General features: G+C 68.1%; 50 protein-coding genes (2 of these 50 only partly in view). 25 read left to right on the forward strand and 25 right to left on the reverse strand.

Annotation, left to right across the window (positions count from 1 at the left end; all coding sequences use genetic code 11):
* A protein-coding gene (locus BMZ38_RS10620; RefSeq protein ID WP_091337183.1) for an AsmA family protein crosses the window boundary here: on the reverse strand, positions 1 to 362 show its 5' portion. Its footprint begins 1333 nt before the window's first position; only the first 362 of its 1695 coding nucleotides appear in the window; its start codon is at positions 360 to 362; its stop codon lies off the left edge, out of view.
* 139 nt (positions 363 to 501) lie between these two features.
* On the opposite strand from BMZ38_RS10620, the gene BMZ38_RS17795 reads away from it, so the two are divergent.
* From BMZ38_RS17795 to BMZ38_RS10635, 4 genes are all read left to right on the forward strand, one after another.
* A complete protein-coding gene (locus BMZ38_RS17795; RefSeq protein ID WP_175483784.1) occupies positions 502 to 660 on the forward strand; it encodes a hypothetical protein in 159 nt (52 codons plus the stop codon).
* A 76-nt stretch (positions 661 to 736) separates the two neighbouring features.
* Complete coding sequence (locus tag BMZ38_RS10625; protein ID WP_245747303.1) at positions 737 to 1048, forward strand: hypothetical protein; 312 nt, start codon at positions 737 to 739, stop codon at positions 1046 to 1048.
* A 58-nt stretch (positions 1049 to 1106) separates the two neighbouring features.
* On the forward strand, positions 1107 to 2210 hold the full coding sequence (locus BMZ38_RS10630; RefSeq protein ID WP_091337186.1) for a DUF1615 domain-containing protein: 1104 nt from the start codon (positions 1107 to 1109) through the stop codon (positions 2208 to 2210).
* A gap of 76 nt (positions 2211 to 2286) precedes the next feature.
* Positions 2287 to 5691 carry a trifunctional glycoside hydrolase family 18/polysaccharide deacetylase/glycosyltransferase family 2 protein gene (locus BMZ38_RS10635; RefSeq protein ID WP_091337188.1) on the forward strand — a complete coding sequence of 1135 codons (3405 nt, stop codon included), beginning with the start codon at positions 2287 to 2289 and terminating at the stop codon, positions 5689 to 5691.
* 72 nt (positions 5692 to 5763) lie between these two features.
* Here the strand turns inward: BMZ38_RS10635 and BMZ38_RS10640 are convergent, their stop codons facing one another.
* The gene (locus BMZ38_RS10640; protein WP_245747302.1) at positions 5764 to 6279 is read right to left on the reverse strand and encodes an Lrp/AsnC family transcriptional regulator; all 516 of its coding nucleotides are present in this window, start codon (positions 6277 to 6279) and stop codon (positions 5764 to 5766) included.
* A 79-nt stretch (positions 6280 to 6358) separates the two neighbouring features.
* Here BMZ38_RS10640 and BMZ38_RS10645 point away from each other — a divergent pair, with 79 nt between their 5' ends.
* Together BMZ38_RS10645 and BMZ38_RS10650 are read left to right on the forward strand one after the other, a co-directional pair.
* On the forward strand, positions 6359 to 7312 hold the full coding sequence (locus tag BMZ38_RS10645) for a threonine ammonia-lyase (RefSeq protein ID WP_091337192.1): 954 nt from the start codon (positions 6359 to 6361) through the stop codon (positions 7310 to 7312).
* Between the two features lie 35 nt (positions 7313 to 7347).
* Positions 7348 to 7962, forward strand: coding sequence for a glutathione S-transferase family protein (locus BMZ38_RS10650; RefSeq protein ID WP_091337194.1), 615 nt, complete (start codon positions 7348 to 7350; stop codon positions 7960 to 7962).
* Between the two features lie 309 nt (positions 7963 to 8271).
* Here the strand turns inward: BMZ38_RS10650 and BMZ38_RS10655 are convergent, their stop codons facing one another.
* Positions 8272 to 9552, reverse strand: coding sequence for a DUF763 domain-containing protein (locus BMZ38_RS10655; RefSeq protein WP_091337196.1), 1281 nt, complete (start codon positions 9550 to 9552; stop codon positions 8272 to 8274).
* Positions 9553 to 9728: 176 nt separating this feature from the next.
* On the opposite strand from BMZ38_RS10655, the gene BMZ38_RS10660 reads away from it, so the two are divergent.
* The 3 genes from BMZ38_RS10660 (at position 9729) to BMZ38_RS10670 (ending at position 13163) form a co-directional block, all read left to right on the forward strand.
* Positions 9729 to 10814: an aminoglycoside phosphotransferase family protein gene (locus BMZ38_RS10660; RefSeq protein ID WP_091337485.1), complete on the forward strand. Its 1086-nt coding sequence runs from the start codon at positions 9729 to 9731 to the stop codon at positions 10812 to 10814.
* The gene (gene murU, locus BMZ38_RS10665) at positions 10811 to 11515 is read left to right on the forward strand and encodes an N-acetylmuramate alpha-1-phosphate uridylyltransferase MurU (RefSeq protein WP_091337198.1); all 705 of its coding nucleotides are present in this window, start codon (positions 10811 to 10813) and stop codon (positions 11513 to 11515) included. The genes BMZ38_RS10660 and murU overlap by 4 nt, the downstream gene beginning before the upstream one ends.
* Positions 11516 to 11693: 178 nt before the next feature.
* Positions 11694 to 13163 carry a sensor histidine kinase gene (locus tag BMZ38_RS10670; protein ID WP_091337200.1) on the forward strand — a complete coding sequence of 490 codons (1470 nt, stop codon included), beginning with the start codon at positions 11694 to 11696 and terminating at the stop codon, positions 13161 to 13163.
* A 169-nt stretch (positions 13164 to 13332) separates the two neighbouring features.
* Here BMZ38_RS10670 and motB read toward each other — a convergent pair whose 3' ends face one another.
* The 7 genes from motB to queA all read right to left on the reverse strand — a co-directional run bounded on the left by motB (position 13333) and on the right by queA (position 21367).
* Positions 13333 to 14388, reverse strand: a complete 1056-nt coding sequence (motB, locus tag BMZ38_RS10675; protein WP_091337202.1) for a flagellar motor protein MotB — start codon at positions 14386 to 14388, stop codon at positions 13333 to 13335.
* On the reverse strand, positions 14385 to 15254 hold the full coding sequence (gene motA, locus BMZ38_RS10680) for a flagellar motor stator protein MotA (protein WP_091337204.1): 870 nt from the start codon (positions 15252 to 15254) through the stop codon (positions 14385 to 14387). Before motA ends, motB begins: the two co-directional genes overlap by 4 nt.
* A 196-nt stretch (positions 15255 to 15450) precedes the next feature.
* Positions 15451 to 16425, reverse strand: coding sequence for a protein translocase subunit SecF (gene secF / locus BMZ38_RS10685; RefSeq protein ID WP_091337206.1), 975 nt, complete (start codon positions 16423 to 16425; stop codon positions 15451 to 15453).
* Positions 16426 to 16440: 15 nt separating this feature from the next.
* Positions 16441 to 18321 (reverse strand): protein translocase subunit SecD, encoded by a 1881-nt coding sequence (gene secD, locus BMZ38_RS10690; protein WP_091337208.1) that lies wholly within the window; start codon positions 18319 to 18321, stop codon positions 16441 to 16443.
* 78 nt (positions 18322 to 18399) lie between these two features.
* Complete coding sequence (gene yajC, locus BMZ38_RS10695) at positions 18400 to 18732, reverse strand: preprotein translocase subunit YajC (RefSeq protein ID WP_091337210.1); 333 nt, start codon at positions 18730 to 18732, stop codon at positions 18400 to 18402.
* Positions 18733 to 19158: 426 nt separating this feature from the next.
* Complete coding sequence (tgt, locus tag BMZ38_RS10700; RefSeq protein ID WP_091337212.1) at positions 19159 to 20289, reverse strand: tRNA guanosine(34) transglycosylase Tgt; 1131 nt, start codon at positions 20287 to 20289, stop codon at positions 19159 to 19161.
* A 49-nt stretch (positions 20290 to 20338) separates the two neighbouring features.
* Positions 20339 to 21367 carry a tRNA preQ1(34) S-adenosylmethionine ribosyltransferase-isomerase QueA gene (gene queA, locus BMZ38_RS10705; RefSeq protein ID WP_091337214.1) on the reverse strand — a complete coding sequence of 343 codons (1029 nt, stop codon included), beginning with the start codon at positions 21365 to 21367 and terminating at the stop codon, positions 20339 to 20341.
* Positions 21368 to 21555: 188 nt separating this feature from the next.
* Between queA and BMZ38_RS10710 the strand changes: the two genes are divergently transcribed.
* A complete protein-coding gene (locus BMZ38_RS10710; RefSeq protein ID WP_091337216.1) occupies positions 21556 to 23544 on the forward strand; it encodes an ATP-binding protein in 1989 nt (662 codons plus the stop codon).
* A gap of 218 nt (positions 23545 to 23762) precedes the next feature.
* Here the strand turns inward: BMZ38_RS10710 and infC are convergent, their stop codons facing one another.
* Together infC and thrS are read right to left on the reverse strand one after the other, a co-directional pair.
* A complete protein-coding gene (gene infC / locus BMZ38_RS10715; RefSeq protein ID WP_281243906.1) occupies positions 23763 to 24290 on the reverse strand; it encodes a translation initiation factor IF-3 in 528 nt (175 codons plus the stop codon).
* Positions 24291 to 24335: 45 nt separating this feature from the next.
* Complete coding sequence (thrS, locus tag BMZ38_RS10720; protein ID WP_091337219.1) at positions 24336 to 26237, reverse strand: threonine--tRNA ligase; 1902 nt, start codon at positions 26235 to 26237, stop codon at positions 24336 to 24338.
* 242 nt (positions 26238 to 26479) lie between these two features.
* Between thrS and BMZ38_RS10725 the strand changes: the two genes are divergently transcribed.
* Entirely contained in the window at positions 26480 to 27487 is a 1008-nt protein-coding gene (locus BMZ38_RS10725) for an NAD-dependent epimerase (protein ID WP_091337222.1), read from the forward strand.
* A 151-nt stretch (positions 27488 to 27638) separates the two neighbouring features.
* On the opposite strand, the gene BMZ38_RS10730 is transcribed toward BMZ38_RS10725, so the two are convergent.
* A complete protein-coding gene (locus BMZ38_RS10730; RefSeq protein WP_091337224.1) occupies positions 27639 to 28088 on the reverse strand; it encodes a CopD family protein in 450 nt (149 codons plus the stop codon).
* A 143-nt stretch (positions 28089 to 28231) separates the two neighbouring features.
* Between BMZ38_RS10730 and BMZ38_RS10735 the strand changes: the two genes are divergently transcribed.
* Together BMZ38_RS10735 and BMZ38_RS10740 are read left to right on the forward strand one after the other, a co-directional pair.
* Positions 28232 to 28609: a YajD family HNH nuclease gene (locus BMZ38_RS10735; RefSeq protein ID WP_091337226.1), complete on the forward strand. Its 378-nt coding sequence runs from the start codon at positions 28232 to 28234 to the stop codon at positions 28607 to 28609.
* A 160-nt stretch (positions 28610 to 28769) separates the two neighbouring features.
* On the forward strand, positions 28770 to 28946 hold the full coding sequence (locus BMZ38_RS10740) for a DUF3606 domain-containing protein (protein ID WP_091337228.1): 177 nt from the start codon (positions 28770 to 28772) through the stop codon (positions 28944 to 28946).
* Positions 28947 to 28995: 49 nt separating this feature from the next.
* Here the strand turns inward: BMZ38_RS10740 and BMZ38_RS10745 are convergent, their stop codons facing one another.
* The 3 genes from BMZ38_RS10745 to BMZ38_RS10755 form a co-directional block, all read right to left on the reverse strand.
* Positions 28996 to 29814: a helix-turn-helix domain-containing protein gene (locus BMZ38_RS10745; protein WP_091337230.1), complete on the reverse strand. Its 819-nt coding sequence runs from the start codon at positions 29812 to 29814 to the stop codon at positions 28996 to 28998.
* Between the two features lie 225 nt (positions 29815 to 30039).
* Positions 30040 to 30384, reverse strand: a complete 345-nt coding sequence (locus BMZ38_RS10750) for a carboxymuconolactone decarboxylase family protein (RefSeq protein ID WP_091337232.1) — start codon at positions 30382 to 30384, stop codon at positions 30040 to 30042.
* 116 nt (positions 30385 to 30500) lie between these two features.
* A complete protein-coding gene (locus BMZ38_RS10755; protein ID WP_091337235.1) occupies positions 30501 to 31502 on the reverse strand; it encodes a zinc-dependent alcohol dehydrogenase family protein in 1002 nt (333 codons plus the stop codon).
* Positions 31503 to 31648: 146 nt separating this feature from the next.
* On the opposite strand from BMZ38_RS10755, the gene BMZ38_RS10760 reads away from it, so the two are divergent.
* The 5 genes from BMZ38_RS10760 to BMZ38_RS10780 all read left to right on the forward strand — a co-directional run bounded on the left by BMZ38_RS10760 (position 31649) and on the right by BMZ38_RS10780 (position 36484).
* Positions 31649 to 32500, forward strand: a complete 852-nt coding sequence (locus BMZ38_RS10760; RefSeq protein WP_091337237.1) for a LysR family transcriptional regulator — start codon at positions 31649 to 31651, stop codon at positions 32498 to 32500.
* 87 nt (positions 32501 to 32587) lie between these two features.
* Positions 32588 to 33124, forward strand: a complete 537-nt coding sequence (locus BMZ38_RS10765) for a DUF2058 domain-containing protein (protein WP_091337239.1) — start codon at positions 32588 to 32590, stop codon at positions 33122 to 33124.
* Positions 33125 to 33246: 122 nt separating this feature from the next.
* Positions 33247 to 34374, forward strand: a complete 1128-nt coding sequence (locus tag BMZ38_RS10770) for a flavin-containing monooxygenase (protein ID WP_091337241.1) — start codon at positions 33247 to 33249, stop codon at positions 34372 to 34374.
* 65 nt (positions 34375 to 34439) lie between these two features.
* Positions 34440 to 35750, forward strand: coding sequence for an MFS transporter (locus tag BMZ38_RS10775; RefSeq protein WP_245747301.1), 1311 nt, complete (start codon positions 34440 to 34442; stop codon positions 35748 to 35750).
* Between the two features lie 92 nt (positions 35751 to 35842).
* Positions 35843 to 36484 (forward strand): dihydrofolate reductase family protein, encoded by a 642-nt coding sequence (locus BMZ38_RS10780; protein WP_091337245.1) that lies wholly within the window; start codon positions 35843 to 35845, stop codon positions 36482 to 36484.
* 42 nt (positions 36485 to 36526) lie between these two features.
* On the opposite strand, the gene BMZ38_RS10785 is transcribed toward BMZ38_RS10780, so the two are convergent.
* Positions 36527 to 37513: a VOC family protein gene (locus tag BMZ38_RS10785; RefSeq protein ID WP_091337486.1), complete on the reverse strand. Its 987-nt coding sequence runs from the start codon at positions 37511 to 37513 to the stop codon at positions 36527 to 36529.
* 86 nt (positions 37514 to 37599) lie between these two features.
* Between BMZ38_RS10785 and BMZ38_RS10790 the strand changes: the two genes are divergently transcribed.
* Positions 37600 to 37866, forward strand: coding sequence for a hypothetical protein (locus BMZ38_RS10790; protein ID WP_091337247.1), 267 nt, complete (start codon positions 37600 to 37602; stop codon positions 37864 to 37866).
* Positions 37867 to 38112: 246 nt separating this feature from the next.
* Here BMZ38_RS10790 and BMZ38_RS10795 read toward each other — a convergent pair whose 3' ends face one another.
* The 3 genes from BMZ38_RS10795 to BMZ38_RS10805 all read right to left on the reverse strand — a co-directional run bounded on the left by BMZ38_RS10795 (position 38113) and on the right by BMZ38_RS10805 (position 40407).
* On the reverse strand, positions 38113 to 39309 hold the full coding sequence (locus BMZ38_RS10795) for a serine hydrolase domain-containing protein (protein WP_091337249.1): 1197 nt from the start codon (positions 39307 to 39309) through the stop codon (positions 38113 to 38115).
* 120 nt (positions 39310 to 39429) lie between these two features.
* Positions 39430 to 39831 carry a hypothetical protein gene (locus BMZ38_RS10800; RefSeq protein WP_091337251.1) on the reverse strand — a complete coding sequence of 134 codons (402 nt, stop codon included), beginning with the start codon at positions 39829 to 39831 and terminating at the stop codon, positions 39430 to 39432.
* 87 nt (positions 39832 to 39918) lie between these two features.
* Positions 39919 to 40407, reverse strand: a complete 489-nt coding sequence (locus tag BMZ38_RS10805; RefSeq protein WP_091337253.1) for a GNAT family N-acetyltransferase — start codon at positions 40405 to 40407, stop codon at positions 39919 to 39921.
* Positions 40408 to 40615: 208 nt separating this feature from the next.
* On the opposite strand from BMZ38_RS10805, the gene BMZ38_RS10810 reads away from it, so the two are divergent.
* Both BMZ38_RS10810 and BMZ38_RS10815 read left to right on the forward strand, forming a co-directional pair.
* On the forward strand, positions 40616 to 41683 hold the full coding sequence (locus BMZ38_RS10810) for an MBL fold metallo-hydrolase (RefSeq protein WP_245747300.1): 1068 nt from the start codon (positions 40616 to 40618) through the stop codon (positions 41681 to 41683).
* Between the two features lie 31 nt (positions 41684 to 41714).
* Positions 41715 to 42230: a YbaK/EbsC family protein gene (locus tag BMZ38_RS10815; RefSeq protein WP_175483783.1), complete on the forward strand. Its 516-nt coding sequence runs from the start codon at positions 41715 to 41717 to the stop codon at positions 42228 to 42230.
* A gap of 152 nt (positions 42231 to 42382) precedes the next feature.
* Here BMZ38_RS10815 and BMZ38_RS10820 read toward each other — a convergent pair whose 3' ends face one another.
* From BMZ38_RS10820 to BMZ38_RS10830, 3 genes are all read right to left on the reverse strand, one after another.
* Positions 42383 to 42976, reverse strand: coding sequence for a hypothetical protein (locus BMZ38_RS10820; protein ID WP_091337257.1), 594 nt, complete (start codon positions 42974 to 42976; stop codon positions 42383 to 42385).
* Positions 42977 to 43101: 125 nt separating this feature from the next.
* Entirely contained in the window at positions 43102 to 43998 is an 897-nt protein-coding gene (locus BMZ38_RS10825) for an FkbM family methyltransferase (RefSeq protein ID WP_175483782.1), read from the reverse strand.
* A gap of 212 nt (positions 43999 to 44210) precedes the next feature.
* Entirely contained in the window at positions 44211 to 45362 is a 1152-nt protein-coding gene (locus BMZ38_RS10830) for a serine hydrolase domain-containing protein (protein ID WP_425431890.1), read from the reverse strand.
* Between the two features lie 435 nt (positions 45363 to 45797).
* Between BMZ38_RS10830 and BMZ38_RS10835 the strand changes: the two genes are divergently transcribed.
* From BMZ38_RS10835 to BMZ38_RS10845, 3 genes are all read left to right on the forward strand, one after another.
* The gene (locus BMZ38_RS10835) at positions 45798 to 48365 is read left to right on the forward strand and encodes a GAF domain-containing hybrid sensor histidine kinase/response regulator (protein WP_139202449.1); all 2568 of its coding nucleotides are present in this window, start codon (positions 45798 to 45800) and stop codon (positions 48363 to 48365) included.
* 165 nt (positions 48366 to 48530) lie between these two features.
* The gene (locus tag BMZ38_RS10840; RefSeq protein ID WP_139202448.1) at positions 48531 to 50141 is read left to right on the forward strand and encodes a hypothetical protein; all 1611 of its coding nucleotides are present in this window, start codon (positions 48531 to 48533) and stop codon (positions 50139 to 50141) included.
* 184 nt (positions 50142 to 50325) lie between these two features.
* A complete protein-coding gene (locus BMZ38_RS10845; RefSeq protein WP_245747299.1) occupies positions 50326 to 51966 on the forward strand; it encodes a carboxylesterase/lipase family protein in 1641 nt (546 codons plus the stop codon).
* 138 nt (positions 51967 to 52104) lie between these two features.
* Here the strand turns inward: BMZ38_RS10845 and BMZ38_RS10850 are convergent, their stop codons facing one another.
* On the reverse strand, positions 52105 to 53004 hold the full coding sequence (locus BMZ38_RS10850) for a DUF5996 family protein (protein ID WP_091337265.1): 900 nt from the start codon (positions 53002 to 53004) through the stop codon (positions 52105 to 52107).
* Positions 53005 to 53144: 140 nt separating this feature from the next.
* Complete coding sequence (locus BMZ38_RS10855) at positions 53145 to 54953, reverse strand: peptide-N4-asparagine amidase (RefSeq protein WP_091337268.1); 1809 nt, start codon at positions 54951 to 54953, stop codon at positions 53145 to 53147.
* 638 nt (positions 54954 to 55591) lie between these two features.
* Here BMZ38_RS10855 and BMZ38_RS10860 point away from each other — a divergent pair.
* Positions 55592 to 56408: the 5' portion of a TonB-dependent receptor gene (locus BMZ38_RS10860; protein ID WP_091337270.1), read on the forward strand. The gene runs 1436 nt beyond the window's last position; 817 of the gene's 2253 nt are visible here — the first part of the coding sequence; it begins with the start codon at positions 55592 to 55594; its stop codon lies beyond the right edge, outside the window.

The raw sequence follows: 56408 nt of genomic DNA on the forward strand, positions 1-56408 counted from the left end.
TCGCCCTTGCGGTTCTGCGAAAGGCGCACCACCGGCTGATCGAGCGTCAGCGAGGTGACGTGCAACTGGCGGTTCACGAGCAGTGGCCACAGCCGCACGCCCAGTTCCAGCGAACGCGCGTTGATGAAGGACTGGTTGCCGAACCCGGGGGCGTCAGCGATGCGGATCTCGTCCGCCCTCAGCGAGCCGGAAAACGGCGCCAGGTGCAGTTCGCCGATGCTCACCTCGCGCCCGAGCGCCTTGCCCAGCGAGGCCTGGATCTGCGGACGGAAGTGGTTGACGTCCACCAGCAGCAGCGCGGCGACCCCGAGCCCGACCAGGGCCAGCACGGCAACGATCAATCCCAGCAGCAGACGTTTCATCGGCGCATCCCCCGCGGAAGGTTCCCCGATACTACCCAAAGCCTGCCCCTGCTCGGACCGGGCCGCCACGCTGGCTTGAAGCGGACCGCATTGCATCGCACCGTTGAAGCCGGTGCCGGCGGCCCCACCTCCTCGATTCATGGGCTGCCTTCCGGTTCCGTCGCTCTTCCTGCTCGGCTTCGGCATCGGCTACGCCGTGGATGGCGCGTCCGGCGCGCTGTGGGGCGCCGGCCTCGGGCTGGGTCTGGGACTGATCGGCGTGGGCTGGATGATCCGCCTGATGCGGGGCCGCCGTTGAACCGGACGCAACCCACCTGCTGGCCCTGCCGTCGGCCGCGTCGTCGGACGTTGGACCGACCCGAATGGAGTGTGAGGTGATCCGCGACATTGACCGCCTCAACCGTCGCCTGGACCGATTCGAGCGGCATCTGCCCCGCTGGATTGCGCGCCCACTGCGCTGGTTGCGCGCACCCTCATCGCGTTGGGTAAGGATTCCGGTGGGCCTGCTGCTCATCGTCGGCGGCCTCTTCAGCTTCCTGCCGCTGCTGGGGCTGTGGATGCTGCCGCTGGGCCTGTTGCTGCTTGCCCAGGACCTGCCGTTCCTGCGCCGGCCCACGCGCTGGCTGCTGATCCGGCTGGAACGCCAGTGGCTGCGCTTCAGGCGGCGCAAGCGGCGCCAGGCGTAAGCTCCGCCCGCACAGGTACTTCAGTCGCCATTGGCGGGCGCTACGGCACTATCCGCGGATGCGCCTGCGCCGACCGCCCCGCTTTGCTGTCCTGTTCGCGTTGCTCGCCCTGCTTGGCGGCTGCGCACGGCCTCACGTAGAAGCGCCGCAGCGCCGGCCGGCCGAAGTACGCGCGCAGATCGTGCGGCTGCTGCCGGCGGACACCGCCGATCGCACCGGCTGGGCGACCGACACCTATGCGGCCTTCGCCGCGCTGGACATCCCGCCGACCGACAGCAACCTCTGCGCCGCGCTCGCGGTCGCCGCGCAGGAGTCGGGCTACCATGCCGATCCGGCGGTGCCGGGGCTGGGGTCCATCGCGCGCAGGGAGATCGACCGCCGGGCCGCGCAGCACCACGTCCCGCAGTTCCTCGTAAGCGCCGCGCTCGCCCTGAAGTCGCCCGACGGCAGGAGCTACGGCGACCGCCTGGCTGACGTGCACACCGAGCGCCAACTGAGCCGGCTGTACGAGGACTTCATCGGCATGGTGCCGCTGGGCAAACGCCTGCTGGGCGACGACAACCCGGTGCACACCGGCGGCCCGATGCAGGTGAGCGTGGCCTTCGCCGAGGACTACGTCGGCTCGCACGACTACCCCTATCCGATCGACGGCTCGATCCGGCACGAGGTGTTCAGCCGCCGTGGCGGCCTGTACTTCGGCATCGCGCACCTGCTCGGTTACCCGGCCGACTATCCGCAGATGATCTACCGCTTTGCCGACTACAACGCAGGCTGGTACGCCAGCCGCAACGCGGCATTCCAGAACGCGGTGAGCGTGGCCTCGGGCATCCCGCTCGACCCGGATGGCGACCTGATCCGCTACGAGGGCGGCGTGGGTGCCACCGAGCGCGCCGTGCGCACGCTGGCCGGGCGGCTCGGCATGGAACCGGGCGAGATCCATGACGCGCTGGCACAGGGCGAGAGCCCGGACTTCGCCCGCACCGACCTGTACGCGCGGGTGTTCGAGCTGGCCAACGCCGCCGCGCGCAAGCCGCTGCCGCGCGCCATGCTGCCGCGCATCCGCCTGGAAAGCCCCAAGATCACCCGCAAGCTCACCACCGCGTGGTTCGCCAGGCGCGTCGATGGGCGCTACCAGCACTGTCTCGCGCAACTGCACGGCTAAGGGCCGGCAGCCGCTAGAAGACAGTTCACCCGTCCGCGGCGACAATTCGCGCCGCCACACCCTTCGGCCGAGCGGCATGCAACGGAAACCGATCTTCTACGACCCCACCGGTCGCCGCGCCAGCCGTGTCTCGCGCCTGGGGTTGGCGTTGGCCGTCATCAGCACCCTGCTGGTGGTCAGCTGTGCGGTGAGCCTGTTCGTCGGCCCCAGCATGGGCGCGCTGCACCTGGGCCGGCGCGAGCACGGCCTGCATGCCAAGGCGGTGGCACCGCAGCTGGTGCGCCCGGCCGAGAGGCTCGCCGCCGAGGTGCGCACGCGCGAGCGTCAGCTGCGCCGCCACGCGGCCGACAACCGCAGCGGGCTGGCGCGCACGCCGCCGCCCTCGCTCGACCGCCCAACCAACCGGCCGCTGGCGATCGGCTTCTACGTCAACTGGGACGACAGCAGCTACCCCGCGCTCAAGCGCGCGCTGCCGCAACTGGACTGGGTGATCCCGTCGTGGCTGAGCGTGAGCGGGCCGACGATGGCGCTGCACACCTCGATCGATCCGAAGGCGCTCGACCTGATTCGCCGCAGCAAGCCCTCGATGCCGATCCTGCCGCTGCTGCAGAATGCGGTCGACGGGCAATGGGACGGCCCGGGCCTGGCCCGCCTGCTCGCCGACCCGGCACGCCGGCACCAGCGCATCAGCGAGATCGTCGGTTTCCTCGCCGCCTACCATTTCCAGGGCGTCACCATCGACTTCGAGGAAGTGCCCGCCACGTCGCAGGCCGATCTGAAGACCTTCCTCGGCGAGCTGGCCGATGCGTTCGAACCGCACGGCTGGGGCATCGTCCTGTCGGTGCCGTTCGACGACGCGGACTGGGACTACAAGGGCTACGCCGACCTGGTCGACTTCGAGTTGCTGATGGCCTACGACCAGCACTGGGCCGGCAAGGATCCGGGCAGCATCGCCGGCGAGGACTGGTTCGAGCAGACGCTGGCCAAGCGCATGAAGCAGCTCGACCCGGACCAGACCCTGATTGCGCTGGGCAGCTACGGCTACGACTGGGCGAGCGGCCAGAACGCCGAGGCGCTCACCTTCCAGGACGCGATGGACCGTGCCAGCGACGCGCAGGCCACGATCGAGTTCGATCCGGACAGCGAGAACCCGCACTACGCCTACAGCGAGGACGACGGCACTGCGCACCAGGTGTGGTTCCTCGACGGGGCGACCGCCTACAACCAGGTGCACGCCGCCGACGACTACAAGCCGTGGGGCTACGCGTTGTGGCGCCTGGGTTCGGAAGACCCGACCGTGTGGTCGGTACTCGGCCGTCCCTACGGTTCGCCCGCTCCGGCGGAGCTCTCGACCATCGCCGCCGGCCAGGACATCGACATCGAAGGCCAGGGCGAGGTGCTGCAGATCGCCTCCTCGCCCTCGCCTGGCGCACGCACCGTCAAGGTGGACAAGGACGAGGGCAGCATCGAGGACGAACACTACACGGCGCTGCCGGGCTCGTACGTGATCCAGCGCGTCGGCACCGCGCCACGCGAGATCGCGCTGACCTTCGACGACGGCCCGGATCCGGAATGGACCCCGCAGATCCTGGACATCCTCAAGGCCAGGCACGTGCCGGCGACCTTCTTCGTCATCGGCGAGAACGCCGAGATGTCGCCCGGGCTGGTACAGCGGGAAATCGAGGAAGGCCACGACGTCGGCAACCACACGTTCACCCACCCCAACCTAGGTGAAATGCCGCCGGGGCTGGTGTCGCTCGAGCTCAACGCGACACAGCGGCTTTTCGAAGCACTCACCGGACGCTCGATGCGCCTGTTCCGCGCGCCGTACTTCGGCGACGCCGAGCCGACCACGGCCGACGAGCTGGCGCCGATCGAGGTGGCGCAGCGGCTGGGCTACATCGCGGTGGGCCTGCACATCGATCCGGACGACTGGCAGCGGCTGCCCGCCGAGCAGGTGGTCGCCAGCGTGCTCGCGCAGGTGGCACACCAGAGCCCGGACCGGCAGAGCCGCGTGGTGCTGCTGCACGATGGTGGCGGCGATCGCTCGCAGACCGTGGCGGCGCTGCCGCGGATCATCGACGGGCTGCGCGCGCAGGGCTACCGGTTCGTCACCGTCTCGCAGTTGGCCGGACTGACCCGCGACCAGGCGATGCCGCCGCTGCCGCCCGGTTCGCTGGCGCGCTGGGCCGACCGTTCGGTATTCCTCACGGTCGGCTGGTTCGGGCACTTCCTGCGCCTGCTGTTCATCACCGCGGTGCTGCTGGGGGTGGCACGGTTGCTGGTGCTCGGTGGCCTGGCGATCGTCAACTGGATGGCCGACCGGCGCCGCCACGTGCCCGCGACCGAGGTCGCGCCGCGCGTCTCTGTGCTGATTCCTGCCTACAACGAGGAAAAGGTCATCGCCAGCTCGATCCGGCGCATCCTCCACAGCCGGCACGCCGACCTGGAAGTGGTGGTGGTCGACGACGGCTCGACCGATGACACCGCCGCCGTGGTCGCCAGCGAATTTGCCGACGAGCCGCGCGTGAAGCTGATCCGTATCCCCAACGGCGGCAAGGCCAACGCGGTGAATACCGCGCTGCGCGCCTCGCACGGCGAGGTGGTGGTGGCGCTCGATGCCGATACCCAGTTCGAACCGCATACCATCGCGCGGCTGGTGCGCTGGTTCGCCGATCCGTCCGTGGGCGCGGTGGCCGGCAACGCCAAGGTCGGCAACCGGGTCAACCTGATCACCCTGTGGCAGGCGCTGGAGTACATCACCGCGCAGAACCTGGAACGTCGCGCGCTGGCCGCGCTGGGCACGATCACCGTGGTACCCGGCGCGGTCGGCGCCTGGCGCCGCGCGGCACTGGAAGCGCTCGGCGGTTTCCCCGGCGACACCCTGGCCGAGGACCAGGACCTCACGCTGGCAGTGCAGATGGCCGGCTACCGCGCGCTGTTCGACAGCACCGCGGTGGCCTGGACGGAGGCACCCGATACCGTCAGCGGCCTCGCCCGGCAACGCTTCCGCTGGGCCTTCGGCACGCTGCAGTGCCTGTGGAAGTACCGCAGCGCCACGTTCAACCCGCGCTTCGGCGCGCTCGGGCTGGTCGCGCTGCCGCAGGTGTGGTTGTTCCAGATCGTGTTCTCGGTCGCCTCGCCCCTGGTCGACCTGCTGATGCTCTGGCAGCTGGTCGCCACCGGCCTGGACTACCTGCAGCACCGGGCCCAGTTCGACTACGTCAATCTCGAGAAGATGGCGATGTTCTACGCCGTGTTCATGGCCGTCGACCTCGCCGCGGGCGTGCTCGCCTTCGCGATGGAAAAGAAGGAGAAGTGGAGCCTGCTGTGGTGGCTGGTACTGCAGCGCTTCGGCTATCGGCAGCTGATGTATTACGTGGTCGTGCGTTCGGTCTGGACGGCCATCCGCGGCCCGTCGGTGGGCTGGGGCAAGCAGGAACGCAAGGCCACGGTGCAGGCCGCGGACGGGCACGACTAGCTCACGGCGGCCCGGCGTGCCGGGAAACAACCGTCCAGGCAACCGCGAGGAAAGGCGCGCAAGCAGAGCGCCTCAACCCGGTGGCAGGTCCATGGGCACGGCCATCCCGCGCTTGATGGTGCCCAGCGCCACACGCGTGTGGAAGCGGCGCACGTTCGGGTTCTCGCTGACCATCCGTTGCATCAGCGCTTCGTATTGCTCGACGTCACGGGCGCTAAGGACAAGCACATAGTCGTCCTCGCCGGTGACGTACCAGGCCTCCTGGATCGCCGGCTCCGCGCCGATCCACTGCTTGAGCCGCACCAGCAGCTCGGGACGCTCGCGCTCCACTTCCACATCGACGATCACGGTCAACGGCCGGCCCACGCTCCTGGGATCGACCACCGTCACCTCGGCGGTGATCACCGCTTCCTCCCGCAGCCGAGCGATCCGCCGCTGCACCGCCGAGGCGGACAGACCGATCTGCGTGCCGATCATTTCAGCCGAACGGCGGGTATCGGCCTGCAGGATGGCGAGAATACGGCGGTCGAATTTGTCCAGCTCGATGAGCATCGGGCGCACCAGTCGTAGATCGGGGAGAAAGCGCATTTTGCAGGTCGTCGACGCGGCTACGCCGCGCGGGCGGACCCTAGCATAGGAAACCGTCTTCCCCACTCGGCAACCTCCCATGGACGCCATCCCCAGCTTCAGCCGGATTCTCGGGGCCGCACGGCATATCGACCCGGTGTTCCTGCGGTCACCGGTTGCGAGTGACGGCACGCTCGACGCCCTGCTGGGCTGCCAGTTGCGAGCCAAGGTCGAACTGGCCAATCCGGTCGGCTCGTTCAAGGGACGCGGCACCGAGCTGTTCTGCGCTACCGCGCTCGATGCGGGCGAAGCGATCTGCTGCGCCTCGGCGGGCAACTTCGGCCAGGGCCTTGCTCGCGCCGCCACCGCTCGAGGCCATGCCTGCACCGTGTTCGCGGCTGAACGAGCCAATCCGGTGAAGCTCGATGCGATGCGCCGCTTCGGCGCTGATGTCCGACTGGCCGGTCACGACTTCGATGCCGCCAAGCATGCGGCCCGCCAATACGCCGTCGCGCATGGCCTGCTTTTCGTCGAAGACGGCGCGGAGGCCGCGATCGCCGAGGGCGCCGGCACGATCGCGCTGGAGCTCCTGCGCGAAGGCGCCTTCGACGCGATCGTCATACCGGTCGGCAACGGAGCCTTGCTTGCCGGCATCGGCACGGTGCTGCGCCGGCTTGCGCCGGCCGTGGAAATCGTCGCGGTAGTGGCCGGTGGCGCACCAGCGATGAAGCTCTCGATCGAGGCAGGTCGATCGATTTCCACGGAGCAAGCCGACACGATCGCCGACGGCATCGCCGTGCGCGCCCCCATCGCCTCGACGCTCCACTACCTGCGCGGCTGCTGCGACGCGATCGTCGACGTTTCCGAGCCGCAGATCGTGCAGGCCATGCGGCTGGTCCACCGGCACCTGGGCCATGTCGTCGAACCCGCCGGCGCCGTGGGCGTGGCCGCCGTGCTGGCCGAGCCGGCGCGCTACACGGGACGGCGGGTGAGCACCGTGCTCAGTGGCGGAAACATTTCCGGCCCGATGCGCGAACGCCTGCTCGCAGCTTGATCCCGCTTTCCCGCTCCATTTCGCAGAGGCTTGCCATGAAACTGCTCTACCAGAGCCACTCGCCGTATGCCCGCAAGGTGTTGGTCGCAGCCCACGAAGTGGGCCTGGCCGGCCGCATCGAGGTGATCCATCACGAAACCAGCCCGACTCGTCGCAACGAAGAGGTCTTCGCGCTCAACCCGCTCGGCAAGGTGCCGGTGCTGATCGACCAGGACCAGGTGCTGTTCGACTCCAACGTCATCTGCGAGTACCTCGACGGTCTCCACGACGGCCCGAAGCTGATCGCGGCCACCGCGACCGCACGCTACCGCACGCTGCGCCTGCAGTCGCTCGCCCAAGGCATGGCCGACGCGGGCATTGCCGTACGCTGGGAAACCGAGCGCCGGCCCGAAGCCGTGCGCTGGGCACCGCTACGCGATGGCCAGCTGGAAAAGATCGCCGCTGCTTGCGACTACCTGGAAGCGGAACTGGCCACTCCCCTGGCGCCCGATCTCGGCGCGATTGCGTTGGCGACTGCCCTGAGCTGGCTCGAATTCCGCGGCGTATACGCCTTCCAGCCCGGCCGGCCACGCCTGACGGCATGGTACGAAAACTTCAGCGTCCGTCCGTCGATGCTCGCCACGGCCCTGCGCGGCAACACCTGCGACTGATTACGCCGCCCCTTTTTGGCCGCCCATCGCACCGAACACGTCTATGCGCTCCCTGTGGACCGACATGTTGCATCTCCATGGCCAACTCCGCGACTGGTGGCTGGCACTTGGGCCGACCGAAGCTGCGCCATCCACCTTTCTTGCGCCCGCACCGCACGTACCGGCCGCGCCGGTGCACGCTGCGTACCGGTCGCTTCCGCAGCGACTGTGCCTGGGCATAGGCGATGGCACGGCGCGTCGGCAGTGACCGATGGCATCGTCGAAGGATGCGTCGCCATGCGGAATCCGCGGTGACTGGCTGCCACGCGGCTAGGATGCGGCCCGCTTGCCCTGCGTCGGCGCCGGTGCGGGCGGCTCCCAGCCGAACACGCTGCGTCCGCCGTATTCGTGCGAACGCGTCCGTTCCTCGGCAATGTACTGCTCCACCGACGGCCCCCTGGCATGCCGCTCCAGCCGGCGTGCCTGCTCGTCCAGCCGCTTGAGCGCGGCCAGTTGCTCGTCGCGTCCCAGCTTTGCGTTCTCCACCGCCGACTTCAGCACGCCGATGGTGTGGTCGTAGACGCGCGTGGGCACCGGGAACGGGTGGCGGTCCTTGCCGCCATGGGCGAGCGAGAAACGCGCAGGATCGCTGAAGCGACATGGCGCACCGTGCACCACCTCGGCCACCATCGCCAGCGCGCGCACCGTACGGGCGCCCACGCCGGGCACCTGCAGCAGCTCGGTGAAGTCACGCGGACCGCTCTCCGCCGCGGCGGCCAGTGCGCCGTGCAGGCGACGCGTGACGACGTCGCCGCCGCGCACGTCGTGGTGGTTGGGCATCACCAGGTGCGGCAGCAGGCCAAGCTGCAACGGTGCATCGAGCGGTGGCGCGGAAGCGGGCCTGCCCTCGATGCGCTCCAGCTCGCGCGCGATGCCGTCGGGCCCGAGCGCCTGCAGCAGATCCAGCTGCGCCAGCCGCGAGGCCTGCGCACGGCGGTCGGCCAGGTTCACGATGCGCCCCTGGCCGGGCCCGTCCACCGCCGCGTGCGGGTCGTCCACGAAGCTCTTCAGGTTCTCCGACAGCCAGTGGTAGCGGCGCGCCTGCCGGCGCTCGCCGTTCATGCCTTGCTGTACCACCACCCACTGGCCATCGTCGCCGACGATGAACCCGTGCAGGTAGAGATCGAAGCCGTCCTGCACCGCGGCACTGTCCACTTTCGCCACCAGCCGGCTCACGCTGGCCAGCGCGCCGCCATCGAGGCCGACCTTCTCGCCGATCGCCACCAGCTCGCCGGGCGTGGCGCGCGAGTACTTGCCGCGGCCGCCACAGACGTGGATGCCCAGCTCGTTCGACAGCGGTCCGAGCCCCCGCTTGAGCGCGCCGATCACGCTGGTGGTGATGCCGGAGGAATGCCAGTCCATGCCCATCACCGCGCCGAAGGACTGGAACCAGAACGGATGCGCCAGCCGCCGCAGGAACTCGTCGCGGCCGTACTCGTGCACGATCGCCTCGGCCATCAGCGCGCCCAGCCGCGTCATCCGGTCCGCCAGCCAGCGCGGCACGCGCCCGCCATGCAGCGGCAGGTCGGCGCTTCCGGATCGTCGGGTCATGCGGGCGGGCTTCCAGGGTGCGATGGGTTTCGTGGCGGGCATGACCCACCAGCCCACGCAGTATCGCAAAGCGCAGTCTCACGGGATGAACCCTTGCCGGCCGCCACCCGTGCGTTCCATTGGCTCCGTGCGCGCCGGCTCGCTAAGCTGGTGCGATGCCCGCGCCCGACCTGCCCATGACCACCGCTTCCGACCGCGCCGCCGAGCGCCTCGCCTGGACCCGCGCCGCCCTGCGCGATGCCTCGCTCACGCTGGAACCCGCCTCGTCCGACGCCAGCTTCCGCAGCTACTGGCGCACGCACACCGGCGGCGCCAGCTGGATCGTGATGGATTCGCCGCCCGCACTGGAGGATCCCGCACCCTGGCTCGCGATCGGTCAACGCCTGCGGGACGCCGGCCTGCATGCGCCTTTTGTCCTCGAGCACGACCTGGCGCAGGGTTTCCTGCTGATCGAGGACCTCGGCCAGCGCGCCTACCTGCCCGCGCTCGACGACGACAGCGTGGATGCGCTCTATGGCCAGGCGATGGACGCCCTGCTGCGCATCCAGACGGCCGTCGACGGAACGGACCTTCCGCCCTACAACCACGCCTTCCTGCAGCGCGAACTGGAGCTGATGCCCGAGTGGTTCCTGCAGCGGCACCTGGGCTACACGCCCGAGTGCGGGGAGTGGGACGTGATCGAGCAGGCGTTCACCGTGCTGCTGCACAGCGCCGCCGAGCAACCGCGCGTGTTCGTACACCGGGATTTCCACAGCCGCAACCTGATGCTCGTTGGCGATCCGCCGGAGCCACGATCGCCGGACGACCGTCCGGCCTCGTCGCACTACCGCGACGCCATCGCGCCAGGGCTGTGGAGCCCCGGCATCATCGATTTCCAGGGTGCGCTGTACGGGCCGCTCGCCTACGACCTCGCTTCGCTGCTGCGCGATTGCTACATCGCCTGGGACGAGGCCCGCGTCGCCGGCTGGGCGGAGGCCTATCGCCAGCGTGCGCTGGATGCCGGCCTGCTCGAGCCGGACGTCGACCGCGAACGCTTCCGCCGCTGGTTCGACCTGATCGGTCTGCAGCGCCATCTGAAGGTGCTCGGCATCTTCTGCCGCCTGTGGTATCGCGACGGCAAGCGGGGCTACCTCGGCGACCTGCCGCGCGTACTGGATTACGTGCTCGGGGTTTCGCGCCGCTATTCCGAGCTGGCGGATTTTGCCACGCTCGTCGAGCGCTGCGTGGGCGGGCGCGACATCACCACACCGGCGGCGGCATGAGGCATGCGCTGATCTTCGCCGCGGGCCTGGGCGAGCGTATGCGCCCGCTCACCGACCGCACGCCCAAGCCGCTGCTCGAAGCCGGTGGCAAGCCGCTGATCGCCTGGCACCTGGAGAAACTTGCCGCCGCCGGCGTGCACTACGTGGTGATCAACACCTCGCACCTGGCCGAACAATTTTCCGATGCACTGGGCGACGGCAGCCGCTGGGGCCTGCGCATCCGCTATGCGTACGAGGGTCCCACGCCGCTGGAAACCGGTGGCGGCATGTACAACGCGCTGCCGCTGCTGGGCGAGGAACCGTTCATCGCCGTCAACGGCGACATCCACAGCGACGTCGACTACGCCGCGCTGCCGCCGCAGCCGAGGGGTCTCGCGCACCTGGTGATGGTCGGCAATCCCGCGCACCACCCGCACGGCGACTTCATGCTTGACGCGCAAGGGTTGCTGCACGCCGAAGGCGAGCCACGGCTGACTTTCAGCGGCATCGGCGTGTACCGCCGCGCGCTGCTGCAGGACTGGCGCACCACGATCGGCGATGCGCCCGGCGCAGAAGCCACGCCGCCCCGCTTCAAGCTCGCTCCTTTGCTGCGCGGCGCCATGGCCGCCGGCCAGGTGCATGGCTCGCATCATCGCGGCAGCTGGACCGACGTGGGAACGCCCGCCCGCCTGGCCGACCTGGATGCACGCCTGCGCGGCTAGTGCGCGGCGCACCAGGCCGGCGAAACCGCGTGCGGCGTCAGCCGTGTGCGTCACCCGGGCCGCCAAGCTCCACTCGGCTGGCCTCTGCAGGCAGTCGGCAGGGTCAGTGTGATCGTGGACCGATGACGTACCTCGCATCGGCCACGCCCTTAGCGAAAGGCAACCAAGAATACGGCCCATGGACGACAACGAACGGATGCAGACCGAACCGGGAATGCTCCATCGCGTACGCGCCTACGATTGGGGAACGACCGCGCTGGGACCGATCGACCGCTGGCCCCAGGCGCTGCGCACGGCGGTGGACATCACCCTTTCCTCCAACCTGCCCATGGTGATGGCGTGGGGGCCGGACGCGCAGCTGATCTACAACGACGCGTACGCCGGTTTCGCGGGCGGGCGCCATCCCTACCTGCTCGGGCTCAACGTGCTGGCGGCCTGGCCGGAAGTGGCCGACTTCAACCGGCACGTGCTGGACACGACGCTGGCGGGCAGCCCGCTTTCCTACAAGGACCAGCCGCTGGTGCTGTTCCGCAACGGCCACCCCGAGGACGTCTGGCTCGACCTGGATTACATCCCGCTGCGCGACGGCGAGGGCGTGCCGAGGGGGTTCCTCGCCGTCGTAGTGGAGACGACCGCGCGCGTCAATGCCGAGCGCGCCTATCATCGCGCCCGCGAACAGGTCGAACTGGCACTCGACTCCGGCGCGGTGATCGGCACCTGGTTGTGGAATGTGCCGGACAACCAGGTCACCGGCGACCACCGCTTCGCCCGCGCCTTCTCGCTGGATCCGGTGCATGCGGCCGCCGGCTTGCCGGTCGAGGCGTTCCTGGACCGCATCCACCCGCAGGACATGCCGGAAGTCGAGTTACGCATCGACCAGAGCATGCGCGAAGGTGCGCCTTACCGCTGCCAGTACCGCATCCTGCAGCCGGACGATCGCTACCTGTGGGTCGAGGCCTCCGGCCGCTGTGAGCACGACGAGCAAGGACGCCCCACCTGCTTCGCCGGTCTGATGGTCGATGTGCAGGAACGAAAGCTCGCCGAGCAGCAGCAGCGCACGATGATCAACGAGCTCAACCACCGGGTGAAGAACACCCTGGCAATCGTGCAGTCGCTGGCGGCGCAGTCCTTCAGCGGCGCCGCCTCGGTGGAAAGCGCGGCCGAGGTGTTCAACGCCCGCCTGATCTCGCTCTCGCATGCCCACGACGTGCTCACCCGCGAGCACTGGCACAGCGTGCTGCTGAGCGACCTGGTGGCGCAGATGGCGCGCTCGCACGACTTCCGCGGCAGCGAGCGCTTCGACATCGACGGGCCGCGGGTCCGGTTGTCGCCGCAGAACGCGCTGTCCTTCGCACTGGCGCTGCACGAACTGGCCACCAACGCGATCAAGTACGGCGCGCTCGGCGACCGTGGCGGCGGCGTGCGCATCCACTGGTTCGTCGGCGAAGCCCACGGCCGGCGCATCCTGCACCTTGATTGGGTCGAATACGGCGGACCACCGGTGCTTCCGCCAGCCCGCAAGGGTTTCGGCACGCGCCTGATCGAACGCAGCCTCAACCCCGCGCGCAACGGCGCGGTGAGCATCGAATACCGGGAGACCGGCCTGGCCTGCCACATCGCCGTGCCGCTGCCGGAAGTGGAGGAGTGAGGCGCCCGGCTTGAGCCTCCCCTCTCCGGTAGAGGGGATTCGAGTGCGAAGTCTGCGGGAGGCGCTTCGACGTCGCCCTGCGGGCTACGCTCAGCGCGAACGGTGATCGTGCCCCGGCTTTTGCTTGCTCCTCTCCCTGGAGGGGTGAGGAGCAAGGGCGGTCTCGCTCCTAGCGGCCGGCGGGTCGCAGCGTGGGCGGTACCGGCAGTGCGGTCGCCGCCACTGGCGTGCCAGCCGGGGACGTACCGGTGGGTTCGGGCGAAGCGGGGACATCCCTTGCCGGCGTGGACGGCGAAGATACCGCTGCCGTCGGCGGGCCCTTGGGCGGCGAGGGGCTGCCATCCACGACATCCTGCGACAGCGCCGCCGCCTCGGCTTCCCTGGTCATCACGATGATGCTGATGCGCCGGTTGATCGGATTGTCCGGATGCGCCTTGTCCAGCGGCACCGAGGCCGCCAGGCCGACCACGCGCGCGGTCTTGCCCTTGTCCATGCCGCCGGCCAGCAGGGCGCGACGCGCGGCGTTGGCACGGTCGGTGGAGAGTTCCCAGTTGCTGTAGTCGCGCTCGTTCATATAGGGCGCGTCATCCGTATGCCCGGTGATGCTGACGCGGTTGGGCACGCGGTTGATGAAGGTACCCAGCTCGCCGAGGATCGCGCGCGTGTAGTCCTTCAACTGGGCACTGCCCAGGTCGAACATCGGCCGGTTGAGCTTGTCGACGATCTGGATGCGCAGGCCTTCGGAGGTGATGTCCAGCAGCAGCTGGTCTTTGAACGGCGCCAGCGCCTGGCTGTTCTGGATTGCCGCGTGCAGCTGCTGCATCAGCTCCTGCAGGCGGGCCTTCTCCTGCGCGCGCGCGCGCTTGTCGATCTCTTCCTTCGAAGCTGCACCGGGCGGGCCGTTGTGGCGGTCCTTGCCGGGGCCGTGGGAAAGATCCATCGCACCGCCCAGTTGTACCGCCGCGTCGCTGGCGCCGCCGGGACCCATCTTGCCCGGCGGAGCGATCGTGGCGCTGCCAGGCGTCATGCTGGGGTTGCGGAAATACTCGGAGATCGCCGCCTTCTGCTCGCGCGTACCGGCGCCCAGGATCCACATGACCAGGAAGAACGCCATCATCGCGGTGACGAAGTCGGCGTAGGCCACCTTCCACGCGCCGCCGTGGTAGCCGTGCCCCCGCTTCCTCACTCGCTTGACGATGACCGACGGGCCGCCCCCTTCGCTCATGCACCGGCTCCGGCGCGGGCGCCCTTGAGGTGGTCCTCCAGGTCCTGGAAGTTCGGCCGCGACTGCGCCGACAGCACCTTGCGCGCGAACTCCACCGAAACCTTCGGGTTGTATCCGCGCAGGTTGCCCAGCAGCGCCACCTTGACGCATTCGAAGGCCTTGCCGTCCTCGCGCACCCGGCTCTCCATCGCCGCCGCCAAGGGGCCGATGAAGCCATAGCACAGCAGGATGCCAAGGAAAGTGCCGACCAGGGCGCCGGCGATGTGCTCGCCGATGCGCGAGGTATCGCCCCCCAGGTTGGACATGGTGGTGACGATGCCCAGCACCGCCGCCACGATGCCGAAACCAGGCAGTCCGTCGGCCATCTTCGCCACGGCCTGCGCCGGCGCCTCGGCCTCGACGTGGTGGTTCTCGACCTCGGCGTCGAGCAGCGCTTCGAGCTCGTGCGCCTCCATGCTGCCGCCGACGATCAGGCGCAGGCAATCGGTGATGAATTCGACCAGGTGGTGTTCGCCCAGCAGGCGCGGATAGGCGGAGAACACCGGGCTCGATTGCGGGTCTTCGATGTGCGGCTCCATGCCGAGCACGCCTTCCTTGCGCATCACCCCGAAGATGTCATACAGCAGCGCGAGCAGGTCCACGTAGTCCTGCTTGCGGTACTTCGGTCCCTTCATCAGGCCGGCCACGTCCTGCATCGCGGCCTTGACGATCTTGGCGGGATTGGCCGCCAGGAAAGCACCGATCGCGCCGCCGAAGATGATCAGCAACTCGTACGGTTGCCACAGCGCCATCAGTTGGCCGTGCGACATCACATAGCCGCCGAGCACGCAGCCGAGCACGATCAGCGTTCCAACCAAAACCAGCATATCCAACTCCGGGCGGGGCGGCGCCTTGCACTCCGGGTTATCGGTCGGCCGGCGGAAAAATTGAACGGCCCGGGCCGGTTTTCCGCGGAGAGCGGTTTCCCCGGGTACGACGCAGCGCGGACGCCCACCTCACGAGGAGGCCCAAACGAAAGAGCCCGGCTCAGGCCGGGCTCTTTTCGTGAAACGTGGGCCAACCTCAGGGCCGCCTTGCCAGCTCCGGGTTGTCCTTGGTCTGCGGCATCAGGTCCTTCTTGGACACGCCCAGCCACAGCAGGATCGGGCTGGCCACGAAGATCGAGGACAGCGTGCCGACGACGATGCCGATCAGCATGGTGATCGCAAAACCGTGCACCTGCGGGCCGCCGAAGAAGTACAGCGCCGCCATGGTGATGCCGGTGAACAGCGAGGTGATGATGGTTCGCGACAGCGTAGTGTTGATCGAGCGGTTGAGGATCTCTTCCGGCTCGGCCTTGCGGGAGAGCCTGAACAGCTCGCGGATACGGTCGAACACCACCACCTTGTCGTTGATCGAATAGCCGATCACCGCCAGCACCGAGGCCAGCACGGTCAGGTCGAACTCGCGCTGCACCAGCGAGATCACGCCCAGCGTCACCAGCACGTCGTGTACTTCGGTGGCGAGCGCTGCGATGGCGAAGCGGCGCTCGAAGCGGATCCACAGGTACACGCCGATGCCGATGATCACGAAGATCGCGGCGATCGAACCGTCGCTCTTGAGTTCGTCGCCGACCTGCGGACTGACGAAACTGTGGCTGTTTTCGACGGCGTCCGGGCGCTCCTTCTTGAGCGCAGCCATGACGCTGGCGGCGACCTTGTCCGCGCGCGCCGAAGCGCCCTCGCCCGGGGCAGCCGCACCGGCCTTGCCGTCGCCCTTGGGCTGCAGGCGGATCAGCACCTGGCGCGAACCGCCCAGGCTCTGCACCACCGGGTTTTCGATGCCGGCCTGGTCCAGCGCCTTGCGCACGTCGGCGATGTCGATCGTGTGGTCGTACTTGACCTCGACCGAGATACCGCCGGTGAAATCCAGGCCGTAGTTGAGGCCGCGGGTGAGCAGCAGCCCCACCGAGGCGATCATCAGCAAGATCGCGATGACGATACTGATCTTGCGCCAGTGCAGGAACGGGACGTTGCTGTTGTGGTTGAAGATTTCCATTGAGGAGTCCCGCCCTTACACCGAAAGGGTCTTGAGCTTGCGGTTGCCGTGGATCAGCGCGGTGATCGCGTGGGTCACGGTGACCGAGGTGAACATCGAGGTCAGGATGCCGATCAGCAGCGTCACGCCGAAGCCCTTGATCGGACCCGAGCCCATGGTGGTGAGCGCCAGCGCGGCGATCAGGTGGGTGACGTTGGCATCGAGAATGGTCGCCCAGGCCTTGTCGTAGCCGGCGCGGATGGCCGCGTGCGGGCTGGAGCCGTTGCGCAGTTCCTCACGCACGCGCTCGCAGATCAGCACGTTGGCGTCGATCGCCATGCCCAGCGTCAACACGATACCGGCGATGCCCGGCATGGTCAGGGTCACGCCGATCATCGACATCACCGCGACCAGGATCACCAGGTTGAAGAACAATGCGATGTCGGCCACCAGGCCGAACAGGTGGTAGTAGATCGCCGCCGCCAGCAACACCAGCCCCAGGCCCAGCAGCACCGCGCGCAAGCCCTTCTGGATGTTGTCCTGGCCCATGCTCGGGCCGATCACCGACTGCGAGGCGATGTTCATCGGCGCAGCGAGCGAGCCGCCCTTGAGCAGCAGGGCAAGTTCGGAAGCTTCCTTCGGATTGGCCAGGCCGGTGGTCTGGAACTGTTTGCCGAACACGCCCTGGATCGTCGCGTCGCTGATCACCTCCTGGGTGGTGTGCGGCACCTGCACTTCCTTGCCGTCGACGATCTTGGTGTCGTAGACGGTCTCCACGTACACCACGGCCATCGGCTTGCCGACATTGGCGCTGGTGAAGTCGAGCATCTTCTTGGCGCCCGAGGCGCTCAGCGTTACGTCCACCTTCGGCGTGCCGCTCTGCTGGTCGACGCCGGAGGACGCATCCACCAGTTCGTCGCCGGTGGCAATGATGCGCTTGCTGACCAGCACCGGGCGGTTGGTGCCGCGCTCGTAGTAGAGGTTGGCGTCCGGCGGAACGTTGCCGGTGCGCGCGGCCTCGACGGCACGCGGATCGCCCGGATAGCCAATGCCGGCGCGGTATTCCAGCGTCGCGATCGCGCCGATCACTTTCTTCGCTTCGGCCGGGTTCTGCACGCCGGCCAGCTCCACCACGATCTGGTCTTCGCCCTGCTGCTGGATCAGCGGCTCGGACACACCCAGCGCGTTGATGCGGTTGCGCAGCGTGGCGGTGTTCTGGCGGATGGTGGCCAGCGCCAGTTCGCGCAGCTTCTCCGGCTTGACCGAGGCGGTGAGCAGGAAGCGATCGCCGGTGCTGGCGCCGTCGCGCACCACCAGGTCCGGGTATTCGGTGGCGATCGCGTCGCTGGCGGCGCTGCGGTCGGCCGCCGAGCGCAGCACCACGCCGATGCCCTGCCCGCGCTGGGCGTTGCGGGTCACCGACTCGTAGCGGATGTTCTTTTCGCGCAACAGGCTGCGGATGTCGTCGGCATAGCGCTCTTCCTGCTTGTCGACGACCGCGTTCTGGTCGACCGCCATCAGGAAGTGCACGCCGCCCTGCAGGTCCAGGCCCAGCGGCATCGAGCTGGCGTGGATGGCGCGCAGCCAGCCCGGCACGGTCGAGGCGAGGTTGAGCGCCACGGTGTAGTTGTCGCCCAGCGCGCCCTTGACCACGTCGGCGGCCTTGGCCTGCACGTCGGCATTGGGGAAGTCGGCCACCAGGTGGTCGCCTTCGATCGCCAGGCCGCTGTACGCCACCTTCTGCGCCGTCAGCGCATCGGCGACCTTCTGCTTGACCGAGGCATCGAGCGGTGCGCCGTGGGTGGCGAGCACCTGCACCGACGGCACCGGCGGGAACGCGTTGGGCAGCGCGTAGATGATGCCGAACAGCAATACCAACGCGACCAGCGCGTATTTCCAGCGTGGAAAGTCACTCATGCCTGGGAAGCCCGTTTCTCGTTACGTCGAAGCCGCGGCCCCCTCGGCCCGCGGCGGATGGCCTGGCTGGCCGAAGGATCAGGACGCCTTCAGCGTGCCCTTGGGCAGCACCTGGGAAATGGCGCCCTTCTGCAGCTTGATCTTCACGTTAGGCGCGATCTCGACGGTAAGGAAGCTCTCGCCCACGTCCTCGACGCGGCCGGCGATGCCGCCGTTGCTGACCACCTCGTCGCCCTTGGCCAGCGCCGACACCAGATTGCGGTGCTCCTTCTGGCGCTTCATCTGCGGGCGGATCATCAGGAAATAGAAGATGACGAACAGCGCGATCAGCGGCAGGAAGCTGAAGAGCGGGTTGCCCGGCGCAGCGGCAGGGGCCGCCTGGGCCAGCATGAGGGAGATCGGAAGAGTCATCGTTTCATCCTGCAAGTAGCGGCGTGGACAAGGATTTCCGTCCGCGCCAGAAAAAGGTCTTGGATTATGCCATGCGCCCCCAGGGCATGCACGGGAGCTTCACGCATCCCTGCATGGCGGCAGGCGGCCGGGTTTGCAAGCGGCGCGCTTTGGTAAGCGGCCCGGGGCGGGAAGTTCCCGGGGGACATCACCGGTGAAGCGCCCTGTGCGCGGCCGGCCATTTCCTCGCTGAAGAGCGCCTTCCCAACGCAGGCGCACGGCAGCCGCGCATCGGGCGCCTTGCACACGCAGGATGGGCTTGGCCTTGCTCAGCCCCGCCAGGGAGCGCGCAGTGAGGGTTCGGTATCTCGCGGCATGTCGTTCCGCCCGGACCTCTCTCTCTTCGGGCCCCCTCCCCCGAGGGCGAAGGTTCGAGTGCCGGGCGCACTACGCGTCCGGTGTCCCGCCCTGGCGGCGCGCGTAGAAAGCGGCGACGAAGTCCTCGAGCGTGCCGGCGGCGATGGCTGCCCTGAGTCCGGCCATCAACCGCTGGTAATGGCGCAGGTTGTGGTGCGTGGCCAGTTGGCTGGCGAGAATTTCGTTGCAGCGGTCCAGGTGGCGCAAGTAGGCGCGGCTGAAACCGTTGGCGCAGGCGTAGCAGTCGCAGCCTTCCTCGATCACCCGCGTGTCGTCCGCGTACCTGGCATTGCGGATGCGCAGGGTGCCCTCGGGCACGAACAGGAAGCCATTCCTGGCGTTGCGGGTCGGCATGACGCAGTCGAACATGTCGATGCCCCGGCGCACCGCCTCGACGATGTCCTCCGGCCGGCCCACGCCCATCAAGTAACGCGGCTTGTCCTGCGGCAGCATCGACACGGTGAAGTCCAGCGTGTGGTTGCGCTCGGCCTCCGGCTCGCCCACCGCCAGGCCGCCGACCGCGTAGCCGTCGAAGCCGATGCCGACCAGGCCCTCGGCCGAGCGGCGGCGCAACGGCTCGTACACGCCGCCCTGCACGATGCCGAACAGCGCGTTGGGATTCTTCAGCTCGTCGAAGGCCCGGCGCGAACGCTCGGCCCAGCGCAGCGACATCGCCATCGAGTCGCCCGCCTGCTGCTCGGTTGCCGGATAAGGCGTGCATTCGTCGAAGATCATGGCGATGTCCGAATCCAGCACCGTCTGGATCTTCATCGACACTTCCGGCGACAGGAACACCTTGGAGCCGTCCACCGGCGAGGCGAAGGTCACGCCCTCCTCGGCCAGCTTGCGCTTGTGCGCCAGCGAGAAGACCTGGAAACCGCCGGAGTCGGTGAGGATGGGCTTGTCCCAGCCAATGAATCGGTGCAGGCCAGCAAATTTCTCCACGATCTCCAGGCCGGGGCGCAGGTAGAGGTGGAAGGTGTTGCCAAGGATGATTTCCGCGCCGAGTTCGGTGAGGTCGCGCGGTGTCATTGCCTTGACCGAGCCGTAGGTGCCCACGGGCATGAAGGCGGGGGTCTCCACGGTGCCGCGGTCGAAGGCAAGGCGGCCGCGGCGGGCCGCGCCGTCGCGCGCCAGCAGTTGGAAAGTCATGGAAGTCATCGAGGCATTATCGCGCGTTCTGCTCCCTCTCCCCGGAAGGGAGCGGGAACTAGGTGCGCGGCAGGATCAGCATGGCGTCGCCATAGGAAAAGAACCGGTACCGCTCCCGCACCGCATGCCTGTAGGCCTCCAGCACGAATTCGCGCCCGGCCAGCGCCGACACCAGCATCAGCAGGGTCGACTGCGGCAGGTGGAAGTTGGTGACCAGGCCATCGATGCTGGTGATGCGGTAGCCGGGGAAGATAAAGATCTGCGTCTCGCCTGCGAACGGCTGCAGTTGCCCGTCCCTCGAGGCGGCCTCCAGCGCCCGCACCACCGTGGTGCCCACCGCGATGACCCGCCCGCCGGCCGCGCGCGTGCGACGCACTTTCTCCACCAGCGCAGCGCCAACGTTGAGCCACTCGCGGTGCATGGTGTGCTGGTGTATGTCCTGCACCCGCATCGGCTGGAACGTCCCGGCGCCCACGTGCAGCGTGACGTAACCCGAATCCACCCCGAGTTCGCGCAGGCGCGCGAGCAGCGGCTCGTCGAAATGCAGGCCCGCGGTCGGCGCGGCCACGGCGCCCGGTTCGCGCGCGTAGACGGTCTGGTAGCGCTCCAGGTCGGCCGCGTCCGCGTGGCGTTCGATGTAAGGTGGCAGCGGCATCTCGCCCAGCTTCGAAAGCAACCCTTCCAGCGGCTCGGGCGATTCGAAGCGCAGCCTGAAAAACGCACCGTCCCGGCCGAGCACGGTCGCGTGGCTGCCGTCACCGAGTTCGATCCGGCCGCCCTGCTTCGGCTTCTTGCTCACGCCCAGCTGCACGGTCGCCTCGTGCGCGCCGGTGACGCGTTCGATCAGGATCTCCACTGCGCCACCGGAATCCTTGCGACCGTAAAGACGGGCCGGCAACACGCGGGTATCGTTGAACACCAGCAGGTCGCCGGCGCGCAGGAACGAAGGCAGCTCGCGGAACTGCCGGTCCGCCAGCGTGCAGGTGGCCGGATCCAGCCACAGCAGCCGGCTGGCCGAGCGCTCTGGCAGCGGGGCCTGGGCGATCAGCTCGGGCGGCAGGTCGAAATCGAAATCGGACTTCTTCAACGGCGTGTCTCGCGGGATTCGTAAGGGCGCACCTGAGCGCAACCGCCACCCATACCGGGGCATCTGCGCAACGGTGGCGGCGACCGGCAATGATAGCTCCGGCCACCACCGTGCTGCGCTGCGCATCGGCTACACACGGCACATCTGCTAGCTTTGCGGGCTTTGCATCGACTTGGGGACGACCCTGCATGTTCGAGCGCGTACTGATTGCCAACCGTGGCGAGATCGCCTGCCGCGTGATCCGCACCTGCCGCCGCCTTGGCATCCACACCATCGCGGTGTATTCGGACGCCGACAAGGACGCCCAGCACGTCCGCCTGGCCGACGAGGCCTGGCCGATCGGCGGCCCGCGCCCGGCCGATTCCTACCTGCGCGGCGACGCCATCCTCGAGGTGGCCAGGCGGACCGGCGCCCAGGCGATCCACCCCGGCTACGGCTTCCTGTCGGAGAACACCGGCTTTGCGCGCGCCTGCGTCGAGGCGGGCATCGTGTTCATCGGACCAAAGCCCGAAAGCATCGACGCGATGGGTTCCAAGGCTGCCGCCAAGGCGCTGATGGAAAAGCACGCGGTGCCGCTGGTGCCGGGCTACCACGGCGAGAACCAGGAACCGGCGTTCCTCGCCGAGCAGGCGCTCAAGACCGGCTATCCGCTGATGATCAAGGCTGCGGCCGGCGGCGGCGGCAAGGGCATGCGCATCGTGCGCGGCGAGGGCGAGTTCGCCGATGCCCTGGCCTCGGCGCAGCGCGAGTCGGCCAATGCCTTTGGCGACACGCGGGTGATCCTGGAGCGCTACGTCGACCATCCGCGGCACATCGAATTCCAGGTGTTCGGCGACACCCACGGCAACGTGATCCATCTGAACGAGCGCGAATGCTCCTCGCAGCGGCGCTACCAGAAAGTGCTGGAAGAGACGCCCTCACCCTTTCTCACGCCGGCGCGCCGCCAGGCGATGGGCGAGGCGGCGGTGGCCGCCGCGAAGGCGGTCGATTACGTTGGCGCCGGCACCGTCGAATTCATCGTTGGCGCGGACGGCGAGTTCTTCTTCATGGAAATGAACACGCGCCTGCAGGTCGAGCACCCGGTCACCGAGGAAACGCTCGGCCTGGACCTGGTCGAGTGGCAGTTGCGTGTCGCCGCCGGCGAGCCGTTGCCGCTGAAACAGGAGCAGATCCGGGCGCACGGCCACGCGATCGAGGTGCGCCTGTACGCCGAGGATCCGGAACAGAATTTCCTGCCCGGCTCGGGCAAGCTGGTGCGCCTGCGCCTGCCCGCGCCGTCCCGGCACGTACGCGTCGATGGGGGCGTGGTCGAGGGCAACACCGTCACCATCTTCTACGACCCGATGATCGCCAAGCTGATCGTGTGGGACGTCGAGCGCCCGCAGGCGCTGGAGCGCCTGCGCGAGGCGCTCGCCCAGTGCGAGATCGTGGGGCCGAAGTCCAACATCGCCTTCCTCGAACGGCTGGCACGCCACCCGTCCGTGGTCGAAGGAACCATCGACACCGGCTACCTCGACCGGCACCTGGACCAGTTTCTCCAGGGCGACGCGGCGCCGGCCGATCGCGTACTGTTCGCTGCGGCTACCGCGGCGTTGCTGCAGGAGGAGCGCCATGTGACGCCCGACCCGGCCGATCCGCACTCGCCCTGGGCGAGCGCCGATGCATGGCGCATCGGCCACGCGGGCAAGCGCGTGGTGGCGCTGTCGCTGCACGAGCAGCGCTACGAAATCGCCGCGCACGGCCATGCCGGCGACTACCGACTCGAACACGGCGAAGCGGCCTGCGAAGTGGCCGGCGCGCGCCTGGAAGCCGATGCGTTGAGCGCCCGCTTCGACGGCGAGGCCCAGCGCCTGCCAGCACGGGTCGACGACACCCGCGTCCTGCTGCACGACGCTGCCGGCCGCCGCTACCGCTTCATACGTGCCCCCGCCTTTGCCTGGGCCTCGACCGAGAGCGCCGGCGGCAACCAGGTCGTCGCACCGATGCCGGGCCGCATCGTGCTGGTCAAGGCCATGGTCGGCGACGTCGTCGAGGAAGGACAGGAACTGCTGGTCATGGAAGCGATGAAGATGGAACTGGCGCTCAAGGCACCGCGCGCAGGCACCATCGACAGCGTCAGCGCGACGCAGGGCGAGTTTGTCGAAGCGGAGATGGTGCTGGTGCGGTTCGAGAGCTGAGGGCCGCGCGACCCGCTCCCTCTCCCCTCCGGGGGGAGGGTTGGGGTGAGGGGCCGCTCTTGCGGGAAGCTCCCTCCGAGGCGTGACTTTCGTCAAGCGCCCTGGCGCCACCCACCTTTCCTGCGAGCCCCGCCCGCTCACCCTGCCCTCTCCCCGGAGGGAGAAGTTTGAAGGGCGAGGCAAAAGAAAAAGGCGGCCATCGCGGCCGCCTTTTTTTGTTACTGCTTCTTCTTCGGCCCGATCATCATGACCATCTGGCGCCCTTCCAGCCTAGGGAAGGATTCCACCTGGCCGTTGTCGCCGACGTCCTCCTGGATCTTCCTGGCCAGGTTCTGGCCCAGGTCCTGGTGGGACATCTCGCGGCCGCGGAAGCGGATGGTGACCTTGACCTTGTCGCCCTCTTCCAAGAAGCGAAGCATGTTGCGCAGCTTGATCTGGTAGTCGCCCACGTCCGTGACAGGACGGAACTTCACTTCCTTGATCTCGACCTGCTTCTGCTTCTTCTTGGCGGCGGACGCCTTCTTCTGGGCTTCGAACTTGAACTTGCCGTAGTCCATGATGCGGCAGACCGGCGGGTCGCCGTTGGGCTGGATCTCGACCAGGTCCATGCCCGCTTCCTGCGCGAGGGCCAGCGCCTCGTCGCGGGTCAGGATGCCCAGCTGTTCCGAGTCGGCGCCGATCACGCGCACGCGCGGCACGCGGATTTCGAGGTTACGGCGATTGCCCTTGTTGTCGGTGGTAGCGATACCACTATCCTCCAGAAGAGTTGTTGAATTAGGCCACGCGGAACATCAACGCCGCGTTTCGGCCTGAAGTCGTTCGACGAAGGCGGCCAGCGGCATGCTGCCCAGGTCCTCGCCAGAACGGGTACGCACGGAAACGGCCCCCGCTTCCTTCTCGCGGTCACCGACCACAAGGAGATAAGGGACCTTCTGCAACGTATGCTCGCGGATTTTATAGCCGACTTTTTCGTTGCGCAAATCGGCCTGGACGCGGAAGCCTTTGTCGACAAGGGCTTGCGCCACTTCCCGGACGTAGCCGGCCTGGGCGTCGGTGATCGAAAACACCGCCGCCTGTACCGGCGCCAGCCACGCCGGCAGGTTGCCGGCATGGTGCTCGATCAAAATGCCGATGAAACGCTCCATCGAACCGACGATCGCGCGGTGCAGCATCACCGGGTGGCGCTTCTGCGAGTTCTCGTCCACGAACTCGGCGCCCAGGCGCTCGGGCATCATGAAGTCGACCTGCATGGTGCCGACCTGCCAGGCGCGGCCGATCGAGTCCTTCATGTGGTACTCGATCTTCGGGCCGTAGAAGGCGCCCTCGCCGGGCAGCTCCTCCCATTGCACGCCGGCGGAGGAGAGCGCCTTGCGCAGCGCGTCCTCGGCGCGGTCCCACACCTCTTCCGAGCCGATCCGCTTGTCCGGGCGCAGCGCGATCTTCAGCGCGATGTCCTGGAAGCCGAAGTCGGCATAGACCTGCATCGCCTGCTGGTGGAAGGCGGTCACTTCCGGCTCGATCTGCTCGGGCGTGCAGAAGATGTGGCCGTCGTCCTGGGTGAAGGCACGCACGCGCATGATGCCGTGCAGCGCGCCGGAGGGCTCGTTGCGGTGGCAGCCGCCGAACTCGCCGTAGCGGATCGGCAGCTCGCGGTAGCTGTGCAGGCCGGTGTTGAAGACCTGCACGTGACCCGGGCAGTTCATCGGCTTGAGCGCGTAGGTGTGCTTCTCCGACTCGGTGAAGAACATGTTCTCCGCGTAGTTGTCCCAGTGGCCGGACTTCTTCCACAGCGACACGTCCAGCACCTGCGGGCAGCGCACCTCCTGGTAGCCACTCTTGCGGTACACGCGGCGCATGTACTGCTCGACCTGCTGCCAGATCGCCCAGCCGTTGGGGTGCCAGAACACCATGCCGGGCGACTCTTCCTGTTGGTGGAACAGGTCCAGCGCCTTGCCGATCTTGCGGTGGTCGCGCTTCTCGGCCTCCTCCAGCTGGTGCAGGTAGGCCTTGAGATCCTTGTCGTTGAGCCAGGCAGTGCCGTAGACGCGGGTCAGCATCGCGTTGTTGCTGTCGCCGCGCCAATAGGCGCCGGCTACCTTCATCAGCTTGAACGCGCGCAGCTTGCCGGTGTTGGGCACGTGCGGGCCGCGGCAGAGGTCGGTGAACTCGCCCTGGGTATAGAGCGAGAGCTCCTCGTTGGCCGGGATCGACTCGATGATCTCGGCCTTGTAGACCTCGCCCAGGCCACGGAAGAACGCGACCGCCTCGTCGCGCGACTTCACCGAACGCGAGACCGGGAGCGCTTCCCTGACGATCTTCTCCATCTCCGCCTCGATCTTCGCCAGGTCCTCGGGCGTGAAAGGCCGCTCATAGGCGAAGTCGTAGTAGAAGCCGTTGTCGATCACCGGACCGATCGTCACCTGCGCCCCCGGATACAGGCGCTGCACGGCCTGCGCCAGCAGGTGAGCGGTGGAGTGGCGCAGGATCTCCAGCGCCTCGGGGCTCTTCTCGGTCACGATCTCGAGGCTGGCGTCGCGCTCGATCGGAAAGCTGGCATCGACCAGCCTGCCGTCCACCTTGCCGGCGAGCGTCGCCTTGGCCAGGCCCGCGCCGATGGAAGCGGCCACGTCCTGGACGGTCACGGGATGGTCGAACGGCCTTTTGCTGCCGTCCGGAAGGGTAACTTCGATCATGGAAACGAACCTTCGGAAATCAAAAAAGGGCATGGCGCCCTTTCGTGTTGGAACGCAAGGCGTCGGAAGATCAGCGATGAATGGTAGTAGTTGCCATGTCGCACGCTCGACCCGCGCTCACGCGCCGGCCACCTTGTGTTCGGTTCAGGCGGCTAGTCTAGCCGAAGAATCCGGGCGCGTGAGCGCGGTCCTCACGGCCCAGCCCGCTAGAATCGGCCGTCTCCTCCAGGAACCCGTAACGGATGCGCATCCTCGTCACCGGCACGGCCGGCTTCATCGGCGCCGCGCTCGCCCAGCGCCTGCTTGCGCGCGGCGACGAAGTCCTCGGCATCGACAACCACAACGACTACTACGACCCGTCGTTGAAGGAAGCGCGCCTGGCGCAGTTCGTCGACCATGCCGCATACACCCACCTGCGCGCGGACCTGGCCGACGCCGAAGCGGTCGACCGCGCTTTCGCCCAGTTCCAGCCGCAGCGCGTGGTCAATCTGGCCGCGCAGGCAGGCGTGCGCTATTCGCTGAAGAACCCGCGCGCCTACGTGCGCAGCAACCTGGACGGGTTCCTCAACATCCTCGAAGGCTGCCGCCACGGCAAGGTCGAGCACCTGGTCTACGCCTCATCCAGTTCCGTCTATGGGGCCAACCGCAAGATGCCCTTCGCGGTGGAGGATGCGGTCGACCACCCGGTCAGCCTGTACGCCGCCAGCAAGAAGGCCAACGAGCTGATGGCCCATGCCTACAGCCATCTTTACGGCCTGCCCACCACCGGCCTGCGCTTCTTCACGGTGTACGGTCCCTGGGGCCGTCCGGACATGTCGCCGATGCTGTTCGCCGACCGCATCAGCCGCGGCGAGCCGATCGACGTGTTCAATTTCGGCAACCACAGCCGGGACTTCACCTATATCGACGACATCGTCGAGGGCGTGGTCCGCACGCTCGACCACCCTGCGCAACCGGACCCCTCATACGACGCCGAAAACCCCAATCCCGGCACCTCGAACGCGCCCTATCGCGTCTACAACATCGGCAACGACCAGCCGGTACAGCTGATGCGCTTCATCGAACTGCTGGAGCAGAACCTGGGCCGCACGGTGGAAAAGAACCTGCTGCCGATGCAGCCCGGCGACGTACCCGACACCTGGGCCGACGTATCGGCGCTGCGCCGGGATGTCGGCTACGCCCCGGACACCTCGATCGAGGATGGCGTCGCGCGTTTCGTGGAGTGGTATCGGGAATACCACGGAAGCTGACGTTCCCCCTGCCCCGTCCTGATGCGCAGGCCGGTGCCGATCCCGTCCGCGCATGCCAGGGGTTCCAGATCCAGCGTCATCGTGTGCAACCGCGCGCCCGCGGCCCCCTGGTTCTTATGGGCCCCGGGTTGCGCGCGGCGCGGCGCGCTGCTCAGAACGGCTTGGCAAGCACCAGGAAGATCACACCCAACAACACCAGCACCGGCAACTCGTTGAGCCAGCGCAGCGCCCCCGCCGACGGCAGCGCGCCACCCTGCGCACAGCGCTTGAGCATCCTTCCGACCACCACGAAGTAGGCCAGCAGTACGGCTACCAGCGCCAGCTTGAGGTCGATCCAGTGCATGCCCGCCACCACGTTCGGCAACGTCGAGGGAAATACCCGCCAGCCCTGCCACAGCGCCAGCCCGAACAGGAAGGCGATGCCGAACATGTTGTGGCCGAACTTGTACAGGCGCCGGCCCATCAGCAGCAGGCGCGAACGCACCGCTGTGTCATCGCCTGCCTCGGCCAGGTTCACCAGGATGCGCGGCAGGTAGAACACCGTCGCCATCCACGCGATGACGAAGAGCACGTGGAAGGATTTGATCCAGAGGTAGGTCATGGTCGTAGCCCGGTAACGAAACCCGGCCATTGTGGCGCACGCGACAGGCGCCTCTCTACTTGCCAGGCGCCACCGCGCGGGCCGACAACGGTCTGGCCTGCCGTCACGCAGGCATAATCGGGCGGTCCAACCGAGTCTTCGCCATGAGCCCACGCACACCTGACCCAGCCAAGCTCGACCGCATCGTTGCCGATGCCCGCCGCGCCGCCGAGCAGCGCGAGCTCGGCTACCGCGAGCGGGCATTGAAGATGTACCCATGGGTGTGCGGCCGCTGCGGACGCGAGTTCACCCGCAGCAACCTGCGCGAGCTGACCGTGCATCACCGCAACCACGACCACGACTTCAACCCGCCGGACGGCAGCAACTGGGAACTGTTGTGCGTGTACTGCCACGACAACGAGCACTCGCGCCACATCGACCACGTGCGCGGCGCCGGGTACGAGGCCGCCGCCCAGGCGCCTGCCACCGGCAACCCGTTCGCCGACCTCAAGGCGATGCTGGACGCCAAGGGCAAGCGCTGAGCGGTCATTCCGCGCACAGCACATCAGCGCAAAGCAATCGGCGGGCCTGTCCCGCCCACACCGGGCGCCGAATGCCAAGCAGGCGACGACCCCGGGTCCACCGCTCTTTCACCGCCGCGGTGCCACAAGCAAGCGCAGGACAGCCAGCCGGGAGCCTGCCATGAGCGACGACCTCAACAATCGCGGTCCTGCCGACCGCAGCCGCGTCAACCTCAACGAGGATTACGAGGCGCGTTATTGGGCGAACAAATGGGGCGTCAGCCAGGACGAACTGCGGGCCGCCGTCGAGCGTGTCGGGGTGATGGCCGACGATGTCGAGCGGGCGTTGAAGCACTGAACAAGGAAGCGGGAAGCCGCCCAGGCTTACAGCCCATTCATGGAAGCGGTCATGCCGCCTGCTGCCGCGCCAGTCGGGCGCAGACGGCCGCGGTCGCGTCGTCGGCGGGGAACGCGGATTCGATGCGCAGTTCCTCGAGCGCCACGTCGCGCGGCATCGAGAACGTGGTGATCGTCTCAAAGAACCGGAGTTCGCCCAGTTTGCTGCGGAACACCAGGGTCAGTACCGGTGCAGGAGCCTGCGCCCCGTGCAAGCGCCCGAGCGAGGGTACGTCCGGATAGGCAGACACCGCCTCGAGCAAGCTGCGCGGCATCGGATCGGTAGGCGCCGCGACGATCTGCGCATGCAGGTGGTGCAGGAATTTTTCCGCTACTTCCGGCCAGTTGACGATCACCGCACGGAAATCGGTCGGGTCGAACACCTGGTGAAGCAGGTTGCGGTGCCGGCTCTCGCGTCCGTCCATCAGCAGCCGGTTGACGCGCAGGGCCGCATCGTTCGCCATCAGCACGTCCCACTGCCGATCGAGCACGAAGGCGGGATACGGCTCCTGGTGCGCCAGGATCAAGTCGACCGCCTGCCGCATCCGCTCCAGCGCCGGCGCTTCCCATCCGCGCTCGGGATACTCCGGCGCGTAACCGGCCGCGAGCAGCAACGCGTTGCGCTCGCGCAGCGGCATGTCGAGCACCGCGGCGATGCGCGCGAGCGTTTCGCGGCTCGGCCGTGCCTTGCCGGTTTCCACGCAGCTCAGGTGGCGCGTGGACATCTGTGACGCCAGGGCGAGATCGAGCTGGCTGAAGTGGCGCGCGGCGCGCCACTCGCGCAGGAGCTCGCCAAGCGCCGGGCGCGATGCCTTGGAAGGGTCGGGCATGGAAGCTCCCTGGGGACGGCCGCTGTCGCTACATCATGCCCGCAAAGAAGCAGCAGGCTCATGCGTCCGCCATGAAGCCCGTCCAGGATCGACATCGTCAACCCGCCCACGGCAGCGCCCGCTCCTCGCCGACGGCGACGCCTGCGACTGGCGTGTGCCACTCGTCTGAATGCGGAAGCCACGCCGCAGGCGCATCGATGTGCGCCTTTCGGCACGGAGGCGTTTTCACGCCGCCGCGCTGTGCTCGCCGACGGCGTCCATCACACGCGCGGAATAGACCAGCGCCGCGCCGGCGTTGAGCGCCACGGCGACCCCGAGCGCCTCGGCGATTTCCTCGCGCGTCGCGCCATGCTTCAAGGCCTCGCCCGTATGCACGGTGATGCAGCCGTCGCAGCGGGTCGTTACCGCCACGGCCAACGCGATCAGTTCGCGCGTCTTGGCGTCCAGATGGCCGGTCTTCTTGCCGGCACCGGACAGGGTCTGGTAGCCGGCCAGCGTATCGGGGCTCAGCTTGCCGATCTCGCCGATGCGGCCCAGCAGCTCTTTGCGGTATTCCAGCCAGTTCATCATGGTCGCTCTCCTCGGAGCATCGAAGTGGGGCGGCCGGCGCGAGGGTGAACCGGCCACCGGGGAAGCAGGGAAGGCCAAACGGTGCCTGGAGGCGCCACCTTGCGAAAGCCGGGCACTCAGCCGCTGATGTCGACCACGACCTTGCCGCGGGCCTGCCGGCGCTCGATGAGCGCGTAGGCGTCATCGACCGCGGCCAGGTCGAACTGGCGGGCATCCAGCATCGGCTGGATTCTGCCCGCTTCGGCCAGGCGCGTGGCTTCACGCAGGATCTCGCCGTGGTGCGCCTTGCCCTCGCCGGTCAACAGCGGCAGCAAGGTGAATACACCCGAGTAGGTCGCCGCGCGGAACGAAAGCGGCGCCAGCGCATGCGTTCCCCATCCCAGCGAACTGGTCACGTGGCCGAACCGCGCCACGGCCTTGAACGACGCATCCAGGCTCGCGCCGCCGGCGGTGTCGAAGACCACGTCGAATCCCCGGCCGGCGGTATGGGCGGCCACGTAGTCCTCGACCTGCATCTGCGCGTAGTCGATCGGCGTGGCGCCAAGCTGCCGGACGATGTCGGCCCGTGCGGCGGCATCGGTCGCGTAGACGCTCGCATCGAAAGCACGCGCGATCTGGATCGCCATGCTGCCGACGCCGCCGGCACCGCCCTGCACGAGCACGGTGTGCGCCGCCTTGACGCGGGCGCGATCGACCAGGCCTTCCCACGCGGTGATGAAGACCAGCGGCAGCGACGCCGCTTCGCGCATGCTGAAGTGCGCGGGCTTCAACGCCAGCAGGCTCGCATCCACGGCCGCATATTCAGCCAGCGAACCCTGTACCCCGCCCACGCCGCCGGTCATGCCATAGACCTCGTCGCCCACCCGGAAAGCGCTGACACCCGGCCCGACCGCGGCGACCACGCCGGCCAGGTCGATGCCCAGGATGGCGGGCAGCGGGTGGCGCGCATGCTCCGCGGCGGCGCCGCGGATCTTCAGGTCGAGTGGATTGATGCCGCTGGCCATGATCCGCACGAGCACCTGCCCGGGCCGCGCCACGGGCCGGGCCACGGAGGCCAGGCGAAACGGGGCGCCGTAGTTTTCCAGGACGGCGGCTTGCATGGACGGCGACGTGCTCATGGCGATCTCGATGGATGGCGAAGTGGCGCCAAGCTACGCCCATCAAATTTGTTTGGAAATCAAAATAATCGCATTAGATCCATGCATAATTGCATGACCCTGGCGCCACACTTTCATGGCGGCCCTACCTGACGGAAGGCAGCACGATGGAATGGAGCGACCTGCGTGTTTTCCTGGCCATCGCGCGCGAAGGCACGCTCGGCGCGGCGGCACGCAAGCTCGGCCAGACCCAGCCGACGATGGGACGCCGGCTGCAGGCATTGGAGCGCGCCGTGGGACACAAGCTGTTCCAGCGCACCAAGGCGGGCTTCGTGCTGACCGACGAGGGCGCCGCCGTGCTCAATCACGCCGAGCGCATGGAGGAGGAAGCGCTTGCCTTCCAGCGCCAGCTCACGGGGCAGGAGAAGCAGCTGGACGGCATGCTGCGCATCACCTCCTCGGACTGGTTCGCCGAGTACCTGCTGGCGCCGGTCATCGCCGATTTCTCGAAACGGCACCCGCGCGTGGTCGTCGAGCTGCTTTCCGATTCGCGCTTCTTCAGCCTCTCGCGCCGCGAGGCGGACTTGGCTTTCCGCATTACGCCCTTCGACGAACCGGACGTGGTCTCGCGCAAGCTGCTGCACATGCCCTACGGCGTCTATGTCGCGGCGGGCCATCCCCTGCCGCGCGCCGGCGACGGCGCAGGCACGGGACTGATCACGATGGACATCGCCTTCAGCGGCATGCCCGACGTGGCATGGCTGCAACGAACGTTTCCGAACGCGCGCGTAGTCTTCCGCAGCAACGCCCGCGCCATCCAGGCGCAGATGTGCGTGCGCGGCGCGGGTGTGGCGGTGTTGCCGCGTCCGCTGGGCGACGCGATCGACGGCCTGCAGCGTATCGACCTGGGCGAGGCTCCGCCCACGCGCGAGACCTGGGTCGGCTACCACCGCGACATGCGGCGGCTGGCACGGCTGCGCGCGCTGCTGGACCTGGTGGTGGCGCGGCTGGCAGATTGATCGGCTCGCTGCCGGAATGCGACACGCCGGTCGCGCGGGCGACGCTACAATCCGGCTCCCCGACGGCCGCACGCTCTCGTTCGTCCCATGCGCAATCCCCTGCAAGACCAACTGCTCAAGGCCGGCCTGGTAAAGAAGGGCAAGGTCGACCAGGTAGCCCGCGAGCAATCCAAGCAACGGCAGGGCAAGGCCCCGACGGGACCGAGCGCCCAGCAGGTCGAGGCGCAACGGTTGCTGGCCGAGCGTGCCGAGCGCGATCGCGCCCTTGCCGCCGAACGCAACGCACAGGCGCGCGCCAGCGAGTTGCGCACACAGGCGCGCCAGCTCATCGACGCACACAAGGTCGAACACAGCGGCGACATCACCTATCGCTTCGCCGACGGCCAGCGCATCGCCAGCGTGCTGGTCGATGTGCGGCTGCGTGCGCAACTGGCCAGCGGCGCGCTGGTGATCGTGCGGCATGGCGAAGGCTATGAGCTGATCCCACGCGCCATCGCCGGCAGGATCGATGAGCGCGACCCGGGCCTGATCGTGCTCGACCACGGCCGCGGGGAGGCAGCGCCCGCGAGCGACGATGACGCCTACTACCAGCAGTTCCCGGTGCCCGACGACCTGATCTGGTAAACGTCTCGCGGCAAGGTGCGGACATCCGGCGCACGGTCTCCGCCCCCCCCCAACGACCCTTGACGGTTCCTGCCCGCCGCGCCGCGGCGTAGGCTGCCGCGAAGGCCATCGCGGAGCGCGCCATGGGCGAGGCGGATGTCATCGTGGTAGGTGCCGGTCCGGCCGGGCTCGCCTGCGCCGCGCAACTGGCCGGGCGCGGACTGACCGCGCGGCTGCTGGAGAAGGCAGGCAGCGTAGGCCCCGTCTGGCGGCGCCACTACGACCGCCTGCGCCTGCACACCGACCGCGGGCATTCGGCCCTGCCCGGCCTGCCCATGCCGCGCGGGTATCCACGCTACCCCTCGCGCGACCAGGTCGTGGCCTACCTGGAAAGCTACGCGGGACACTTCGGCCTGAAGCCGACCTTCCACTGCGACGTGCGAGCGCTGCGCCGCGACGCGGGCCTCTGGCATGCCGATACCAGCATGGGCCGCTACGCTGCGCCGATGGTGGTCGTCGCGACCGGCTGGGCCGATTTCCCCCATCGGCCGAGCTGGCCCGATGAGGACCGCTACCGGGGCCACGTGATCCACAGCAGCGAGTACCGGCATCCGGCGGCCTACCTCGGACAGCGCGTGCTGGTCGTCGGCTTCGGCAACTCTGGTGGCGAGATCGCACTCGACCTCGCGGATGCCGGCGTGGACGTCACATTGTCCGTGCGCGGCCCAGTGGGCATCCTGCCGCGCGAACTGCTTGGCCTGCCGATCCTCACCTGGGCGATCGCCCAGGCGTGGCTGCCACCGCGCGTGGCCGACGCGATCAACGCACCGGCGATCCGCCTCGCCCTCGGCCCGTCGCAGGGACTGGGCCTGGCCATCGCACGCAAGGGACCGCGCCGGATGATCGCCGAGGATCACCGCGTGCCGCTGCTGGACGCCGGCACACTGGACAGGATCCGGCGGGGCGCCATCCGCGTGCGCGGCAACATCGACCACTTCACCGACGAGGGCGTGATCTTTGCCGACCCGCAGGGCGAGAGCCGAGCCGAGCCGTTCGATGCCGTCATCCTGGCCACCGGCTTCCGCGCCGACCTGCGCGGCCTCCTCCCGCAGGCGACGGACACGCTCGACGAGCGCGGCGCGCCACGCGCCACCGGCACGCCCACCGGGCAACCCGGCCTGTTCTTCTGCGGCCAGATTCCCTCGCCTACCGGCCAGCTGCGCGAGATCGGCATCGAGGCGCGGCGCATCGCAGCGTTCGCCGCACGATGAGACGGGTCGGCGCGGCTTCGCGCCGCGGTTACCATCGGAACACCGACGCTCCAGGCCTCCCTAGCATGCGCTTGACCGAAGAGCACACGGCCCACAGGGCCTCGCCTGGCTCCATGGTGATAGCCGGGCTTTCGACGGTGGTGGAGTGGTACGACTTCACGCTCTACCTGTATTTCGCCACGGTGCTGTCGCGGGTGTTCTTTGGCGGCGGCGAGCATTCGCTGCTGGCGACGCTCGGCGGTTTCGCCATTTCCTATGGCATGCGGCCGCTCGGAGCGATGGTGTTCGGCCATATCGGCGACCGCATCGGCCGGCGGCGCACGCTGCTGTTGTCGATGATGCTGATGACCTTCACCATGCTCGCCACCGCGATGCTGCCCGGCTACGCCACGATCGGCCCCGCGGCAGGCGGGCTGCTGATGCTGCTGCGCTGCTTCATGGCGTTCTCGGTCGGCGGCGAATATACCGGCGTGGTCGCCTACCTGCTGGAAGGTGCAGGTGCGGAGCGGCGCGGCCTGATCGCCTCGCTCGCTTCGGCCGCCAGTGAGGTCGGCGCGCTGCTTGCGGTCGCGCTCTCCGCCTTGACGGTCGGCCTCATGAGCACGGCTGATCTGGATGCCTGGGGTTGGCGCATGCCGTTCCTGGCAGGCGCGGCGCTGGCCGGCGGTGTGTGGATCGCGCGTTCGGCGATGGAGGAATCGCCCGATTTCCTGCGGCAGGTGGAGCAGCGCACCGTGCCCGATTCGCCGCTGTGCGACACCCTCGCCCATCACCGCCCGGCGTTGTTCCGCACCTTCACCATCTCGGCGCTCGGCTCGATCACGTACTACGTCGGGATCATCTACGTGCCGACGTTCCTGAGCTCGTCCGGCACGCTCGCGGAAGGCCGCTCGCTGGGCCTGTCGACGCTTGCCGCGGCGGCGGTGATCCTGGTCACGCCATTGGCTGGCGCGCTCTCGGACCGGGTCGGGCGCAAGCCGGTGCTGGTCTGGCTCGCGGTCGCGGGCATGCTGCTTCCGCTGGCAATGTTCGGCCTGATGGCCGGCGGCACCGAAGTGACCATCGCGCTCGCCGCGATCGTGCTGGCCTGCCTTGCCGGCGGCGTCAGTGCGGTCGGCGCGCCGGCGACGGCCGAGCAGTTTCCGGGCGAAGGCCGGCTCAGCGGCCTGGCGCTGGGCGTAACGGTCGCCACGGCGGTCTTCGGCGGCCTGGCGCCTTTCGTTGCCGAACTGCTGATCCAGCTGACCGGCTGGAAGGCCGTACCGGGAGCCATGATCGCCGCGGTGGCCCTCGCCGTCCTGCCGGTCTTCCTGACGATGCCTGAAACCTGTCCGCGATCGGTGCCAAAGGCAGCCAAGGCCGAGCCCTGGCCCTAAGCTTCACGCACGCGGTACGGTTCGCTCGCGTCGAGCGGGCCCCCATTCGTACGACGCCAGGTTGATTGCAGCGCCATTCCAGGAGTCATGCCATGGGCAAGGTACGCGTCGCGGGCTTTTCCCTCTCGCTCGACGGTTTCGGTGCGGGAATCGAGCAGAGCCTGCGCGACCCGCTCGGCAAACGCGGCCCGGAACTGTTCCAGTGGTTCTTCGGCACCCGCACCTTTCGCGCGATGCAGGGACAACCCGGCGGATCGGAAGGGGTCGACGAAAGCTACGCTGCGCGATCGATGGCAGGCTTCGGTGCCTTCATCCTGGGACGCAACATGTTCGGCCCGGTCCGTGGCGGCTGGCCGGACGATGCATGGAAAGGCTGGTGGGGCGACAACCCGCCCTACCACGCTCCCACCTTCGTGCTGACCCATCACCCGCGCGAACCGCTGGTGATGGAAGGCGGCACTACGTTCCACTTCGTCACCGACGGCATCGAGGCCGCGCTCGCCCGGGCCAGGGCCGCCGCGGGCGACCAGGACGTCAAGATCGGCGGCGGCGTGAGCACCGTCCGCCAGTACCTTGCGGCGGGGCTGGTCGACGAGCTGCATGTCGCCATCGCGCCCGTCGTGCTGGGCCGGGGCGAAGCCCTGTTCGCCGGCCTGGACCTGCCTGCGGTGGGCTTCGGGGTGACCGAACACGTCGCCACCGAACTGGCCACCCATGTGGTGCTTGCGCGCTAGCTTGCCTCGACCAGAAACCAGGCGCGCCGGAGGAACCCGCTGCTAGATGCCCGCACCGGCGCACGCTGCCGCACCGGGCACCATCGCGTGGAATTCGATCGACAAACCAAGATCGTCTCGCGTTGGCGCAAGGAAGGACTCGCCCGACACACCGCGATAGGTCGCCAGCGAGCGTTCGTACCCGCGTTCGACCCAGCGTTGCGCACGCCCCAGGTCGACGACGCCGAAGCTCACGCCCAGGACGCGCGGGCCGCCGCTGGCCAGGGTCTGGGCGGCGACGCCCTTGCCGTCCGGCTGAAGCGCCAGCAACACCGTCGGCCCCACCGGCACGCAGAAGCCCGCCGCGCCGAGCTGTGGCAGCCGCACCGGCACCGCATGGCCGAAGCCCATCTTCTCCAGCTGCCTGCGGTCCGATTCCGCATCGCCTGACACCAGCCAGATGGACGACAGTTCACGTGCGCCGTTGGGATGCTCGCGCGTCACGCGGTAATCGCCGGCGTTGGCCGGATCGAACTGATCCGGCGCGTAGTCGGCGGCGTAGTCGATGAAGAAGGTGTTGCTCGACAACGGCGCGCGATCGAACGCGAACAACCGCCAGCCGGGCTTGGCGCCATCGGGGCCGGTGAAGAACGGCGTGACCGCATAGTGCAGTTTCTTGAGCCTGCCGTAGACCGCATCGAGGGTGGTGGAACGGAAGCCGAAGGTGCGCGATCCGGGCCCGCCCTTGAGCGCCTGCCGATCCTCCTTCATGCCCGGATCGAAGGTGGGGTCGGTCCGCGTCACACCCAGCAGCTCGACGAAGCTGCCGTCGGCCAGGCGCACGTATCGATTGGCGACGCCGCCGGGGTCGCGTCCCGGCCGCACCTGGAAACCCAGCTTGACCGCCATGACCGAGGTCGCCTGGTCGATCCCGCGTCCCCACAGCAGGATGTGGTCGAGCCGTGCGGAAGATGGCTCGGCCGCTCGGGTCGGAACCGCCGCGGTACCAAGACACAGGAGCATGGCCGAAAGCAGCAGGATCGGGCGCATGGGGAGACCTTTCAGTGAGGTGCGTGGATTCTCCGGGCGGCCAGCTTCGAGCGCCATGACCTGCGAGGTCATGGCGCCTGCCAGGCATGCGATCGGCCCTCACCATCGCCGCGCCGACGAATGGGTCGCCAGCCGCCACAGGGAGAGCAGGAGGCAAGCATGGCCGCGAAACCGAAACCGCAGGGAACAGATGCCTGCCCTCCGCCTCCAGCGCGGAACTCGCCGACCCGACGATCGCCGTCAATCGCATCGCCGCGATCTACGTCAACGACGTGGGCAAGGCGCTGCTGGACCGGCTGGCCGGCGCCGCCGGTCTGACCGGCATCGAGTGCGGCATGCCCGGGCCGCTGTAGGCCCTTGGGCGTACAGGCACCGAGCCTCCGTCGCAGCAGCATCGCCGGAGTCCATCCGGAAAGCGGCCAACCGCATTTTCCGCGGATCAATCGCCGTACCGCCCAACTCCCCTGCGGGTCTCGGCGTGCAGCCGGCCTTGCCGAGCCTGCCAGGTCGCGGTAGCTGCCCAGCAGGTCGAACGCTTCGAGCACGACGGGCTGGCCTTCCGAACCGACGGCGGGCGTTGCGCGGGCCAACGATCCGTCCTAGTGCGCCAACGCCTCCTCGACCGCGCTGAACGCCGACTTTCCGCCCTCGCGCTGGTCCGGCATCCCGGTGGCGAACCACACCACGCCCGTGCCGCGCTTGCGGTCCACCCAAAGCCCCGCCTGCAGGCCGTAGGCGGAGCCGGAATGGCCCACGCGCGCGACGCCATCGCCGAACGGATCGTCGCGGCAGCCCTGTTGCGGCGTGGCCAGCATCTGCACCGCCAGGCCGTAGCGGCAGAAGAAGCCCGGGTCGACGTCGCCGGTGTCTTCCTCGTAGGTCTGGCCGTTGCCGCGGCGGTACTGCCATTGCGGGGTGATCATCGCCTGGATGGATGCGGACCTGAGGAAGCGCTTGCCGTCAAGCGTGCCATTGCCCAGCAGCAGGCGGCCGATGCGCACCAGGCCGTCGGCGGAGATGCGCAGGCCGCCCTGCGGCGAGAACAGCGCGCCGTTCTCGCCGGCGCGCCAGCGCGACAGATCGCAGCTGCCGTCGCTGGCCGGCGTCACGGGGCAATCGGGTTTGCGGCCGTGGTTGTCGTCCTTCACCGGCTTGCCGTCGGTGTCGTACAGCACCACGGCGCGGGCGGCAGTAGCGGCATCGCAGCGGTCCCAGTTGAAACACCCGTCGATGCCCAGCGGGCGCAACACCAGCCGCTCCATCAGCCTGTCGAAGCGCTCGCCAGTGGCACGCTCCATCACCTGTGCCACCAGCGGAAAGTTGAGGTTGGTGTAGCGGAAATACGTGCCCGGCGCGCGCGTTGCGTCCCAGGCGCGCGGATCTTCGACGATGTCCCGCAGCCTTCCGCCCAGCGGCGTCTGCCAATAGCCGGCACCGTCTGTGAGGCTGGAACGGTGCGACAGCAGCAGGCGCAGGGTGATCGGCCTGTCCGGAAACGCCGGGTTGCGCAATGGCCAGCCGAGCAGGCCGGACACGTCCGCATCCAGGTCAAGCTTGCCGGCCTCCACCAGCCGCATCACCCCTAGCGTGGTGACCAGCTTGGAGATCGAGGCGATGCGCACCGGGTCGTCCGCGGTGACCTTGCGGCCCGTGGCCTTGTCGGCCACGCCGTGGATCCGCGTGGCGGTGATGCCGTCTCGATCGAAGGCGACGCGGACGGTCGCGACGGGCTGGCCCGCCTGCGCCGTGGCGCAGGCGAGCAGGAACGACAGGCAGGCGATCCACCTTGCAGGCATGGCTGGCTCCTTACGGTGCGGCCGGCAGAACGCGACGACCCGGGTCTACTCGCGTCGCCCGCGCCACTCATCCACCACCATACCTGCGCGGCGGCTTCCCGCGCATCCGATCCGTGGGGGTCAGTGTGCCTGGAGGCTGCTCATGGCCTTCTGCGCATCCGCGTGCGCCTCGTCCACGGTCGTGGCCTTCACCCCTTGCTGGGCGTACTCCAGCGCAGCCTGCAGTTGCGCTTCCTGCGTGGTGTCGCCTTTCGCGTCGACCATCGCGCCCTGCCCCATACCCTTGCACGGGTCGGCCTGCTGGGCGTCGTAACCGTCGCCGGACGGGCCGACCAGGCAGTTGATGACATGCTGCAGATGGGCGTGCGCCATCTTGAGGTCCGCCGCTCCCATCGCCATGCCGGCGTGGGCGGCTGCCGTACTGACCTGCTTGGACACGTTGCCGGTCGTTGGATGAGCCGCCAGGGGCAATGCGATTGCAAACACGAGCGCCGGTGCCAAACGAACCCATTGCGTTGCCATGACACACCTCCGGTTAGCGGTGCACGCCGCGGTCGCCGGAGCATAGCCCTTGCGTGCCCTGCGGCGGGTGAAATCGCGGAAGATGGATCAACCCGACACGGTCCCGTCCGCCCCGACGGCTTGCAGCGGCAGATGGAAGAACTGGTTGAAGCCACTGGCCACGTAGCCGCCGAATGCCTCGCCCCTGACGAACCCGAACTTTTCGTACAGCGCGACCGCGCCCTGGAAGGCGTCGCCGGAACCCGTCTCCAGGCTGAGCCTCAGGTAGGCGCGCTGCCGCGCCACTTTGATCATGTGCCGCAGCAGTCCAGCCGCCACGCCCTTGCGCACATGCTGCGGCGCGGTGCGCATCGACTTGATCTCGCCGTGGTCGACCGCCAACCGGCGCAGCGCGCCGCAGCCGAGCAGATCCCCGCCCTCCCAGGCGGTGAAGAAGCTCACATCAGGGTGCTTCAGGGCCGCAAGGTCCAGGGCGTGGACGGTGCCCGGCGGCGAATGGACGTGCATGGCCGCAAGGTGCAGGCGGAGAAGTCCGACGACCTCGGGATCGTCGAGGCGACCGGTAGTAATGATCATGGGTTGTATCCCGCGATTCAGGCAACCGATATCGGAGGCAGCCGGCCAAGCGTAAGGGACACCCGCCGGACGCGCCCCTGTCTTCGGTCACAGCCGTCTCCCCCGTTGCCTGTTGCGGCGACCGCCCCCAACTCGTTGGAGCGATGTGCGTCCATTGACGTGGCGGGCGCGTATTTCAGATTCGCTTCCTACTGGCATCGGTGTTCCCTTGGCGACTACCACGACCCTTCCCGACTATCCGCACTCGCCGCAGAACGCCGGCGGCCGCTTCCGCAACCAGGATCCGCTGCGGCAAGCGCCCGCCACGGGCCGGAACCCCATGTGGGACCTGCTCTTCAACAAGCCGAAGAACACGGTTCCCTCCGGGCCGATCCCCGTGCGCAAGCTGGCGCGCGCGCATCTCGATGTCGCGCCTGACCGGAGCCTGTACAGGCTCGGCCACTCGACGCTGCTACTGAAGCTGCGCGGGGGCTGGTGGCTGACCGATCCGGTCTTTGCCCGGCGGGCCTCACCCGTGCAGTGGCTCGGCCCGCGCCGGTTCCACGCACCGCCGATCGCGCTGCGCGACCTGCCGCCGATCCGCGGCGTGTTGCTTTCGCACGATCACTACGACCACCTCGATCGCGCCGCGGTGCGCGCGCTGGCCTGGGCAGGAGCCCGGTTCTACATGCCCCTGGGCGTCGGCGAGCGCCTCGCCGCATGGGGCGTCACCCGCTCGCTGATCCACCAGTTCGACTGGTGGCAGGACACCGAGGTCGACGGGCTGCGCCTCACCGCCACGCCGGCCCAGCACTTCTCCGGCCGCACGCTGACCGACCGCAACCGCACGCTGTGGGCTTCCTGGGTCGTCGAGGACGACGACTTCCGCCTGTTCTTCAGCGGCGACAGCGGCTACTTCAGCGGTTTCAAGACGATCGGCGACAGGCTCGGGCCGTTCGACGTGACCTGCATCGAGACTGGCGCCTACAACGTGGACTGGCCAGGCGTGCACATGCAGCCGGAGGAAACCGTCCGCGCGCACCAAGATCTTCGCGGACGCTGGCTGCTACCCATCCACAACGGCACCTTCGACCTCGCCATGCACGCCTGGTACGAGCCGTTCGAGCGGGTCGCCGCGCTGGCGCGGGCCCGGGGCATCGCGCTCGCGACGCCGATGTTCGGCGAGCACGTCCTGCTCGACTCGCCACATCCTGGCGTGTCCTGGTGGCGGAGCGTGCCGGGTGCCGACGACGTCCCGGCACGGGCGCTCCAACAGCCCGGCGATATACGCTCGTGACTTGCCTCACCCGCTTTCGTGGGAAACGCGCATGACGGCTGCACATCCGGAAGGGCAAAGCCGGGTCACGCCTGTGTTCGACCAGCTCCTCGCCCTTCTCTGCGCGGGCAAGGCGGCGTTCCGCATCCTCGAGCACCCGGCCGAGGGAAAATCCGACGCCGTCGCCCGCATCCGCGGCACCCGGCCGGAGCAAGGGGCCAAAGCCATGCTCTGCGTGGCCAGCCAAGCGGCATCGACACCCGTGCTGGCGGTGCTCCCCGGTCCGGCCAGGCTGGACTTCAGGAAGCTGGCCGTGGCCATGGGGGCAAGGAAGGCGACGCTGGCCGACCCCGCACTGGCGCAGGAAGTAACCGGCTGCGCGATGGGCGCCGTGCCTCCCTTCGCGCTTTCGCCGGACGTCCGCCTGGTCGCCGACCCTGCACTCGTTTCCTCGAACGCCGAGATCGCATTCAACGCGGGTCGGCTGGACCGATCGATCGTGCTGGCGGTCGATGACTACCTGCGGCTAGCCCGCCCGCAGCTGGCCGACATCATCCGCCAGGAATGAGCGGTCCGCCAAAGAAGTGCCCCGGTTATCGACTGACGCCGGCGTGACGAGCGACCGGCCGTCCGAACCCCGGGGCATAGATACGGTACAGCCGCGCTCGTCTACGTCTTGTGCGTGTGGCTCGCCTCGAAGCCCAGCGCGCCGACCCCGGGTCAGAGATTCTGCGCATTGGCCAGAATGGCCATGTTGTCCTCGCGAAGCTTGCCCAGTTCGCCTTCGCGTGCCTTCAGGGCGGAGGCGACGTCCGCGTCCAGCCCGGCATAGGGATCGCCCACCTTCTGCTGCATCTGCGCACCGCCCTCCATCTTGCCCATCGCCTTGCTCATCCACACCGAACCGAGCACCCGGTCGACGGCGTGCTTGACGAAGGCGTAGCGAGCGGCGTCCATGCCGGCCGCGCGCGCCCCCGCGCTTTCGATCTCGGCGCTGGTCATCTCCACGATGGCCATCACCTCCGCCTGCTGGTCCTTCGCGGCCTTGGCCCTGGTGGCCTTGTCGCTCGCCTCCTTCCGCAGTTCGATTTCCTTGTCCATGCCCTTGGCATAGGCATCCAGGTCGCTGACCTGCAGCGGGCGGGCGGCATTGGCCTGGGCCACCGCCGACGGATCGGGCGCGGGTGGCTGCGGGGATGGTGTGGCCTCCTGCGCTTGCGTGTTCACCGCATCACCGGCTGGTGCATTGCCATGGCCGCACGCGGCCAGCGCGAGTCCAAGTGCGAAAACCGGGAAGTAGCGGGCGAGGCGCATGGTCGGTTTCTCCTGACTGGTTGGCGTCGCGCGAGTCTAACCGCACCACGTCATGCGCAGATGCACTTCGTCCCGCGGAATATGCCGTTGCGAAACCATCAGGTCAGCACCTGGCGCGCGGGGTTTCAAACCCCTGCGCGGGTATTCGAATCCCATGCACCGGATTTGATTTTGCCGGCTTCTGTGTCGCTCGAACGGCCCGCCACCGACCCGCAAGCAAACACGATATTGCGGTGCAGCTTGCAGCGTTCGTTGTAACCCAGCCTGCGGATGTTTTCGCAAAACCATTCGCTCTCCAGGAGCGTGCTGGTCGGCAGGACCTCGAGAATGAGGATAGGGAGGCATCGCCTGATGGTTTTCAGCGCTCCCTTCAGCGCCTGCTGCTCGTACCCCTCGACGTCGAGCTGGAGGATGGAAACATGCCGGTCTGGCGCGACCACGTTGTCGACGGCGACGATGCGTACAGGCTGCGCATGGGCATCGGCTGATTCGGCAACGATTTCGCTCGCGCCGCCCAGGGCGCGTCCATGCTCGTCCACCACCCTCACAGACAGCATTTCGTCCCTGCTGCCGAGCCCCGCGTTCGCCAGTTCGATGTTGGCGAGCCCATTGATCGCGACGGTAATCGCGGCGCATCGATAGTTTTCGCGGTTCGGCTCGAAGCACCACACCTTCGCATCGGCAGCGACGCCACCACCCAGCGCGGGAAGGAAGTCACCGAAATAGGCCCCTGCCTGGACCACATCGCCCGTGCCGCAGTTGGCCAGGATGAAGGCGACCGTCTGCGGCTCGTGAACCTTCCCATCGAGGACTTTTCGCACGGCCGGCCGATGCCGCGAGGAGAGCGGCACGCAATAGCCGCCATATTGGTTGTATGAAATCTTGCACATCAGGACGTGCTGCCGGGATCGGCCTCGATCCGCGTGCCGCATCTGGCCAGATTCACCGGTCAAGTGTCGGAAAGCCCACGCAGGCGATATCGCCCTGCAGGCCAGTGTCCAAGCGAAGCGTTTGATATCCATGCTCATCGCTCCCGGCTGTGCGCGCTTATCGTATTCCCTTCCGAAGCGCTCGGCGGGCGGTCTACCAAGCGGAATCGTCTTCCGCGGCGCCAGGGAAACGCGTGCCACCCTCCCCCCGATTTGCCTGACAAAGAGGCCGCTTCGTCCCCGCGCCTTCAGGCCACGGTTTTTCCGCGCCCCGCTGACCTTGGACCTTGGACGGGCCAACGACATCAAGGGCCAGCCTTGTTTCCACCCCCGCCATCCACGGCGCGCTTGATCGTGGCGACGAACTCGCGACGCGCGGCCACCAGCGCCTTGCCGGTGGCCTGCGGCCACGCCCCCACCTGGGCGATCACCAGCTTTCGCGCGGGATCGACGTACACCAGCTGGCCAAAGATGCCGATCGCCGCATAGCTGCCGTCGACGTCGGTCCACCACAGGTAGCCATAGCCGCGGTCCGGCTCGTCGACGCCGGTCTGCTGGTGCACGGCACCCTGCAGCCATGCCTCGGCGATCGTCGCCTTGCCGTCGATGCGGCCGCCCTCGAGCATGAACTGTCCCAGCCGCGCGTAGTCGGCCAGGGTGGCCGACAGTCCGCTGCCGCCGGTATCGCTGCCGTCGCACTCGTCCTTGATCCAGTAGGCATCGGCGGCCATGCCATACGGCTGCCAGATGGCCTGCGAGAGGTAGGCGGCCAGCGACCGGTGCGTGGCCCGCTGCACCAGGATGCCGAGCAGGTCGGTCTCGGCGGTGTTGTAGTTCCAGTGCGTCCCGGCCGGCCATTGCCGCGGGAGCCTGGCCAGGTACGACAGCACGTGCGCGCGGCCGTCGACACAGGTGCCCAGGTACATCTGCGCCACGTCGGACTTCGCGTCGGCGTAGTCCTCGTTCCAGCGCACGCCCGAGGTCATCGTCAGCAGCTGCTGCACCGTCACGTCGGCGTAGGCGGTATGGCGCAGTTCCGGGATGTAGGTGCCCAGCGTGTCGTCCATGCCGTGGATGTAACCCTGCTGCAGGGCGATGCCGAGCAGGGTCGAGGTGACCGACTTGGCGACCGAGAAGGACGTCCAGCGCTGCCCGGGCCCGAAACCCTTGGCGTACCGCTGCAGGCGGACATGGCCGTCCTGCAGCACCATCACGCCGGCGACGTGGTAGCGGTCCATGTAGCCCGCGAGCCAGGCCGAGGCGTCTTTCCCCGCGATGGCCAGCGGCCGGCCCGGCGGCAGCTCGCGGACGTGAGCGCCATGCGCGGCCCGGTCGCTCGGAAACAACGCGTACATCCGCGGAAAGCGCGCCTCGCGCTGCGCCTGGGTCCAGAACAGCACGCCTTCGCGCTGCTGGCCAATGGTCGGGGTAGCCGGCCCGCTCGCCGCCAAAGGCATCGTGGTGGCAAGGCACAGCAGGCCGGCGAACAGGAGGACGGGGAATCTCAGGCGCATGGCGAAGGCCGGCAGGTCCGGGTCTGCCATGTTAACGGGCCGTACGAGGATGCGTCCTCTTGCGGTCGCTGTGCTTGCTCGGGACGCCGACGCTGCTGCCGCCATCACCTTCCGTTCGTGCCGAATGGGTTCAAATTACCTGGCAGATCAGGCATGCCGGGCGCCGAACGAGTGATTAAGGCGGTCTTGGCTAGGCTGCTCTGCCACTCAGGGGTTTCACCCGGACATCCTGCGCAGAGCGCCAGCGCGCCGCCCGGGTCGTCTGGCGCCGGATGCGCACCGTTGGCCTGGCACCACGCCAGGCGCCGCTTCAACCACCACGTGCGCTTTCGGCAGCAAAGGCCGCCTGAACTGCCCGCCCCCAGAAGAGAGAGCACCGTGCCCCTGCTGCCGGAACCGATGTCGCCCGAGGAAAGTTTTCTTGCCGGCGGAGGAAAGATCGGCGCTGCCATGCGCGTCCACGACTGGTCCGCTTCGCCGCTCGGCCACCCGTCCGCGTGGCCGCAATCGCTGCGCTCGGTGGTGAGCTTGCTGCTCAATTCGAAGTTCCCGATGTTCGTCGCCTGGGGACCGGAACTGGGTTTCCTCTACAACGATTCCTATGCCGAGATCCTCGGTGCCAAGCATCCGGGGGCACTGGGCAGCCGCTTCAGCGACATCTGGCGGGAAATCTGGCCCGACATCGCGCCGCTGATCGACGCGGCCATGTCCGGCGAGGCGGTGTACCGCGAAAACCTGCCGCTGCTGATGAACCGCAAGGGCTACGACGAGCAGACCTGGTTCACCTTCTCCTATTCCCCGGTGTGGGACGAGAGCGGCCATATCGGGGGCATGTTCTGCGCCGTGGCCGAGACCACCGACCAGGTATTGGCCGTACGCCGCCAGCGCTTCCGCATCGAACTGGAAGATGCGCTGCGCGGCATCGACGAGCCGCGCGTCCTGGCCGAGCGGGCGGTCACCGCACTGGGCCGGCACCTGGGTGCCCAGCGTGTCGGCTACGCCAAGGTGCAACCCGATGGGGAGACCATCGCCTTCGACGCCTGCTTCGCCGATGGCGTGCAGCCACTCAATGGCAGCTTCGCGCTGGCGCCGTTCGGCGCGGAACGGTTGGCCCGCCAACGCGCCGGCCAGACCGAGGTCTGCGCCGACGTGGAAGCCACCACCGAGGCCGATCCGGCAGCCTGGCGCGCGATCGAAGCGCGCGCGTTCGTCTCCGTTCCGCTGGTCCGCGACAACCACTTCATCGCCACCTTCTACGTCAATTTCCGCGAATCCCATCGATGGACCACGCAGGAGGTGGCATTGATCGAGGACGTGGCCACGCGCACCTGGGCCGCCATCGAGCAGGCAACGGCCGAGATCGCGCTGCGCCAGAGCGAGGCGCGGTTCCGCGCGCTGCTCACCACGGGCGCCTACTCGGTGTTCCGGATGAGCCCGGACTGGCGCGAGCTGCGCGAGCTTGACGGCCAGGGTTTCCTGGCCGATACCACCGAGCCGAGCGCGGGCTGGCTGGCAACCTACGTCCATCCCGACGACCAGCCGCAGGTATCCGCAGCCATCCGCGAGGCGCTGGCGACCAGGAGCATGTTCGAGTCCGAGCACCGGGTCCGCCAGGCCGACGGCAGCCTGGGCTGGACCCATGCTCGCGCGGTGCCGATGCTCGACAGCGCCGGTCGGGTCACCGAGTGGTTTGGGGCGGCAAGCGATGCCACCGCGCGCAAGCGAGGCGAGGAGGCGCTGCGCCAGCTCACCGCCGAGCTCGAACAGCGCGTCGCCATCGCGGTGGAGGAGCGCCAGGCGGCGCTGGCCCAGATCCACGAAATGCAGAAGATGGAAACCATCGGGCAGCTCACCGGGGGCGTCGCGCACGACTTCAACAACCTCCTGACACCGATCCTGGGCGCGCTCGATACCCTCGGCCGCAAGCTCGACGGCGACGAGCGCGCCCGCCGGATGACCGCCGGCGGCCTGCAGGCGGCCGAGCGCGCACGGACGCTGATCCAGCGGCTGCTCGCCTTCTCCCGGCGCCAGCATCTGGCCCCGCGACCGGTCGACGTGCCCCGGCTCCTGTCCGGGTTTGCCGACATGGCGTCGCGTTCGATCGGGCCGGGCATCCAGCTTTCAGTGAGCTGCGCGGCACAACTGCCGCCGGCACTGGTCGATCCCAACCAGCTGGAGCTGGCGTTGCTCAACCTCGTGGTCAACGCCCGCGACGCGATGCCCGACGGTGGCGAGCTGGCGATCCGCGTGACTGAGGAGGAGGTCCCGCGCAAGGTCGGGCTGGGCGAGGGACGATTCCTCCGTTTCGCGGTCACCGACACCGGCGTGGGCATGGATGCGATGACGGTCAAGCGCGCGATCGATCCGTTTTTCACGACCAAGGGCGTGGGCCGCGGCACCGGGCTCGGGCTGTCCTCGGTGCACGGCCTGGCGGCCCAGTCCGGCGGCGATTTCGCGCTCGACAGCCAGCCCGGCCGCGGTACCACGGCGACGCTGTGGCTGCCGGTATCGGGCGACGTGCTGTCCGATCCCGACCACGCCGCCAACGACGCCGTGATCCCCCGTGCCGCCGGGGAGACCGTGTTGCTGGTCGACGACGAAGACCTGGTCCGTGGCGGCACGGCCGACATGCTGGCCGACGCGGGATACACGGTAGTGTCGGTCGGCTCCGGCTTCGAGGCGCTGCAGAAAATCCACACCGGCCTGGTCTTCGATGCGCTGGTCACCGACTACGCCATGCCCGGCATGACCGGCGCCGAACTGGCGCGCGAGATACGCCGCCTGCGGCCGGACACCCCGACCCTGATGATCACCGGCTTCGCCACCCTCACCGACCGCGAGGCCGGCGGCCTGCCCCGCCTGGCCAAACCTTTCCGCCAGGCCGAACTGGTCGGCACGCTGGCCGACCTGCTGGAGACGGACAAGGGGAGTGCGCAGCTGGCGTAGCGGGTACCGTGCCTTTCATTCGCTGGTGTCGAGGCAGGGCCACCGAAGTTGCCGCGTGGCCTCCTGCGAGCCGCCGGGACGGCACTCGGATAGCCGCTCCGAAAGCATCCAGCCGAAAGCCCGCTTCGAAAGTTGGCCGAAAAGTGCCGCGCTTAGTCTCGCGGCATGCCTACACGCCCGGCCCTTACCTGGACTGCATACGCACCCGCGGTTGCGCTGGTCTTGCTGCTGGTCATGCGCGTGCTCTGGCTCGATGCCTTTCCGCTGAACTCGGACGAGCCCCAGCACGCCCATGTCGCCTGGAGCATCGCCCAGGGACAAGTCCCCTATCGCGACGTGTTCGACAACCACGGCCCATTGTTTGCGCTGCTCTATGCGCCGCTCATGCGCGCCCTGGGCGAGCGCGCGGACATCCTCTGGTGGCTGCGCCTGGCGGTGATCCCCTGGTATGTGCTGGCCGTCTTCGCCACCTGGCGCATGGCCCGGGCCCTGTACCGGCCAGCCGTGGCGGATGCGGCGGTGCTGCTTGCCGCATTGAGCCAGGAGTTTTTCGTCAAGACCGGCCAGTTCCGCACGGACGACGCCTGGGCGGCGCTATGGCTCGGCGCGCTCGCCCTGGCGTCGACCTCCCGCCGGTCCGCCGCGCGCTGGCTGCTCGCGGGACTGTGCGTGGGCGCGGCCTTGTCCATTTCGCAGAAGACCTTGCCGCTGCTTGCCACCTCACTGGTCGCCGCAGGCTGCGTCTGGCTGACCGCGGCACGCAAGCTGACCCGGCCGGTCGCCCGATGTGCGCTGGCCTTCGTGGCCGGGGGCCTGGCGGTCCCCGCTGCCCTCACCTTGTGGCTGGCCTCCCTGCACGATCTCGCATGGGCCTGGCGCGACCTCATCGCCTATGGCCTGGCGCCCACCGGCGGGCCCAGCCATGCCTGGCGGCAAGTGGTCTATTCCGTGTTGCTGCTGCTGATCGCGGCCGTGGCCACGCACCGCATGCGCCGGTTGGAGGGAACCCAGGCCCGGTGGCGTGCGTTCCTCGCCGTGCAGGGTTTGCTGTACGCACTGCTGATCTGGGTGGCCTGGCCACTGTCCACGCCGCAGGACTTCCTGCCGGTCATCCCCACGCTCATGCTGGTGGTGGCCGCGGCGATCGCATCGCGGCTCGCCGGCGACCCTTTCGGCAAGCGCACCAGCATCGCGGTCGTGAGCGTGCTCGTGCTCCTGGAAGTGGTCGCCCTGGTGCAGCGCGCGCCACCCTGGACAGATGCGCTGGCCGGCGAGCGCGCCGAACTGGCGGTGGTGTTGGCCAACACCGACCCTGGCGACACGGTGATGGACGCCAAGAGCGGAGCGATCTTCCGGCCGCGGCCCTACTACCCCGTCATCGAAAGCCTGGCGCTGCGGCGCCTGCGCGTCGGGCTGATGGGCGACACGATCGCCGGCGCACTCGTCGCCCACCGTACGATGGTCGTCATCCCCGACCGCGTGCCTGCAGACGATCTGGCCTTCGTCCGGCGCAACTACCTGCCAGGCCCTGCGGACGTCTATATGGCCGGGCAGGTGTTGCCCGCGAGGGCGCAGCGGTTTGACATCGCAGTGCCGGGCCCATACATCCTGAGCGACGGCACCCGCCCGGTTGCGGCAGGTATCGACGGCCACCCGCCGGCGAGCCGGTGGAACCTCTCTGCCGGTTCCCACATCCTCACCCACGGGGCCAGCGGACCGCTGGTGCTGTGCTGGAGCAAGGCGTGGCAGCGAGGCTGGCGGCCCAACGTCGGCTGAGCGTGGCGGCGCTACCGATCCGGCAAACCGCCCGGACAAGCAGGCCTCGATCAGCCACATCATCGACCACGCTGAACCCGGACGCGCGGAAAATCCGACGTGCAGTTACGCTCGGCGATGGCACAGGTGAGCATGTTTCCGCCCGTGCTGCGCATACGTGCGGCCATACAAGCGAGGAGATTCCATGATGCGCACCGACCGTCGATCCGCCTCCCCGTTCCGGATGCGCCGCATCCTCGGCGCGCTGCTCGCCCTTGCCGGTCCGATGACGGTGGCCGCCGCGCGCGGTGCCGACCTGCCGCCGCGGGTCTCGGTGGATCAAGGCACGCTCGAGGGCAGGCGGGTGCGCCTTAACGACTCGATGCTGCTGGAGTTCCAGGGCATCCCATACGCGGCGCCGCCACTGGGCGAACTGCGCTGGAAGCCCCCGCAACCGGTGGCCTCGTGGCAAGGCGTGCGCAAGGCGACCCGTTTCGCGGCGCGCTGCATGCAGCTGCCGCTGTTCGGCGACATGGTGTTCCGCTCCAACGGCATGAGCGAGGACTGCCTGTATCTCAATGTGTGGACACCCGCCCGCGACGCGCAGGCAGCCCTGCCCGTGCTCGTCTACTTCTACGGCGGCGGCTTCGCCGGCGGCGATGGCTCGGAGAACCGCTACGACGGCGCCAGCCTGGCCAGCCGCGGCATCGTCACGGTGACGATCAACTACCGCCTGGGCGTGTTCGGCTTCCTGGCCCTGCCCGAGCTGGCCGCAGAATCCCCCGCGCACGCGAGCGGCAACTACGGCCTGCTCGACCAGAACGCCGCGTTGCGCTGGGTCAAGGCCAACATCGCCCGCTTCGGCGGCGACCCGAAGCGGATCACCATTGGCGGCGAATCGGCCGGTTCCATCTCGGTCAACGCGCACATGGCCTCGCCAATGTCGCGCGGGCTGATCGCCGGCGCGATCGGCGAGAGCGGCGCATTGATTGCGCCGATCGCCCCGCAGCCCCAGGCCGAGGCGCAAAAGCAGGGCACCGCGTTCATGCGCAAGGCCGGCGCCACCACGCTCGCCGCGCTTCGCGCCATGCCGGCCGCCGCCCTGCTCGCGGCAAGCGCCGCGCCGGCACAGGAGATGGACCCGGACATCGACGGCCTGTTCCTCACCGAGCCACCCGCCGCCACCTTCGCGCGTGGCGACCAGGCCGGCGTACCGCTGCTGCTGGGCAGCAACACCCAGGAAGGCTTCTACCCGAACCTGCTCGGCAAGCTGCCGCCGACGCCGGCGAACTACCGCGCGGCCATCACGCGGATCTTCGGCGACCAGGCCGATCGTGCGCTGGCGCTGTACCCCGGCCGCGATCAAGCGCAGGTCGAGCGTTCCGCCACCGACCTGGCAGGCGACCTGTTCATCGCGCACAGCACCTGGCGCTGGATGGACCTGCAGCGGCGCACCGCCGACGCCCCGGTGTACTTCTACCTGTTCGCCCGCCCGCGCCCGGCCAAGCGCCATCCGTCACCCGGCGAGCGGCCCGATCCGGGCGCCGTGCACAGCGGCGAGATCGAATACGCGCTGGGCAACCTGGACAGCAACCCGGTGTATGCCTGGACGCCGGCCGATCACAAGGTTTCTCGCGTCTTCGAGGGCTACGTCGAACACTTCATCAAGACCGGCAACCCGAACGGCCACGGCCTGCCCGCATGGCCGGCCGTGAGCAAGGCCGGCGGTCCCGTAGCGCGGCAGCGGATCGACGTCGACACCCGCACCGTCCATGACACCGGCGCGGCCCGCCAGGCGTTCCTGCAGTCGTTCCTCGCCACGCATCCGGCGATCGAGTTGCCCTGACGGAGCCGGACACGACGCACGCGCCGAAGGGCGGGAAATCCCGCCGCCCCGTTGCGCTTTTGATTCCGGGAAACCTCGAATAGCCCGCACAAGACAGCGAGCCCGTTTCCGGGGTTTTCCCTTGATCACGCCGTCGATTTACTCCGGCGTCCGCTCCAAGGCGGCGATATCCCACTGCCCGCGCTCGGCGGCCGCGCGCCAGGTGCTTTGCAGGAACGCGCACAACGCGCTTTCCGGGGAGGCGGCCGCCCGCATCGCGGCATACGGCAGGATGAATTCGCTCAGTTGAGGATGGAAGTAGGCCTCAGCCGGTTTTACCGGCGCGTTGGCCAGCCCGTCCGGCTGCGGTACGGCGTAGGCGTAGAAAGCCGGTTCCAGCACCGGCGCGCTGCCGGGCCAGAAACCGTGGCTGATCACCTCGTGGGAATACGCCTCCCGTTGGAAAGCCGGCCCTTCACGCGCAGGTGCGCGACGACCGGAAAAGCGCGTCACCGCCAGGTCGAAGCTGCCCCAGAAGAAGTTTACCGGGCTGCTCTTGCCGACATAGTCGCAGCGCCATGCCGAGAACACGCGATCGACCTGCACCAGGATCCGCCAAAAGCGCTGCGCCCAGGCGGCCTCGTAGCTGCAGTGGCGGGTGTCTTCATCCAGCCGCACCGGCGTGGGAACCTCCACCGCGACGGGCCAGATGCGCACCACCAGGCCCATGTCGCGCAACACGTCCATCAACGCCCGATAGAAATCGGAAACGCTGCGGGGCTTGAGCGCGACCTGGCCGAACTGGCCGTCGCTGCAGGTGATCGCCAGCACGTGGTCGATGAAATCGAACGCGAGTACGAACGACCTCGACCCCTGCGGCAGCATCCCGGTCGCCAGACCGCGCGCGGTCACGTGCAGGGCGACGCCCCAGCAATGGTTGAGCGGCGGCGCGAGCGCCAGCGCGATCTTGCCCACCACTTGCGACCACAGGTGCAAGGTCTGGCAGGTCTCGCACCAGTCGTCGTAAGGCAGGGCGGGCCACGTTTCGTCGTTGGACATGCAACGCCTCCGCCGGGTGCGTAATGCACTGATCATCGCGAGGATCGGTCACCGCATGGAGCGTACGTCCGCGGGGTGTGCAAGACGCGTAAGCGGCGGAAGCGAGGCGCCGACAGGGCGCCTCGCGATACCGATATCACTCAATGCAACCAGCCAAGGCTGTCCGGTGAGCCGTCCGGATGCGTGTACCAGCGCACGTGGTTCTGGCCGTCCGCACAACAAGCGCCGCTGGTTTCGGTGGCAATGGCGCCGTTGAGGGTGGTGACGGCCGATTGGTAGCAACTGCCCCGGTTATCGCGGAAAACGTATTGCGCTTGCCCCTTCCAGTTGCTGCTCTCACCCGAGCCGTAGGTGCGGCTGAATACGAAGCCGTCGCGCACCCGGCTGGTATAGCGGCCGAAGCCGCCTTTCAGGTAGGTCGCGTCGAGATTGCGATGTTGTTCCACGCGGACGCTCGTTTCCGTCGGGCCCAATTCGAACCCATCACCGTCGTCGACATCGCCAGAGGCATTCCACCGCAATTGGAGCGGATAAGAAGCGGTAAGTATGTCGTCATCCAGCACAACGTTGCCCCGGGTGCGGTGGCTGTGTTGTTGCGTGTGGCTGGTCAGCCAAAGGTTCTGCCGGTAATACCTGAAATTGGGAAACTGCAGGCCATCGAGATAGAACACCTGGTAATTCTTGAATTGGCTGGCCTGGTGGACTGTCGTTTCCAGGCGGCCCTGCGAGGTATTCACGAAGCCGGTGATCGTGAAGTCCCGATCCAGGCTGGTGGAAATATGTCCCAATGCCGTGTCGCCCACTTGATGGATAGTGTCGATCACGGCGGGCGAGCTTGCCGCACCCGTCAGGGTGTTGAGCGTTACCGCTCCACTGACGCGCACGGACTGCTTGTCCTGATAAACCAGCAGATTGGCGTCTGCCGGGCGGCTGAGCGAGACCGTGTGCGGTCCGGCCTCATTGAGGATGGCGGCGAACGGCGTCAAGTCGACGCGGTAGGGTACGTAATTGACCCTCTGTGATGGTTGTTCCGGAGCGTCGAGATTCGGTGCGGCCGTACTGGGGGCCCGGGGCATCAGCGGGAAGACGGGCGCGACCCCGGCTGGCGTGCCGTCGATGCGCACCTCGATTTCCGCGAAACTACCTCCGCCGCAACCTTGGTCTGGGGCATTGATGGCGAATTCTGCCTGCGCCCCCATCGCTGCCGCGCTATAGAAGGCAGAGCCGTAGAAGGCATAGCCTTCCTTGTCGGTGACGCAGGTGTACCACCAAGGCTCCTGGTTATACACGTCCAGATAGGCGCGAACGATGTTGTGCGGCAACGAAATCGTGTTGTTCCCCGGAACGACCCCGAACAAGGCATCAGGTGTTTTCTGCGCCGGGGCGGATGAGGATGCGCGATAGAAGAGCAGTTGCGCGCTCACCGCGGCTTGATCGGTCGCCATGTTTTCCCAGATCGTTTGCTCCGGAATCAAAGCAACCTGGCCGGCGTGTGCCTGAGTCAAAAGCGAGGAGAGGTCGGTGACGTCGCGCTCGACGTGCCACGTGTTCGAGCGATTGGCATAGGAGGGCATCGAGCCCCGGAACATTTCAATGCCGGCCAGGCGGATATAGGCCAGGGTCGGATCATCGCCACTGTCTTGAAGATCAACCTTCAGCACGACCTTGGCCCACGGTCCCCGGCAGCCTGCAGGCGGGGAGTAGGTATAGGCCGTCGGCGTCGGATCGGAGCCGGGGGTTTGCTCGTACAAGGTCACGTTCTGCAACAGGTTCACCACGCACGGCTCGCCGGCCGGAACCGGTACACCAGGGGCGACAGTGGTTACCCCTGCGGAGTCGGCTTGCAAGGGGCTGTTGGGTGTCGACGTCGGCTGGGCCGCAAGTGCGACGGCAAACGGACCGACCAAGGCGGCGCCGACGGCGCGCCTTGCGAGGAACAAAAGTTTCATAATGAATCCTCCCTGAACCCCCTGCTTTACGAATGCTAGGCTCGCATTTGTCAGCTCCGGGTATAACAAGGCTGAGGTCGCTTTTTGGTTCGACGCTACTTCAGCCCGTCGCCTTTATCGACATGATCGGACCTATATTCACGACGTCCCGCCAGCGAGGGTCCACCGGAACGGAGGCGACCGCACTGGTCTGCGGAAAGCCCACGCAGGTCATCGACTGCAGAACCCGAACAAGCAGGATGACCATCCACAGGTCACCGTGGGGCCGTGAACGTCCCCCACGACTAAGACAAGTACGATCGCCCCGAACACCGCGAGGTCGCAGTTGGCGTGCGCTTGTACCTGCCGGTCCCTCGACCAGATGCACCGCCTCGCGCGCTGCTGACCGCCTACCATGTCGCTGCTGGCCGTGGTCTTCCGAGCAGCAGCGACCTGTTCGACGGTGACGCCGAACGCGATTGCGTGTCACGGGACACTCCTCCCTCGTTGCACGGGCGCTTGAACCGGGCCCTTGGCTCCCCGGGGCGACCCAGCGCGATCGACCGCTGCCCGGCCGGGCCTGTTCCCCCCGGCTCGGTTGAATGACAATGCGCGGCTTGTTGCCACGCTCACCGTTGCCACCCACAGGGGACGTACCCATGCCAGTCGCACGCCCGCCACGCTCCGCCGTGCTCGCCGTTTCCATCCTCGCCGCGCTGGCACTGCCGCCATCGGCCGCGCTGGCGCAGGACGCCGCCGCACCGGCCAAGCCGCACGCGCCCAAGGCTACCGAGCTGCAGACGGTGAACGTCACCGCCTCGAAGCGGGTGGAGAACATGCAGAAGGTGCCGATGGCGATGACCGTGCTGACGCCGGAGAAGCTGGACGCGTTCGGCCAGTCCGGTGACGGCGTGCTGCAGCTGGCCTCGCGCGCGCCCAGCGTGTACGCGGAGACCTCCTACGGACGCGAGTTCCCGCGCTTCTACATCCGCGGCCTGGGCAACAGCGACTTCGACCTCAACGCCTCGCAGCCGGTGTCGATGGTGTACGACGACATCGTGCAGGAGAACCCGATCCTGAAGGGTTTCCCGCTGTTCGACCTGGAGCAGGTCGAAGTGCTGCGCGGGCCGCAGGGCACGCTGTTCGGCCGCAACTCGCCGGCCGGCGTGATCAAGTTCGATTCGGTCCGGCCCAGCCGCGAGACCAGCGGCTACGCCCGCGTGTCCTACGGCTCGCTCGGCACGGCCAATGCCGAAGCCGCGCTCGGTGGTGCGCTCGGCACGCAATGGTCCGGCCGCGTCTCGGCACTGGCCCAGCACCGCGACAACTGGATCGACAACACCTACACCGGCCAGAAGAACGCGCTGGGCGGCTACAACGAGCGCGCCGTGCGGCTGCAGGCGCTGTATGAAAACGGCGGCTTCAGCGCGCTGATCAACGGCCACGCGCGCTGGCTCGACGGCACCGCGACGGTCA

The organism is Frateuria terrea (genome assembly GCF_900115705.1).
Classification (GTDB): domain Bacteria; phylum Pseudomonadota; class Gammaproteobacteria; order Xanthomonadales; family Rhodanobacteraceae; genus Frateuria_A; species Frateuria_A terrea.

Excerpts from the sequence above, each read along its gene's own strand:
- BMZ38_RS17795 (WP_175483784.1), top strand. The coding sequence starts at position 502 with ATGGGCTGCCTTCCGGTTCCGTCGCTCTTCCTGCTCGGCTTCGGCATC.
- BMZ38_RS10630 (WP_091337186.1), top strand. The coding sequence starts at position 1,107 with ATGCGCCTGCGCCGACCGCCCCGCTTTGCTGTCCTGTTCGCGTTGCTC.
- BMZ38_RS10635 (WP_091337188.1), top strand. The coding sequence starts at position 2,287 with ATGCAACGGAAACCGATCTTCTACGACCCCACCGGTCGCCGCGCCAGC.
- BMZ38_RS10640 (WP_245747302.1), bottom strand. The coding sequence starts at position 6,279 with ATGCGCTTTCTCCCCGATCTACGACTGGTGCGCCCGATGCTCATCGAG.
- BMZ38_RS10645 (WP_091337192.1), top strand. The coding sequence starts at position 6,359 with ATGGACGCCATCCCCAGCTTCAGCCGGATTCTCGGGGCCGCACGGCAT.
- BMZ38_RS10650 (WP_091337194.1), top strand. The coding sequence starts at position 7,348 with ATGAAACTGCTCTACCAGAGCCACTCGCCGTATGCCCGCAAGGTGTTG.
- BMZ38_RS10655 (WP_091337196.1), bottom strand. The coding sequence starts at position 9,552 with ATGACCCGACGATCCGGAAGCGCCGACCTGCCGCTGCATGGCGGGCGC.
- BMZ38_RS10660 (WP_091337485.1), top strand. The coding sequence starts at position 9,729 with ATGACCACCGCTTCCGACCGCGCCGCCGAGCGCCTCGCCTGGACCCGC.
- murU (WP_091337198.1), top strand. The coding sequence starts at position 10,811 with ATGAGGCATGCGCTGATCTTCGCCGCGGGCCTGGGCGAGCGTATGCGC.
- BMZ38_RS10670 (WP_091337200.1), top strand. The coding sequence starts at position 11,694 with ATGGACGACAACGAACGGATGCAGACCGAACCGGGAATGCTCCATCGC.
- motB (WP_091337202.1), bottom strand. The coding sequence starts at position 14,388 with ATGAGCGAAGGGGGCGGCCCGTCGGTCATCGTCAAGCGAGTGAGGAAG.
- motA (WP_091337204.1), bottom strand. The coding sequence starts at position 15,254 with ATGCTGGTTTTGGTTGGAACGCTGATCGTGCTCGGCTGCGTGCTCGGC.
- secF (WP_091337206.1), bottom strand. The coding sequence starts at position 16,425 with ATGGAAATCTTCAACCACAACAGCAACGTCCCGTTCCTGCACTGGCGC.
- secD (WP_091337208.1), bottom strand. The coding sequence starts at position 18,321 with ATGAGTGACTTTCCACGCTGGAAATACGCGCTGGTCGCGTTGGTATTG.
- yajC (WP_091337210.1), bottom strand. The coding sequence starts at position 18,732 with ATGACTCTTCCGATCTCCCTCATGCTGGCCCAGGCGGCCCCTGCCGCT.
- tgt (WP_091337212.1), bottom strand. The coding sequence starts at position 20,289 with ATGACTTCCATGACTTTCCAACTGCTGGCGCGCGACGGCGCGGCCCGC.
- BMZ38_RS10710 (WP_091337216.1), top strand. The coding sequence starts at position 21,556 with ATGTTCGAGCGCGTACTGATTGCCAACCGTGGCGAGATCGCCTGCCGC.
- thrS (WP_091337219.1), bottom strand. The coding sequence starts at position 26,237 with ATGATCGAAGTTACCCTTCCGGACGGCAGCAAAAGGCCGTTCGACCAT.
- BMZ38_RS10725 (WP_091337222.1), top strand. The coding sequence starts at position 26,480 with ATGCGCATCCTCGTCACCGGCACGGCCGGCTTCATCGGCGCCGCGCTC.
- BMZ38_RS10730 (WP_091337224.1), bottom strand. The coding sequence starts at position 28,088 with ATGACCTACCTCTGGATCAAATCCTTCCACGTGCTCTTCGTCATCGCG.
- BMZ38_RS10735 (WP_091337226.1), top strand. The coding sequence starts at position 28,232 with ATGAGCCCACGCACACCTGACCCAGCCAAGCTCGACCGCATCGTTGCC.
- BMZ38_RS10740 (WP_091337228.1), top strand. The coding sequence starts at position 28,770 with ATGAGCGACGACCTCAACAATCGCGGTCCTGCCGACCGCAGCCGCGTC.
- BMZ38_RS10745 (WP_091337230.1), bottom strand. The coding sequence starts at position 29,814 with ATGCCCGACCCTTCCAAGGCATCGCGCCCGGCGCTTGGCGAGCTCCTG.
- BMZ38_RS10750 (WP_091337232.1), bottom strand. The coding sequence starts at position 30,384 with ATGATGAACTGGCTGGAATACCGCAAAGAGCTGCTGGGCCGCATCGGC.
- BMZ38_RS10755 (WP_091337235.1), bottom strand. The coding sequence starts at position 31,502 with ATGAGCACGTCGCCGTCCATGCAAGCCGCCGTCCTGGAAAACTACGGC.
- BMZ38_RS10760 (WP_091337237.1), top strand. The coding sequence starts at position 31,649 with ATGGAATGGAGCGACCTGCGTGTTTTCCTGGCCATCGCGCGCGAAGGC.
- BMZ38_RS10765 (WP_091337239.1), top strand. The coding sequence starts at position 32,588 with ATGCGCAATCCCCTGCAAGACCAACTGCTCAAGGCCGGCCTGGTAAAG.
- BMZ38_RS10770 (WP_091337241.1), top strand. The coding sequence starts at position 33,247 with ATGGGCGAGGCGGATGTCATCGTGGTAGGTGCCGGTCCGGCCGGGCTC.
- BMZ38_RS10775 (WP_245747301.1), top strand. The coding sequence starts at position 34,440 with ATGCGCTTGACCGAAGAGCACACGGCCCACAGGGCCTCGCCTGGCTCC.
- BMZ38_RS10780 (WP_091337245.1), top strand. The coding sequence starts at position 35,843 with ATGGGCAAGGTACGCGTCGCGGGCTTTTCCCTCTCGCTCGACGGTTTC.
- BMZ38_RS10785 (WP_091337486.1), bottom strand. The coding sequence starts at position 37,513 with ATGCGCCCGATCCTGCTGCTTTCGGCCATGCTCCTGTGTCTTGGTACC.
- BMZ38_RS10790 (WP_091337247.1), top strand. The coding sequence starts at position 37,600 with ATGCGATCGGCCCTCACCATCGCCGCGCCGACGAATGGGTCGCCAGCC.
- BMZ38_RS10795 (WP_091337249.1), bottom strand. The coding sequence starts at position 39,309 with ATGCCTGCAAGGTGGATCGCCTGCCTGTCGTTCCTGCTCGCCTGCGCC.
- BMZ38_RS10800 (WP_091337251.1), bottom strand. The coding sequence starts at position 39,831 with ATGGCAACGCAATGGGTTCGTTTGGCACCGGCGCTCGTGTTTGCAATC.
- BMZ38_RS10805 (WP_091337253.1), bottom strand. The coding sequence starts at position 40,407 with ATGATCATTACTACCGGTCGCCTCGACGATCCCGAGGTCGTCGGACTT.
- BMZ38_RS10815 (WP_175483783.1), top strand. The coding sequence starts at position 41,715 with ATGACGGCTGCACATCCGGAAGGGCAAAGCCGGGTCACGCCTGTGTTC.
- BMZ38_RS10820 (WP_091337257.1), bottom strand. The coding sequence starts at position 42,976 with ATGCGCCTCGCCCGCTACTTCCCGGTTTTCGCACTTGGACTCGCGCTG.
- BMZ38_RS10825 (WP_175483782.1), bottom strand. The coding sequence starts at position 43,998 with ATGGATATCAAACGCTTCGCTTGGACACTGGCCTGCAGGGCGATATCG.
- BMZ38_RS10830 (WP_425431890.1), bottom strand. The coding sequence starts at position 45,362 with ATGCCTTTGGCGGCGAGCGGGCCGGCTACCCCGACCATTGGCCAGCAG.
- BMZ38_RS10840 (WP_139202448.1), top strand. The coding sequence starts at position 48,531 with ATGCCTACACGCCCGGCCCTTACCTGGACTGCATACGCACCCGCGGTT.
- BMZ38_RS10845 (WP_245747299.1), top strand. The coding sequence starts at position 50,326 with ATGATGCGCACCGACCGTCGATCCGCCTCCCCGTTCCGGATGCGCCGC.
- BMZ38_RS10850 (WP_091337265.1), bottom strand. The coding sequence starts at position 53,004 with ATGTCCAACGACGAAACGTGGCCCGCCCTGCCTTACGACGACTGGTGC.
- BMZ38_RS10855 (WP_091337268.1), bottom strand. The coding sequence starts at position 54,953 with ATGAAACTTTTGTTCCTCGCAAGGCGCGCCGTCGGCGCCGCCTTGGTC.